This is a genomic window from Allobosea sp. 117 (assembly GCF_000702305.1).
In the GTDB taxonomy this organism is placed as follows: Bacteria; Pseudomonadota; Alphaproteobacteria; order Rhizobiales; family Xanthobacteraceae; genus Ancylobacter.
On record NZ_JNLC01000010.1, the window covers coordinates 510,553 to 565,441 of the forward strand.

At 68.8% G+C, this 54,889-nt stretch carries 56 protein-coding genes (1 of these 56 cut by a window edge); 25 read left to right on the forward strand and 31 right to left on the reverse strand.

The genetic code is table 11. The features are described 5' to 3' along the window. Window positions 1–938, forward strand: the 3' portion of a protein-coding gene (gndA, locus tag U742_RS0104410; RefSeq protein WP_029350430.1) for an NADP-dependent phosphogluconate dehydrogenase. Its footprint begins 496 nt before the window's first position; the window shows 938 of its 1,434 coding nt (coding positions 497–1,434); the start codon falls outside the window, past its left edge; it ends in the stop codon at window positions 936–938. Window positions 939–1,105: 167 nt separating this feature from the next. Here gndA and U742_RS0104415 read toward each other — a convergent pair whose 3' ends face one another. Both U742_RS0104415 and U742_RS0104420 read right to left on the reverse strand, forming a co-directional pair. Beyond that, window positions 1,106–2,440 carry an NAD(P)H-dependent oxidoreductase gene (locus U742_RS0104415; protein WP_029350432.1) on the reverse strand — a complete coding sequence of 445 codons (1,335 nt, stop codon included), beginning with the start codon at window positions 2,438–2,440 and terminating at the stop codon, window positions 1,106–1,108. A 103-nt stretch (window positions 2,441–2,543) separates the two neighbouring features. Beyond that, on the reverse strand, window positions 2,544–3,566 hold the full coding sequence (locus U742_RS0104420; protein WP_029350434.1) for a sugar-binding transcriptional regulator: 1,023 nt from the start codon (window positions 3,564–3,566) through the stop codon (window positions 2,544–2,546). Between the two features lie 351 nt (window positions 3,567–3,917). On the opposite strand from U742_RS0104420, the gene U742_RS0104425 reads away from it, so the two are divergent. Then, window positions 3,918–4,367, forward strand: a complete 450-nt coding sequence (locus U742_RS0104425) for a MarR family winged helix-turn-helix transcriptional regulator (RefSeq protein WP_029350436.1) — start codon at window positions 3,918–3,920, stop codon at window positions 4,365–4,367. 27 nt (window positions 4,368–4,394) lie between these two features. Here U742_RS0104425 and U742_RS0104430 read toward each other — a convergent pair whose 3' ends face one another. Continuing rightward, the gene (locus U742_RS0104430) at window positions 4,395–5,339 is read right to left on the reverse strand and encodes a LysR family transcriptional regulator (RefSeq protein WP_051660858.1); all 945 of its coding nucleotides are present in this window, start codon (window positions 5,337–5,339) and stop codon (window positions 4,395–4,397) included. 165 nt (window positions 5,340–5,504) lie between these two features. On the opposite strand from U742_RS0104430, the gene U742_RS0104435 reads away from it, so the two are divergent. The 5 genes from U742_RS0104435 (at window position 5,505) to U742_RS0104455 (ending at window position 9,638) form a co-directional block, all read left to right on the forward strand. Beyond that, the gene (locus tag U742_RS0104435; RefSeq protein WP_029350440.1) at window positions 5,505–6,452 is read left to right on the forward strand and encodes a ring-cleaving dioxygenase; all 948 of its coding nucleotides are present in this window, start codon (window positions 5,505–5,507) and stop codon (window positions 6,450–6,452) included. An 89-nt stretch (window positions 6,453–6,541) separates the two neighbouring features. Next, window positions 6,542–7,174, forward strand: a complete 633-nt coding sequence (locus tag U742_RS0104440) for an alpha/beta hydrolase (RefSeq protein WP_029350442.1) — start codon at window positions 6,542–6,544, stop codon at window positions 7,172–7,174. Window positions 7,175–7,290: 116 nt separating this feature from the next. After that, window positions 7,291–8,178, forward strand: coding sequence for a KPN_02809 family neutral zinc metallopeptidase (locus U742_RS0104445; protein WP_029350444.1), 888 nt, complete (start codon window positions 7,291–7,293; stop codon window positions 8,176–8,178). Between the two features lie 13 nt (window positions 8,179–8,191). Continuing rightward, window positions 8,192–8,773 (forward strand): molybdenum cofactor biosynthesis protein B, encoded by a 582-nt coding sequence (moaB, locus tag U742_RS0104450; RefSeq protein WP_029350447.1) that lies wholly within the window; start codon window positions 8,192–8,194, stop codon window positions 8,771–8,773. Between the two features lie 58 nt (window positions 8,774–8,831). Next, window positions 8,832–9,638, forward strand: coding sequence for a glycosyltransferase (locus U742_RS0104455; protein ID WP_051660859.1), 807 nt, complete (start codon window positions 8,832–8,834; stop codon window positions 9,636–9,638). Here U742_RS0104455 and U742_RS0104460 read toward each other — a convergent pair. Next, window positions 9,635–10,219 carry a glycosyltransferase family protein gene (locus tag U742_RS0104460; RefSeq protein WP_029350451.1) on the reverse strand — a complete coding sequence of 195 codons (585 nt, stop codon included), beginning with the start codon at window positions 10,217–10,219 and terminating at the stop codon, window positions 9,635–9,637. The genes U742_RS0104455 and U742_RS0104460 overlap by 4 nt on opposite strands. 290 nt (window positions 10,220–10,509) lie before the next feature. Here U742_RS0104460 and U742_RS0104465 point away from each other — a divergent pair, with 290 nt between their 5' ends. From U742_RS0104465 to U742_RS0104485, 5 genes are all read left to right on the forward strand, one after another. Further along, complete coding sequence (locus U742_RS0104465) at window positions 10,510–11,706, forward strand: PA0069 family radical SAM protein (protein WP_029350452.1); 1,197 nt, start codon at window positions 10,510–10,512, stop codon at window positions 11,704–11,706. Window positions 11,707–11,708: 2 nt separating this feature from the next. After that, window positions 11,709–12,185 carry a VOC family protein gene (locus tag U742_RS0104470; protein ID WP_051660860.1) on the forward strand — a complete coding sequence of 159 codons (477 nt, stop codon included), beginning with the start codon at window positions 11,709–11,711 and terminating at the stop codon, window positions 12,183–12,185. 154 nt (window positions 12,186–12,339) lie between these two features. Further along, complete coding sequence (locus U742_RS0104475; RefSeq protein WP_248310257.1) at window positions 12,340–13,668, forward strand: RBBP9/YdeN family alpha/beta hydrolase; 1,329 nt, start codon at window positions 12,340–12,342, stop codon at window positions 13,666–13,668. A 10-nt stretch (window positions 13,669–13,678) separates the two neighbouring features. After that, window positions 13,679–14,266, forward strand: coding sequence for a protein-S-isoprenylcysteine O-methyltransferase (locus U742_RS0104480; RefSeq protein WP_029350458.1), 588 nt, complete (start codon window positions 13,679–13,681; stop codon window positions 14,264–14,266). 15 nt (window positions 14,267–14,281) lie between these two features. Beyond that, on the forward strand, window positions 14,282–14,533 hold the full coding sequence (locus U742_RS0104485) for a DUF1272 domain-containing protein (protein WP_029350460.1): 252 nt from the start codon (window positions 14,282–14,284) through the stop codon (window positions 14,531–14,533). Here the strand turns inward: U742_RS0104485 and U742_RS0104490 are convergent. The 3 genes from U742_RS0104490 to U742_RS0104500 all read right to left on the reverse strand — a co-directional run bounded on the left by U742_RS0104490 (window position 14,499) and on the right by U742_RS0104500 (window position 16,252). Beyond that, window positions 14,499–14,960, reverse strand: coding sequence for a DUF1284 domain-containing protein (locus tag U742_RS0104490; protein ID WP_029350463.1), 462 nt, complete (start codon window positions 14,958–14,960; stop codon window positions 14,499–14,501). The two genes, U742_RS0104485 and U742_RS0104490, sit on opposite strands and share 35 nt — an antisense overlap. Window positions 14,961–14,983: 23 nt before the next feature. Then, window positions 14,984–15,229, reverse strand: a complete 246-nt coding sequence (locus U742_RS0104495; RefSeq protein ID WP_029350465.1) for an exodeoxyribonuclease VII small subunit — start codon at window positions 15,227–15,229, stop codon at window positions 14,984–14,986. 93 nt (window positions 15,230–15,322) lie between these two features. After that, the gene (locus U742_RS0104500) at window positions 15,323–16,252 is read right to left on the reverse strand and encodes a histone deacetylase family protein (RefSeq protein WP_029350467.1); all 930 of its coding nucleotides are present in this window, start codon (window positions 16,250–16,252) and stop codon (window positions 15,323–15,325) included. A 237-nt stretch (window positions 16,253–16,489) separates the two neighbouring features. Here U742_RS0104500 and U742_RS0104505 point away from each other — a divergent pair, with 237 nt between their 5' ends. Further along, on the forward strand, window positions 16,490–17,491 hold the full coding sequence (locus U742_RS0104505; RefSeq protein WP_248310258.1) for an L-threonylcarbamoyladenylate synthase: 1,002 nt from the start codon (window positions 16,490–16,492) through the stop codon (window positions 17,489–17,491). 147 nt (window positions 17,492–17,638) lie between these two features. After that, window positions 17,639–18,841 carry a cell wall hydrolase gene (locus U742_RS0104510; RefSeq protein ID WP_081852822.1) on the forward strand — a complete coding sequence of 401 codons (1,203 nt, stop codon included), beginning with the start codon at window positions 17,639–17,641 and terminating at the stop codon, window positions 18,839–18,841. 649 nt (window positions 18,842–19,490) lie between these two features. Here U742_RS0104510 and U742_RS0104515 read toward each other — a convergent pair. The 6 genes from U742_RS0104515 to U742_RS0104540 all read right to left on the reverse strand — a co-directional run bounded on the left by U742_RS0104515 (window position 19,491) and on the right by U742_RS0104540 (window position 26,008). Next, window positions 19,491–19,973, reverse strand: a complete 483-nt coding sequence (locus U742_RS0104515) for a F0F1 ATP synthase subunit B family protein (protein ID WP_029350474.1) — start codon at window positions 19,971–19,973, stop codon at window positions 19,491–19,493. A 10-nt stretch (window positions 19,974–19,983) separates the two neighbouring features. Further along, entirely contained in the window at window positions 19,984–20,616 is a 633-nt protein-coding gene (locus U742_RS0104520; protein WP_029350476.1) for a F0F1 ATP synthase subunit B, read from the reverse strand. Window positions 20,617–20,690: 74 nt separating this feature from the next. Continuing rightward, window positions 20,691–20,918, reverse strand: coding sequence for a F0F1 ATP synthase subunit C (locus tag U742_RS0104525; protein ID WP_029350478.1), 228 nt, complete (start codon window positions 20,916–20,918; stop codon window positions 20,691–20,693). Window positions 20,919–20,985: 67 nt separating this feature from the next. Continuing rightward, window positions 20,986–21,735, reverse strand: a complete 750-nt coding sequence (locus U742_RS0104530) for a F0F1 ATP synthase subunit A (protein ID WP_197028199.1) — start codon at window positions 21,733–21,735, stop codon at window positions 20,986–20,988. Window positions 21,736–21,900: 165 nt separating this feature from the next. Then, complete coding sequence (locus U742_RS0104535; RefSeq protein WP_029350482.1) at window positions 21,901–22,281, reverse strand: AtpZ/AtpI family protein; 381 nt, start codon at window positions 22,279–22,281, stop codon at window positions 21,901–21,903. A gap of 271 nt (window positions 22,282–22,552) precedes the next feature. Next, window positions 22,553–26,008 carry a chromosome segregation SMC family protein gene (locus U742_RS0104540; protein ID WP_029350484.1) on the reverse strand — a complete coding sequence of 1,152 codons (3,456 nt, stop codon included), beginning with the start codon at window positions 26,006–26,008 and terminating at the stop codon, window positions 22,553–22,555. A 284-nt stretch (window positions 26,009–26,292) separates the two neighbouring features. Here U742_RS0104540 and U742_RS0104545 point away from each other — a divergent pair, with 284 nt between their 5' ends. Then, window positions 26,293–26,940 (forward strand): methyltransferase family protein, encoded by a 648-nt coding sequence (locus U742_RS0104545; protein WP_197028169.1) that lies wholly within the window; start codon window positions 26,293–26,295, stop codon window positions 26,938–26,940. 21 nt (window positions 26,941–26,961) lie between these two features. Here the strand turns inward: U742_RS0104545 and U742_RS0104550 are convergent, their stop codons facing one another. Then, a complete protein-coding gene (locus tag U742_RS0104550; protein ID WP_156034125.1) occupies window positions 26,962–28,047 on the reverse strand; it encodes an FUSC family protein in 1,086 nt (361 codons plus the stop codon). A gap of 112 nt (window positions 28,048–28,159) precedes the next feature. Here U742_RS0104550 and U742_RS0104555 point away from each other — a divergent pair, with 112 nt between their 5' ends. Together U742_RS0104555 and U742_RS0104560 are read left to right on the forward strand one after the other, a co-directional pair. Then, the gene (locus U742_RS0104555; protein WP_029350491.1) at window positions 28,160–29,326 is read left to right on the forward strand and encodes a site-specific DNA-methyltransferase; all 1,167 of its coding nucleotides are present in this window, start codon (window positions 28,160–28,162) and stop codon (window positions 29,324–29,326) included. Between the two features lie 34 nt (window positions 29,327–29,360). After that, a complete protein-coding gene (locus tag U742_RS0104560) occupies window positions 29,361–29,966 on the forward strand; it encodes a glutathione S-transferase family protein (RefSeq protein ID WP_029350493.1) in 606 nt (201 codons plus the stop codon). Window positions 29,967–30,026: 60 nt separating this feature from the next. Here the strand turns inward: U742_RS0104560 and U742_RS0104565 are convergent, their stop codons facing one another. Both U742_RS0104565 and mutY read right to left on the reverse strand, forming a co-directional pair. Beyond that, window positions 30,027–30,215: a CsbD family protein gene (locus U742_RS0104565; protein WP_029350495.1), complete on the reverse strand. Its 189-nt coding sequence runs from the start codon at window positions 30,213–30,215 to the stop codon at window positions 30,027–30,029. 85 nt (window positions 30,216–30,300) lie between these two features. Further along, window positions 30,301–31,332: an A/G-specific adenine glycosylase gene (gene mutY, locus U742_RS0104570; protein ID WP_029350496.1), complete on the reverse strand. Its 1,032-nt coding sequence runs from the start codon at window positions 31,330–31,332 to the stop codon at window positions 30,301–30,303. A 171-nt stretch (window positions 31,333–31,503) separates the two neighbouring features. On the opposite strand from mutY, the gene U742_RS0104575 reads away from it, so the two are divergent. The 3 genes from U742_RS0104575 (at window position 31,504) to dxs (ending at window position 35,097) form a co-directional block, all read left to right on the forward strand. Next, entirely contained in the window at window positions 31,504–32,058 is a 555-nt protein-coding gene (locus tag U742_RS0104575) for a DUF721 domain-containing protein (protein WP_051660862.1), read from the forward strand. A gap of 148 nt (window positions 32,059–32,206) precedes the next feature. Then, the gene (locus U742_RS0104580) at window positions 32,207–32,890 is read left to right on the forward strand and encodes a DsbA family protein (RefSeq protein ID WP_029350500.1); all 684 of its coding nucleotides are present in this window, start codon (window positions 32,207–32,209) and stop codon (window positions 32,888–32,890) included. A gap of 251 nt (window positions 32,891–33,141) precedes the next feature. After that, on the forward strand, window positions 33,142–35,097 hold the full coding sequence (dxs, locus tag U742_RS0104585) for a 1-deoxy-D-xylulose-5-phosphate synthase (protein WP_051660863.1): 1,956 nt from the start codon (window positions 33,142–33,144) through the stop codon (window positions 35,095–35,097). A gap of 31 nt (window positions 35,098–35,128) precedes the next feature. On the opposite strand, the gene U742_RS0104590 is transcribed toward dxs, so the two are convergent. Then, window positions 35,129–35,710 carry a hypothetical protein gene (locus U742_RS0104590; RefSeq protein ID WP_029350503.1) on the reverse strand — a complete coding sequence of 194 codons (582 nt, stop codon included), beginning with the start codon at window positions 35,708–35,710 and terminating at the stop codon, window positions 35,129–35,131. A gap of 447 nt (window positions 35,711–36,157) precedes the next feature. Here U742_RS0104590 and U742_RS0104595 point away from each other — a divergent pair, with 447 nt between their 5' ends. Then, a complete protein-coding gene (locus U742_RS0104595) occupies window positions 36,158–36,889 on the forward strand; it encodes a TlyA family RNA methyltransferase (RefSeq protein WP_081852864.1) in 732 nt (243 codons plus the stop codon). A 64-nt stretch (window positions 36,890–36,953) separates the two neighbouring features. Here the strand turns inward: U742_RS0104595 and U742_RS0104600 are convergent, their stop codons facing one another. Further along, window positions 36,954–37,490, reverse strand: a complete 537-nt coding sequence (locus U742_RS0104600; RefSeq protein WP_029350506.1) for a DUF1097 domain-containing protein — start codon at window positions 37,488–37,490, stop codon at window positions 36,954–36,956. A gap of 198 nt (window positions 37,491–37,688) precedes the next feature. Here U742_RS0104600 and U742_RS0104605 point away from each other — a divergent pair, with 198 nt between their 5' ends. Together U742_RS0104605 and U742_RS0104610 are read left to right on the forward strand one after the other, a co-directional pair. Continuing rightward, window positions 37,689–38,951 (forward strand): class I SAM-dependent RNA methyltransferase, encoded by a 1,263-nt coding sequence (locus tag U742_RS0104605; protein WP_029350508.1) that lies wholly within the window; start codon window positions 37,689–37,691, stop codon window positions 38,949–38,951. Window positions 38,952–39,008: 57 nt separating this feature from the next. Continuing rightward, window positions 39,009–39,641, forward strand: a complete 633-nt coding sequence (locus U742_RS0104610; RefSeq protein ID WP_029350510.1) for a pyridoxamine 5'-phosphate oxidase family protein — start codon at window positions 39,009–39,011, stop codon at window positions 39,639–39,641. A 21-nt stretch (window positions 39,642–39,662) separates the two neighbouring features. On the opposite strand, the gene U742_RS0104615 is transcribed toward U742_RS0104610, so the two are convergent. The 3 genes from U742_RS0104615 to aroC form a co-directional block, all read right to left on the reverse strand. Then, complete coding sequence (locus U742_RS0104615; protein WP_156034127.1) at window positions 39,663–40,415, reverse strand: DUF1194 domain-containing protein; 753 nt, start codon at window positions 40,413–40,415, stop codon at window positions 39,663–39,665. Window positions 40,416–40,696: 281 nt separating this feature from the next. Then, window positions 40,697–42,007: a 3,4-dihydroxy-2-butanone-4-phosphate synthase gene (gene ribB, locus U742_RS0104620; protein ID WP_029350514.1), complete on the reverse strand. Its 1,311-nt coding sequence runs from the start codon at window positions 42,005–42,007 to the stop codon at window positions 40,697–40,699. A 95-nt stretch (window positions 42,008–42,102) separates the two neighbouring features. Then, complete coding sequence (aroC, locus tag U742_RS0104625; RefSeq protein ID WP_029350515.1) at window positions 42,103–43,215, reverse strand: chorismate synthase; 1,113 nt, start codon at window positions 43,213–43,215, stop codon at window positions 42,103–42,105. Between the two features lie 203 nt (window positions 43,216–43,418). Between aroC and U742_RS0104630 the strand changes: the two genes are divergently transcribed. Continuing rightward, complete coding sequence (locus tag U742_RS0104630) at window positions 43,419–44,732, forward strand: hemolysin family protein (RefSeq protein ID WP_029350517.1); 1,314 nt, start codon at window positions 43,419–43,421, stop codon at window positions 44,730–44,732. Here U742_RS0104630 and U742_RS0104635 read toward each other — a convergent pair. The 10 genes from U742_RS0104635 to U742_RS22815 form a co-directional block, all read right to left on the reverse strand. Further along, window positions 44,725–45,702 (reverse strand): type II secretion system F family protein, encoded by a 978-nt coding sequence (locus U742_RS0104635; protein WP_029350519.1) that lies wholly within the window; start codon window positions 45,700–45,702, stop codon window positions 44,725–44,727. The two genes, U742_RS0104630 and U742_RS0104635, sit on opposite strands and share 8 nt — an antisense overlap. A 10-nt stretch (window positions 45,703–45,712) precedes the next feature. Continuing rightward, window positions 45,713–46,693: a type II secretion system F family protein gene (locus U742_RS0104640; RefSeq protein ID WP_029350522.1), complete on the reverse strand. Its 981-nt coding sequence runs from the start codon at window positions 46,691–46,693 to the stop codon at window positions 45,713–45,715. Window positions 46,694–46,700: 7 nt separating this feature from the next. Beyond that, window positions 46,701–48,173, reverse strand: a complete 1,473-nt coding sequence (locus U742_RS0104645; RefSeq protein ID WP_029350523.1) for a CpaF family protein — start codon at window positions 48,171–48,173, stop codon at window positions 46,701–46,703. A 33-nt stretch (window positions 48,174–48,206) separates the two neighbouring features. Beyond that, entirely contained in the window at window positions 48,207–49,460 is a 1,254-nt protein-coding gene (locus tag U742_RS0104650; RefSeq protein WP_029350526.1) for an AAA family ATPase, read from the reverse strand. A 56-nt stretch (window positions 49,461–49,516) separates the two neighbouring features. Beyond that, window positions 49,517–50,245 carry a CpaD family pilus assembly protein gene (locus U742_RS0104655; protein WP_248310259.1) on the reverse strand — a complete coding sequence of 243 codons (729 nt, stop codon included), beginning with the start codon at window positions 50,243–50,245 and terminating at the stop codon, window positions 49,517–49,519. Between the two features lie 14 nt (window positions 50,246–50,259). Then, window positions 50,260–51,753, reverse strand: coding sequence for a type II and III secretion system protein family protein (locus tag U742_RS0104660; protein WP_029350529.1), 1,494 nt, complete (start codon window positions 51,751–51,753; stop codon window positions 50,260–50,262). Window positions 51,754–51,767: 14 nt separating this feature from the next. After that, window positions 51,768–52,553: a Flp pilus assembly protein CpaB gene (gene cpaB, locus U742_RS0104665; RefSeq protein ID WP_029350531.1), complete on the reverse strand. Its 786-nt coding sequence runs from the start codon at window positions 52,551–52,553 to the stop codon at window positions 51,768–51,770. A gap of 135 nt (window positions 52,554–52,688) precedes the next feature. Then, on the reverse strand, window positions 52,689–52,814 hold the full coding sequence (locus U742_RS23690; RefSeq protein WP_282568314.1) for a hypothetical protein: 126 nt from the start codon (window positions 52,812–52,814) through the stop codon (window positions 52,689–52,691). A gap of 243 nt (window positions 52,815–53,057) precedes the next feature. After that, complete coding sequence (locus tag U742_RS0104675; RefSeq protein ID WP_029350533.1) at window positions 53,058–53,564, reverse strand: A24 family peptidase; 507 nt, start codon at window positions 53,562–53,564, stop codon at window positions 53,058–53,060. A 123-nt stretch (window positions 53,565–53,687) separates the two neighbouring features. Continuing rightward, window positions 53,688–53,861 (reverse strand): Flp family type IVb pilin, encoded by a 174-nt coding sequence (locus U742_RS22815; RefSeq protein WP_081852825.1) that lies wholly within the window; start codon window positions 53,859–53,861, stop codon window positions 53,688–53,690. Window positions 53,862–54,300: 439 nt separating this feature from the next. On the opposite strand from U742_RS22815, the gene U742_RS0104685 reads away from it, so the two are divergent. Next, complete coding sequence (locus tag U742_RS0104685) at window positions 54,301–54,741, forward strand: pilus assembly protein N-terminal domain-containing protein (RefSeq protein ID WP_197028172.1); 441 nt, start codon at window positions 54,301–54,303, stop codon at window positions 54,739–54,741. Window positions 54,742–54,889: the final 148 nt, after the last annotated feature.

Below are 54,889 nucleotides of genomic sequence, written 5' to 3' on the forward strand. Positions count from 1 at the left end.
ATGCCGAGCCCTGCTGCACCTATATCGGCCCGGACGGCGCCGGCCATTACGTGAAGATGGTGCACAACGGCATCGAATATGCCGACATGCAGCTCATCGCCGAGGCCTATGACCTGCTGAAGACCCTCTACGGGCTCGAAGCGCCGGCCATCGCCGACATATTCGCCGAATGGAACAAGGGCGAGCTCGACTCCTACCTCATCGAGAGCACGGCCGAGGTGCTGCGCAAGGTCGACGCGGCGACCGGCAGGCCGCTGGTCGACGTCATCACCGACGAGGCCGAACAGAAGGGCACCGGGCTCTGGACCGCCAAGTCGGCGCTCGATCTCGGCGTGCCGCTCACCGCCATCACCGAGGCGGTGTTCGCCCGCGTGCTGTCGAGCCGGCGCGCCCAGCGCATCGAGGCGGAAAAGCTGCTCGCCCATCCGGCGCCCGTGATCAAGGCGCCGACCGCGGAGGATATCGCCGCCATAAGGGACGGGCTCTATGCCTCCAAGATTATCGCCTATGCGCAGGGCTTCCAGGAGATGGCGGTCGCCTCCACCGAATATGGCTGGGATTTGAGGTTCGGCGAGCTCGCCACCATATGGCGCGGCGGCTGCATCATCCGCGCCCGCTTCCTCAACCGCATCCGCGAGGCCTATGCCGGTGGCGGCGAGGTGGTGAACCTGCTGTTCGAGCCCTATTTCCGCGACGCCGTGACCAAGGCCGAGCCGAACTGGCGCCGGGTCGTGGTGCGCGCGGTCGAGGCAGGGGTGCCGGTGCCGGCCTTCTCCTCGGCGCTTGCCTATTATGACGGCCTCAGACGCGCCCGCGGACCGGCCAACCTGCTGCAGGGGCTGCGCGATTATTTCGGAGCGCACACCTATGGCCGGCTCGACCGGCCGGGCAAGTTCCACACCCGCTGGGCGCAGGACGGCACCGAGGTGCCGACGTGAGGGCGACACGCCCAATGCCCCGATAGCCAGCGCATCGTCATCCTGAGGTGCGAGCGTCAGCGAGCCTCGAAGGATGGTGGACGGCCAGTGCGGTGCAAGCATCCTTCGAGGCTCGACCTTTGGTCGAGCACCTCAGGATGACGGCGCGCGAGGGTGTCAGATCGTGACTACGCCGCCAGATATTGCGCGTCGGCCTGATCCAGCCGGCGGCGGATCTGTGTCACGACGAGCTGCTCGTCCGGCGCGCAATTGTCGTAGGTGAGCGCCTCGCCGGCCTTGATCGGCTTCAGCACCCGCGCCTTCTCGGCGAGGCCGAGCGGCAGCGCGAAGCCGTCGCGCGCGTCACGCCAGCTCATCGTGTAGCCGCGATAATCGTATTCGCCGATCTTGCCGAGGGTCTGGCCGGGGCTGAGGTCCCGCTTGGCCAGTGCCGTGCATTCGGCGACGGGATAGTCCAGCACCTCCATGTCCGGCTGGCGGTGCAGCACCGCGCGGGCAGCGGAAAGCGGCACTTCGAGGCTGGTGAGGTGGAACGGACGGATCAGCGCGAAGCACGGCCCCGGCCCGACCTTGAGGTCGGCGATGCGCTCGATCACCCGCGGATGACGCGGCTTCACGATGCAGAACACGCCCGGCGCCACGCCCTTGCCGAGGGTGAAGTCGACCACCCCCGAGCGGTTGAGGATGCCGCCATCCGCCTTGGTGCACAGCACCTGCGCCAGTTCCTCGCGATCCGCCTTCGGCCCATGCATGCCCGGTACGTCCGGTACCAGCCCGGTCGCATTGGCGAGCGCGGTCATCTCGACCATGGTCTTGGAGCCGTCGACGAATTCGACCAGCATGCGCGGGTTCATGTTGCGCGCGCGCGCCTCCTCGGCGAACTCGTCCGGGGTGGCGTCGATCTTGAAGGTGTTGTTCTTCGCCTTGCCGGCGCACACGATCTCGAAGCCGAGCGCCTGCGCGAAGCTGATGAGCTCGATGGTCGAGGCCGGCTCGTCGCCGGCGGCGCCGGTCAGCACCACGCCGGCCTTGTGCGCCTCCTCCTTCAGATAGCGCCCGATGGTGATGTCCGCCTCGACGCTGAGCAGCACCACATGCTTGCCGTTGCGGATCGCCTCCAGCGAGACGATGGTGCCCATATTCGGGCTCCCGGTGGCGTCGATCACGACGTCGATGTGCCCGGCCGCGCACATGGCGCGGTAGTCGTCCGTCACGGCGATCTTGCCGGTCTCGATGGCACGCTGGATATCGGCGGGAGACGAGGCCGCCACCACGTCGTCGCGGGAATGGCCGGCCATAAGCGCCGCGTCGATCACCGCCTGCGGGTTGAGCTCGCATACCGCGCCGATCCGCATGCCCGGCATCAGCGCCGCCTGCACGATCAGGTCCGTGCCCATCTGCCCGGCGCCGGCGAGCCCCAATGTGATCGGCCCGCGCTTCTCGGCATGGGCGGCGAGTTCGGCCGCGAGGCCGGTGCGGACGATTCCGCTATTGGCGAACATCAGGCGTATTCCTTCCCTCGGACGCGGCACGCCGGCGCGCGGCAGGCGTTCCACGCCTCTTGGGTAGACGACATTGCGGCGACGTCAATCGTTCTGTTGCGGCTCAGCCGGCCGCGCCGACGCGCGCGAGCACCGCGTCGGCGGTGATCTCGTCGGTGATGAACACCGTGGGGCGCAGCAGCCGCAGGGCGCCGATTACCGCATCCACCTTGTCCGGTCCTCCGGAGGTGAGGATGCGCTCCGGCGTCGCCGTCAGCGTCTCGACCGGGATCGACATGACGCGGCGGTTGATCGGATGGTCGATCACCCGCCCGTCAATGTCGATGAAGTTGTAGATCACGTCGCCGACCGCGCCCGCGGCGATCAGCGAGTCCCAGTCGGCGGGCGAGAAGAAGCCGAAGCGCTGCGCGGTGCTCGAGGACGCCATCTCGCCGACGCTGAGCACCACGGCGTCCATTTCACGCGCCAGCGCATAGACCGTGCCGAGGCCGCAGCGCTCGATCAGCGCCTGCTTGGTCTCGACGCTGTCGACCAGGGCGGGCGCAGCGATCAGATGGCAGTCGGCCTGGAACATGCGGGCGAACTGCCAGGCGAATTCAGCGGGGTTGTACTGCCGCGCCTTGGTGATGCCGCCGAGCAGCGAGATCACCGACAGGTTGCTGACCTGCCTCTCGTCGACCGAGCCGAGCGCGCGCATCAGCGTACGTCCCCAGCCGAAGCCGATCTTCATGTCCGAGCGGATGAGGTCCGACAGATACTGCCCGGTCGCCGCTCCGATGGCGGCGGTGGGGTCGGCGTCCGGCGCGGAGATCGGGGCCACTACCGCCTCGCGCAGGCCGAACGCCTTCTGCAGGCCGATCTCGAGCCGCGGCAGCTCGGCGATCTCGCGGCTCAGCGTGATCTTCACCTCGTTGAGGCTGCGCGCGTCCGCCAGCATGCGCACCACCGTGACGCGGCCGATGTCGAGCGCCTCGGCGATGGCGCTCTGCGTCATGCCCTCGACGTAGTACATCCAGGCGGCCCTGAGCCGCAGCCGCGACGAGCGCCGCCCGACCGCGCCGAGGTCGGTGACGGGCTCCGGCCCGGCGGTCTCGTCCGGCTTCTTCATGGTTGCGCGTTCGGACATCGGCAGGTGTTCCAACCTCGGGCTTGGAGCATGTTCCGCGAAAGTTGAGGGACTTTCGCGATGAGAACATGCTCCAACGTATTGAAAGAGAGCACTTTCCTGTCGATCAGGTGATTCCATCTGATCGGAAAGGGCTCTGGCGCGATCCTATAAAACAGCGCCCGGCTTCTTCAAACGCACATGCCTCGGTTGCAATTTCTGCGCGGCGAGGCTGAAAGCCTGCAGAAACAGGGCCATGGCACGCTGTAAATGCATAACACAAATGTGATCCCGCCCTTGAAAAAGATCGTGCGCGATGCAATTTAATGGACAGTCAACCGAGAGGCGGCGCGTGAAAGCGTTGATCTTGCCATGTCCGCCAAGGACGAAATTCTCAAGTTGAACAACTTCCTCTGTTTCGCCGTCTATTCGGCGAACCATGCGTTCAACCGAGTCTACAAGCCGATGCTGGATCAGCTCGGCCTCACCTATCCGCAGTATCTCGTCATGCTGGTGCTGTGGCGGGCCGACGGGCAGACGGTCGGCCAGATCGGCGAGCGCATCCTGCTCGAGACCAATACGCTCACCCCGCTGCTGAAGCGCATGGAGACGGCTGGCCTCGTCCGCCGCACCCGCGACGCGCAGGATGAGCGTCAGGTGCGCATCCATCTCACGGAGAAGGGTCGGGCCCTGCATGAGCAGGCGCAGCGCATTCCCAAGGAGATGGGCATCTGCCTCAAGCGCGAGGCGGAGACCGTCGACAAGCTGACCGGCGACCTGATCGCGCTGCGCGACGACCTGCTGGCGAATGTGAAGCGCTGAGCCGCAGCGCCGGCGCGGCGGGCGGAGCTAGGCCTCGACGCGCGCGATGCTGCCGAGCGCGTTCTCCGTTCCCTCGATGAACTTGCGGTGCCGCGCGATCTCGGTGCCGATATAGTCGAGAAAGACGCGCACCCGCGGCGATTGCCGCAGGTCCGGATGGGTCAGCAGCCAGAGGTCGGCGGCGAAATCGTCCTCCGGCGGCGCGAGACGGACGAGGGAAGGGCGCGCATCGCCGATGAGGCACGGCATGTGGCCGATGCCGATGCCGGACTCGATGGCCTCGGCGAGGCCGAGCACCGTATTGATCTTGTAGGCGACGCGCTCCGGCGGGATGTTCTCCTGGACGAAACGCACCGCCTTCAGCGCACCCATGCTGTCGCTGAGCGACACCCAGTTGCGCCCGCGTAAGGACTCCTCGTCGACCGCGCCCGGCTCGGGGAAGTCGATCGCGCGGCCATAGAGCGCCCAGTTGATGCGTGCGACGCGCCGCCCCACGAGATTTTCCGGCGGGTTGTCGGTGGCGCGGATGGCGACGTCGGCGTCGCGCTTGGAGAGGTTCAGCGCCTGGTTCGACAGGACGACGTCCAGCCGCACCTCCGGATAGCTTTCGCGGAAGCCCGCGAGCATCGGCATCAAAAGGTGGATCAGCAGCGAATCCGGGGTGGTGATCCTGAGCTCGCCCGCGGGCGCGGGGGCGCGGCCAGCGAGCTTGCGGCCAACCGCCGTGATCTCGGCATCGAGCCGGTCGGCGAGCGCCACCATCTCCTCGCCGGCGGGGGTGAGCACGTAACCGCTGCGGTGCCGCTCGAACAGCGGCGTGCCGAGCGCCTCCTCGATCTGGTTGAGCCGCCGGAACACGGTGGAATGATTGACCCCGATCTGCGCCGCCGCCGCCGGAAGCCCGCGCGCGTCGGCAACGGCCTTGATCAGCCGGAAATCATCCCAGGCCAGGTTCTTGAAGGGCTCCGCCATCTGTTCCTCTAGGGCTTCCCGGCATCGTTCGGGGTACGTTGGCTCGCGATGCGACAGGATGATATTGCGCCCACGCAATAAAGACTAGATGGAATTCGCGATCCATTGGCTTATTTGAAAGGTCACGAAAGGGCGCCGGTGCGCCCCGGAATGGAGGGCACCATCATGAACCACCACGGCATCCACCACGTGACGGCCATTGCCGGCAATGCTCGCCGCAATGTCGAGTTCTACACCCGCACGCTCGGTCTGCGCCTCGTCAAGAAGACCGTCAATTTCGACGATCCGGGCACCTACCACTTCTATTACGGTGACGAGGTCGGCTCGCCCGGCACGATCCTCACCTTCTTCCCCTGGGACCACGTCGCTCCGGGCCGGCTCGGCGTCGGCGAGACGCAGGAGACCGCGTTCCGCGTGCCGGAAGGCGCGATCGGCTACTGGACGCATCGCTTCATCGAGAAGGGCGTCGCCTATCAGCCGATCGTCCGGCGCTTCGGCGAGACCGTGCTGTCCTTCAAGGATCCGCACGGCATGCGCCTCGCCCTCGTCGGTGTTCCCGGCATCGAGAGCGAGCCGGGCTGGACGAATGGCGAAGTGCCGGCCGAGGTCGCGATCCGCGGCTTCCACGGCGTCAACCTGCTGCTGCAGGAGGCCGCGCCGACCGGCGCGATCCTGACCGACGTGCTCGGTTTCACCGAGATCGGCCGCGAGGGCTCGCTGGTGCGCTTCAAGGCGGAGGGCACGCAGATCGGCGGCATCGTCGACATCCACGAGGCCGGCGGCTTCCTGCCGGCACGCATGGGTGGCGGCTCGGTGCACCACATCGCCTTCCGCGCCGCCGACGATGCGGCCGAGGCGGCGATGGTGAAGAAGCTGGTGGAGAACCACGGCATCCGCACCACCGAGCAGAAGGACCGCAACTACTTCCGTTCGGTCTATTTCCGCGAGCCCGGCCATGTGCTGTTCGAGATCGCGACCGACATCCCCGGCTTCGCCGCCGACGAGCCGGTCGCCCATCTCGGCGAGGCTCTGAAGCTGCCGAGCTTCCTCGAGCCGCGCCGCGCGCAGATCGAGGCGGTGCTGCCGCAGATCGACCTGTCTGACGCGGCCTGACCACCCGGCCTCCGTTCCATCCATCCCGGCGGAACGGAGGCCGGTCCCTTTCCTGTAGCGGGGCCTTGCTGCCCCCGGAGGATCTGGTGATGACCACCAATGAACTCGGCTTCGTGCATCGCTTCGAACCGGCCACTGTTCCGGGTCGCGCGCCGCTCCTGCTTCTGCACGGCACCGGCGGCGACGAGAGCGACCTGATCGGCCTCGGCCGCACCGTCGCGCCGGGCGCGGCGCTGCTCTCGCCACGCGGCAAGGTGCTGGAAGGAGGCATGCCGCGCTTCTTCCGCCGCCTCGCCGAGGGCGTCTTCGACGAGAACGACGTGCGCCGCCGGGCGAATGAGCTCGCCGATTTCGTCGCCGCCGCCCGCGCCGAATACGGCCTCGCCGCGCCGGTCGCGCTCGGCTTCTCGAACGGCGCCAACATCGCGGCGGCCACGCTCCTGCTGCGCCCGGAGGCGCTTGCCGGCGCGGTGCTGCTGCGCGCCATGGTACCGCTCGCCGAACCGCCGGCGGCCGATCTCGCGGGCAAGCCTGTCCTGCTGCTTTCCGGCGCGATGGACCCGATCGTGCCGGACGAAAATGCGGCGCGGCTCGCCGCGCAGCTCCGCAAGGCCGGAGCGGCGATCGAGCACCGCGTGCTTCCGGCCGGGCACGGGCTGTCGCAGGCCGACATCAACCTCGCGCGGCAATGGCTCGACACGGCGTCGGCCGTCGCGGCCTGATGAAACGTCCGCGGCGTCGTGTTCTTGCACGGCACCGCGGTTGCGTTGCCGCCTTGCCGCGACTAGATCAAAATCCACCGTGATCGTGTTACCGACGGTCAGCTCTGGAGGCGGTCATGAAGTGGGAAGATTTCCGGCGCAGCGACAATGTCGAGGACCGTCGCGGCGGCGGGGGCTTCGGCGGTGGCGGCGGCATGCGCCGCGGCGGCCTTGGCATCGGCGGCCTGATCGTCGTCGGCCTGCTCGCCTGGGCGACCGGCATCAATCCGGCGCTGCTCATCGGCGGCGCCGAGATCCTGTTCGGCGGCGGCGGCGGTGAAAGCCAGCAGACCAGCGCGCCTTCCGGCACGCAGGGCGCCCCGAACGACCAGCTCGGCAAGTTCGCCGCGACCGTTCTCGCTCAGACCGAGGATGTCTGGACGCCGATCTTCCAGCAGATGGGCAAGACCTACGACAAGCCCGGCATGGTGCTGTTCTCCGGCTACACGCGCTCGGATTGCGGCGCCGCGCAGTCGGCCATGGGCCCGTTCTATTGCCCGCTCGACCAGAAGGTCTATCTCGACCTCTCCTTCTTCCAGGAGATGAAGACGCGCTTCCGCGCGCCCGGCGACTTCGCTGCCGCCTATGTCATCGCGCATGAGGTCGGCCACCATGTCGAGAACCAGATCGGGCTGCTCGGACAGGTGCAGCAGCGCCAGCGGCAGGCTTCCAAGTCCGAGGCCAACGCGCTCTCCGTGCGCGTCGAGCTGATGGCCGACTGCCTCGCCGGCGTGTGGGCCTATCACGCCAACGCCCAGTGGCGCATCCTCGAGGAAGGCGACGTGGAGGAGGCGCTGAACGCCGCCTCGGCCATCGGCGACGACCGGCTGCAGAAGCAGGCGCAGGGCTTTTCCGTGCCGGACAGCTTCACCCATGGCAGCTCGGCGCAGCGCACGCAGTGGTTCACCCGCGGCCTGAAGACCGGCGACATGAAGCAGTGCAACACCTTCCAGGGTGCGATCTGAGGCCGGAGCGCGGATCGTGGCGGTTGAACAGGCTGAACGTCCCTTCGTGCCGCTCGACATCGCGGTGCTGACGATCTCCGATACCCGCACGCTGGCGGACGACCGGTCCGGCACCACGCTGGCCGACCGGATCGCGGCGGCCGGTCATCACCTCGCCGACCGCGCCATCGTCCCCGACGACGTCGACGCGATCCGCGCCCGCGTGAAGGGCTGGATCGACGATCCCGGCGTCGACGTGGTGATCACCACCGGCGGCACCGGCTTCACCGGTCGCGACGTCACGCCGGAAGCGGTGGAGCCCTTGTTCGAGAAGCGCATGGAAGGCTTCTCGACCGTTTTTCACATGGTCTCCTTCGGCAAGATCGGCACCTCGACACTGCAGAGCCGGGCTACCGCCGGCGTCGCCAACGCGACCTACATCTTCTGCCTACCCGGCTCGCCCGGCGCCTGTCGCGACGGCTGGGACGAGATCCTGGTGCATCAGCTCGACGTCCGGCACCGGCCGTGCAACTTCGTCGAGATCCTGCCCCGCCTCGACGAGCATCTGAAGCGCGCCAAGGCCAAGGCTCCCACGTCCCCGGGCGCTACGATCTAGGCGTCATGATCCGATGCGCATTCCCCTGCTCTCTGATTGGTGGCGCCGGAGCGAGCGCGTGACGCCCGAAGCCTTCAAGCTGTCCGTGGTGCTCGTCACCTACAATCACGCGGCCTTCATCGACGCGGCGCTGGACAGCCTGCTGATGCAGGATTTCGCCGCGCCGCTGGAGGTGATCGTCGCCGATGACGCCTCGAGCGACGACACCCGCGCCATCGTCGCCCGGCGGCTGGAGGCGGCGGGCCGGCTCCCGTTCCGCTTCCTCGATTCCAGCCGCAATCTCGGCATCACCCGCAATTATCAGCGCGCCTTCGCCGCCTGCCGCTCCGACTATGCGGCGATATTGGAGGGCGACGACTGGTGGACCGCGCCGGATCGCCTGACGCGGATGGTCGGCTTTCTCGACGCGCATCCGGAATGCGCGATCTGCGCGGCCAATTACGAGATCGTCAGCTCCAGCGCGGCGCCCGGAGCTGAGCGGGTCTTCCGCGTCCCGCCGGATGACGGCGTGTCCCTCCACACCCCCGCGAACCTCGTCGTCGACAACGTGCCGGGCAATTTCTCCTCCTGCATGTATCGCGTCAGCGCCCTGCGCACATTGCCGCCGGCACTGTTCGATCTCGTCGCCTATGACTGGGCGGTGAACATCTGCGCCGCGCGCTCGGGTCCTCTCGGCTTCCTGCACACGCCGCTCTCGGTCTATCGCGACCATGGCGGCGGCCAATGGAGCCGGATGCCGCCCGAGGAGCGCCTGCGCGCGCAGCTCGGCATCATCGCGCAATATGATGCCCTCACCGAGCACGCCTATCACGCCGAGTTCGAGGCCCTGGCCGCCTATCTGCGCGGCCAATTGGAGGCCGGCTAGCTCTCCGGCAGCAGGATCTGCGAGCGCAGCAGCACCAGCCGGCCGCGGCCGATACGGGCGAGAAGGTTCTTCGCCGCGTGCGCGCCGGGGCCGTAGCCGCCAAGCGATTCGTAGAACCGGCGATGGATCAGCAGGCCCTGCTCGGGACGCGGCCGCCCGGTGATGGCATGGCGCGCCACCGCGGCGGCCTCCTTCAATCGCGGCTTCACGCCGAACCCGTCCAGCGCGAGACGGAAGGTCGCCGCGCGATGGTCGGCGGCCCCGGTCCGCTCCGCCTGATCGGTGAAGGTGCGCGCGTCGCGCGGCCAGCCCTCCTGCAGCAGGCCATTGGGTCCGAGGAACAGCAGCCAGGGACTATGCGCCGCCGCCGCGCCTTGGCGCAGCCTCGCGCCGATGTCCGCCGGACCGTGCAGATATTCGCAGCCCGCCGCGTCGGCGATATCGGCGATGGACTGGCGCATGCCGGCATCGACCAGAATCACCTCGCGCACCACGCCGGCGGCCGCGCCCGGCACCAGCGCGGCAAGCGTCGGGATCAGGAACTGCTCCGTCTCCTGCGTGGGAATGACGACAGAGATCACGCGTCTGGCTTGCTCCCGAACCCTGCCGGCCGCTTGATGGCCGGCCCCCGGCGGATGGGCCGGGCGTGCCCGGCATTCCGCTTCAAACCGTTGACCTGCCTATAGCATGCGGATGTCCCACGCATAGCGCGCATCGTCATTTTTCATGCATGTTCTTGATATGTTCTCATATCTGTTCTAGGTGTGAGGGCATGATGCAGGGTCCTCGAAATGAAGCGCCGATCGGAGGCGGTCCGGCGGATCTGACGCAGGGGCAGATCCGCGCCCCGCGCTCGAAGCGCGAGCGCATCATGGGCCGCCTCGCCGAGGAGCGCGCCAGCGAGGAGCGGCGCGAGAGGGAACAGGCGGCGCGCGACGTCTCGGCGCTTTCCGACGCCGGAGACCCTACCGCCGACGCGCCGCTGCCGCGCGCGGTTGACGGCGAGCGCCGGCGCGGGCGCGGCGCGCTCTCCAACGCCGCCGGCCGCTTCGAGCCGCAGGCCCGCGAGGCCTTTGACGACGGCTGGCAGAGCCTCGACGAGCTGCCGCCCTTCCGCACCAGCGTGACGGTGGAGCGGGCGCGCACCATCATCAACCGCAACGATTCGCCCGATGTCGGCTTCGACCGCTCGATCAATCCCTACCGGGGATGCGAGCATGGCTGCGTCTACTGCTTCGCCCGCCCGACCCACGCCTATCAGGGCTTGTCCGCCGGCCTCGATTTCGAGACGCGGCTTTTCGCCAAGCCGGATGCGCCCGAACTGCTGGTGAAGGAGCTCTCGAAGCCCGGCTACGAGCCGCGCACCATCGCGCTCGGCATCAACACCGACAGCTATCAGCCGATCGAGCGCGAATGGCGCCTGACGCGGCGCATTCTGGAGGTGCTGCGCGACTTCGGCCATCCGGTCGGCATCGTGACGAAGTCGGCGCTGATATTGCGCGACCTCGACATACTCGCCCCCATGGCCGAGCGCGGCCTCGTCAAGGTCGCGCTTTCCATAACCTCGCTGGACCACAAGCTCGCCCGCACCATGGAGCCGCGCGCCGCCACGCCCATGCGCCGCATCGAGACGGTGCGGCGGCTGAGCGAGGCCGGCGTGCCGACGGCGGTGCTGGTGGCGCCGGTGGTGCCCGCGATCAACGACGCCGAGATCGAGCGCATCCTCGACGCGGCCGCTGCGGCGGGCGCCAGCGAGGCTGGCTACGTCATGCTGCGCCTGCCGCTCGAGATCCGCGACCTGTTCAGGGAATGGCTGCTCGCCAACTATCCGGACCGCTATCGTCATGTCCTGTCGCTGGTGAAGGAACTGCACGGCGGCAAGGAATATGATTCCACTTTCGGCCAGCGCATGACCGGCTCCGGCCCCTATGCCTGGACCATCGGCCGGCGCTTCGAGATCGCGGTCGAGCGGCTTGGCCTCAATCGCCGGCAGAACCGGCTGACGACGCGGCATTTCAAGCGACCGGCGCCACGCGGCGAGCAATTGTCGCTGTTTGGGGAGGAATGAACATGGCACATGCGCAGATCGCGGGAGAGGGCGCGCCGCACCCCGCAGCAGCGGGGTTGCATCTGTCGCTGGTGACGCTCGGCGTCGATGATCTTCAGCGCTCCATCGCCTTCTACGAGGCGCTCGGCCTGCCGCGCCGGCTGAAGGCGGCGGAGGGCGTCGCGTTCTTCGAGGCCGGCTGCGTCGTCCTCGCGCTCTATCCGCGCCACCAGCTCGCCGCCGATGCGGGCGTGCTGAACGGCAGGATGGGAGCCTTCGGCGGCATCGTGCTCTCCTGCAACAGGCCGGACCGGGAGGCGGTGGATTCGACCATCGCCGCCGTGATCGCCGCCGGCGGGAAGGCGCTGCGCGCCGCCGACACGGTCTTCTGGGGCGGCTATGTCGGCTATGTCGCCGATCCCGACGGTCATCCCTGGGAGATCGCCTACAACCCCGATTTCGGGCTCGATCCCGATGGGCGCCTGCGCGTGCCGGCCTGAGGCGGAATCGCCGATTTCCGGGGCGCTGCGCACGAGCGCCGACGATGACGACGCCCTTGGCATCTTCCGGCGAGCGGCCGGAGATGTGTGGAGACCGAGGGGGCGGCGCCGATCAGCATTGGCGCGCCGCCCGCGCATCCGATAGAACCGCCGCATGAGCGCGCAGGCGTTGGATTCGGGGGCGGAAACCGGGGGAACGCAGGCGGAAGGCGACGCCGGCGGGCGCCGGCTCGTGCTGCTGCTGCCGGGCCATGATCCGACCGACATGGGCTACCACCACGGCCGCTTCGCCTATCAGGCCGGGCTGTTCGGCAAATTGTGGAACTGCCGCGTCGACGTGTCCGGCCGGCTCGACGACGGCGTGGAGACCTCCGCCCGCTGGCACATCGACGCCGAGGGGCCGAACTGGCGGCAGCAGACCGACTACGAGATCCTGCGCTGGGACGACATCGTCGTCGCCTTCGACGAGCGGCCGGACATCGTGCGCCTGTCCCGCGGCGTCGCCGCGCTCATCGATTTCCTGATCACCGGCACGGCCTGGCGCTATTTCCGCGCCTGCATCCGCTATGGCCTGTTCTTCCTGTTCCCGCTCGCGGTGATCCTGCTGTTCGCTGCGGCTGGTGTGCTTGCGGGAGGGCTGGCCGGGAGTCTCTTCGCATCGCTCCCCGGAATGCTACAGGGTCAACTCTTTTTACCAGCGCTGTCGGAACTGCTGCCGAAGCTGGTTGCGCTCGTCGTCGGTATCGCGGCGTTCCTCATCCTGTTCCGCTGGCCCGGCCGGCGCTGGCGGCTGCACCAGTCGCTCGACGACTGGGACCTCGCCCGCGCCTATATGTATGGCCGCATGCCGGAGCTGGAGGAGCGGCTCGAGCGTTTTGCCGCGCTGGTCGCCGCCCGGCTCGATTCCGGCAGATATGACGAGGTGCTCCTCGTCGGCCACAGCCTCGGTGCGACGCTGGTGCTCGGCGTGCTGGAGCGCCTCGCGGTCCGGATGCCTGAGGCCGGCCGCGCCGGCACGCGCCTCTGCCTTCTGACCTGCGGCGCCACCATCCCGAAGCTCGCATTGCACCCTGCCGGAGCCGGCGTGCGCGAGGCGGCCAGCCGCATCGCCGCTCTGCCCGGGCTTTCCTGGATCGAGTACCAGGCGCGCCACGACGCCATCAACTTCTACAAGTTCGATCCGGTTCGCCTCTGCCGCGCGGGGCTCGACGAGCCGGCGGGCGCGCGCCGGCCGCTGCTGCGCAACGCCAACATCAAGAGCATGCTCTCCTACGAGAAGCTGCGGCGGCTGCGCTGGGAGATGATGCGCCTGCACTACCAGTTCCTGCTCGCGAACGAGAAGCGTGCGGCCTACGACTATTTCATGTTCGCGCTCGGCCCGGTGCCCTTCGCGGTGATCGCCGCCGGCCTTGGCGGCGCCCCCGCGCATTTCGCGGCCGATGGCTCCCTGCTGCCCCAGACCGCGCCTGTCGCGGCGTCCTGAACGAGGCTCCATGAACCTTCTGCTCGCCGCCAAGATCGTCTGGGCCGTCGGCGTCGTCGGCTGGTACGTTATCCGCATTCCCTTCGAGCGGAAGGTGAAGCGCGAGAAGGTGGTCGATGCCCGCCACCGTGTGCGCGAGCTGGTCCTGCTCTCCTGCTCGACCTGCGGGCTCGGCATCGTGCCGCTGCTGTGGGCGACCTCGCGCGTCTTCAACTTCGCCAACTACCCCTATTCGGCGGTTCAGCTCGTCCTCGGCGCGCTCACCTTCGCTTTCGCGCTCTGGCTGTTCCGCCGCACCCACAAGGACCTCGGCAAGAACTGGTCGGTGACGCTGGAGATCAAGGACAGCCACAAGCTGATCACCGGCGGCGTCTACCGCTATGTCCGCCACCCGATGTATTCGGCCTTCTTCCTGTGGGCGCTGGCGCAGTTGATCCTCATCCCCAACTGGATCGCCGGTCCGGCCGGCCTCATAGGCTTCGGCATCCTCTACGCCTTCCGCGTCGGGCGGGAAGAGGCGATGATGCTCGACACCTTCGGCGACGAATACCGGGCCTACATGGCCCGCACCGCCCGCATCGTGCCGGGCATCTATTGAGACGAGGAGCGATGCATGCTGGAGCTGAGGCCGGGCTGCGAGTGCTGCGATCGCGATCTCCCGCCGCAGTCGCATGAAGCGATGATCTGCACCTTCGAATGCACCTTCTGCTTCGATTGCACGCGCGACCTGCTCGGCGGCGTCTGCCCGAACTGCTCGGGCGAGCTGGAGCGCCGGCCGATCCGCCCGGCGGCGGCGCTCGCTCGGCACCCGGCCTCGGCGAAGCGGGTGTTCAATCCGGATTGCGCGGCGCGCAAGGCGGGCTGACCGCCCCTTCGCCCGTCAGCCTCGCCCCGCGGAAGCCGTCGGCGGCGATGGCGTCGCACAGCCCCGTCCACTGGCAGCCTGTGCAGGCGGCGCGGAGCGTCCCGTCAGCGAACGCCGCGCGCATCGCGGCGAGGCGGCCGGCGGAGAAACGAAGTATCGTGCCGACGGCAAGGCCATCGCCAAAGAGATGCGCCAGCGCCCCGCGGGCGGTGGCGTCGCGGATGGCGACGCTGTCGTTCAGGCAGTGATGCCCGCCATCAAGCATCGGCGCGCAGATATCGTCCGGTCCCTCGACCAGCTCGGCGGGCTCGCCGGCATCGAGCCGGGCGACGATGCGGTCGTAATTGGCGACGAAGGCCGGCGAATAGCCCTTGCCGACATAGGTTAGCAGGCAGAGCAGGTGATGCGGGCGCAGCCGGATCGACATGGGCGCCTCCGGCCGGGCGCGGCTCACTCGCCGTCGAGCGGCACGGTGCCCGCCGGCTTGCCGTCGGCGCCAAGCGTGATCTTCTCCACCCGCGCCTCGGCATCCTTGAGCAGCGCGTCGCAGCGGGCTTTGAGCGCCTCGCCGCGCGCGTAGAGCGTGATCGATTCCTCGAGCGGGACGTTGCCGCCCTCGAGCTTGCCGACGATCTCCTCGAGCTCGGCCAGCGCCTTCTCGAAGCTCAGCGTGTTGACGTCCGCCGCATCGGCCATGGCACCCTCCCGAGTCGCTTCACCGCGCCCTTATAAACGGCAAGCGGGCTCGCGCGGCAACCCGATCCCCAGCCTGTTTCGCGTGGAAAGGCCTCAGCCCCGCATCAGCGCCAGCACATGCGCAGCGGCCGAACGCGCCAGCCCTTCGAGGTCGTAGCCGCCCTCCAGCACCGAGACGAGACGCCCGCCGCAATGCTTGTCGGCCACCTCCATCAGCTTCTTGGTGACCCAGGCATAGTCGGCCTCGAGCAGGTTGATGTTGGCGAGCGGGTCGCGGGTGTGAGCGTCGAAGCCGGCGGAGATGATGAGGAGCTCGGGCCCGAAGGCTTCCAGCCGCGGCAGGATGCGCCCCTCGAAGGCCTCCCTGAAGCGCTCGCCGGTGTCGCCGGCGCGCAGCGGCGCGTTGACGATGTTGTCGCTGGTGCCACGCTCGCCGACCGAGCCGGTGCCGGGAAACAGCGGCATCTCGTGGGTGGAGGCGTAGAGCACGCTCGGGTCAGACCAGAAGATCTCCTGCGTACCGTTGCCGTGGTGCACGTCGAAATCGACGATGGCGACGCGCCCGATGCCGTGCACCTTCTGGGCGTGGCGCGCGGCGATGGCGACATTGTTGAACAGGCAGAAGCCCATCGGAGTGCGGGTCTCGGCATGGTGGCCCGGCGGGCGCATCGAGACGAAGGCGTTCGCCGCCTTGCCGGCCAGCACCTCGTCGACCGCCAGCACCGAGCCGCCGACGCCGCGCGAAATGGCCTCCCCGGTGCCGGGCGACATCACGGTGTCGCCGTCGATCCGCACCAAGCCCTCGTTGGGCATCGCCTCGTTGAGCGCGTCGACATAGTCGGCGGGATGCACGCGGATGATGTCGTCGCGTTCCCCGAGCGGCGCCTGTTCGCGCGCCAGCGTCGCGAACTGCTCCTGCTCGAACACCCGGTTGAGCGCGCGTACGCGGTCCGGCCGTTCCGGGTGGCCCATCGGCGTGAGGTGGTCGAGGCAGGCGTCGTGACTGATGAGGAGGGTCGGCATGTCGTTCCTTGGCGGTCCCTGATCTTGTTGCCGCGCCTGGTTTCCGCGCGGTTTCTGATTGGCTCGACGGCCGACCTTATGTCAGCCCCGTGATGCAGGCCAGCGCCTCCCGGCGCTGCGTTAGGCGAATATTGATGCCTGCATATGAGCATCTGCGCCACCCGCCGCCACCCTGCCGCCTTGACCTCGCCACGTGCCCCGCCTATCGACCCCGGCGTCAGATTGGAGAGACGTGACGTGTCGGCCCTCGCCAAGGATGAACGCAACACCCTGTGCCTGCCGGCCGATGCGGCCGGCATCGCCGAGGCCGCGCGCGTGCTGGCGGCCGGCGGCCTCGTCGCTCTGCCGACCGAGACGGTCTATGGCCTCGCCTGTGACGCCTCCAATCCGCGTGCGGTCGCCCGGCTCTATGCCGCCAAGGGCCGGCCGAGCTTCAATCCGCTGATCGCCCATGTTCCGGATTTCGAGGCGGCGAAGCGGGTCGGGCATTTCAACGGGACGGCGGCGCGGCTGGCCGAGCGGTTCTGGCCGGGACCGATGACGCTGGTGGTTCCGGCGGTCGAGGGCGCGGTGTGCGACCTCGCCCGCGCCGGTCTGCCGAGCGTCGCGATACGGGTGCCGGGCCATGACGTGGCGCGCGCCGTGCTCGCCGCCGTCGGCCGGCCGGTGGCAGCGCCGAGCGCCAACCGTTCCGGCCATGTCTCGCCGACGACCCCCGCTCATGTGCTGGCGGACCTCGACGGCATTATCGATCTCGTGCTCGACGCGGGACCGTGCATGGTCGGCGTCGAATCGACCATCCTCGACTGCACCGGCGAGGAGGTGCGTCTGCTGCGCCCGGGTGGGCTGCCGCGTGCGGCGGTCGAAGCGCTGCTCGGACATCCGCTGATGCGCCGCCCCGCCGGCCGGCAGGCGCGGGAAGAGGCGCCGCTGGCGCCGGGCATGCTCGCCTCGCACTACGCGCCGGCCGTTCCCGTGCGGCTGAATGCTGTCTCGGTCGCGCCCGGAGAGGCGGTGCTCGGATTCGGCGGCGTGAGGCCGGCGGGCAGCGAGCATGCGGTCGCGTGGCTCGATCTCAGCCCGTCCGGCGACCTCATCGAGGCGGCGGCCAACCTTTTCGCCCATCTGCGCCGGCTGGACGAGAGCGGCGCCCGGGCGATCGCCGTGGTTCCGATCCCCACGGAGGGGCTCGGCGAGGCGATCGCCGACCGCCTGGCCCGCGCCGCCGCGCCGCGCTGACGCCTCCGGCCGCGCGGCATGAATCTCCCCGTTAACCGCCGCGCAAGGTTAATGCGCGACAACCATGATGCTTCGCATTCGAGGCATTGCCTGTGATCGGCGTGTCACGGATCGGATCCTTTGTTCCTGTTGCGTAGGCGTTGCGTCATGCGTGTCTCACGTCGGCGTCGGCGGCTCGGCGTCTTCACAGCGCTTCTCCTGCCGCTGACCGCCGGCGTGAGTACGACCATCGGCCAGCAGGATCTCGCCGGCCTGCTGGCGCATCAGCCGGGCGTCACCGAGCGTGCCCGCGTCGTGCTGCTGGGCGGCCCGCTGCGGGCACTGAAGACCGCGACCTTCGCCTGGCCCTCGGCTGGTCAGGGACCTCTCGGCTCTCCCATCACCGAACCGCCCAATGTCGAGCTCGGTATCAGCGTGAATCGCTCCGCCAAGGCGGACCGGCTGCCGCTCGCGGTGAAGATTCCCGCCGGGCCGCCCGGGGAAACGCTGGCGGGTCCCGCCTCCGAGGCGGCGGCTGCCGGTGATGCTGGAACCGCAACCGATCCCACCGATACGGATGAGAACCTGGTCGCCAGCTTCGACGGCGGCGATCCGACGGGCGATCCGTCCGAGTTCGAGGATGGCGCCGATGACGCCGACGCGCCGGAGCAGGAACTCGTCGAATCCGACGGCACGCAGAGCGTCGGCACCCTGCCGGCGGGAGAGGCCGCGCTGACGCTTGAGGAGAGCGTCGCGCTCGCCGCGCCGGCGGATGGCGCCGGGCTGAAGCCGATCTACAACGAGGCCGCCTTCATCTTCGGCGCCGATCCGAGCGCACTGCCGCCCCAGCCCTTCTTCCACGCCGAGGCGGGCGGCACGACGGTCGCCGCCAAGGGCGAGGTGACAGGCGAGGGGGCCGAGCCGTCAAGCCCCGCGGAGCGCCTCGGCCTCGACGGCAAACGCCTGGCGCGGGCGCAGAAGTGCCTGGCGGAAGCGGTCTATTTCGAAAGCCGGGGCGAGCCCTATCGGGGCCAGGTCGGGGTGGCGCAGGTGGTGGTGAACCGCGTCTTCTCCGGCTATTACCCGGCCGATGTCTGCCGCGCGGTCTACCAGAACGCCAACCGTAAGCTCGGCTGCCAGTTCACCTTTGCCTGCGACAATGTCCGCGACGTGGTGACCGAGCCGGAACTGTGGAAGCAGGCGCAGCGCATCGCCGGCGACATGCTCGACGGCCGCATCTGGGACGACAAGGTTGGCAAGGCGACGCACTACCACGCGTCCTATGTCCGCCCGCGCTGGGTGCGCGAGATGCGCAAGCTGGACCGCATCGGCGAGCACACCTTCTACCGCCCTCGCCGCTGGTCGAGCTGAGCGGGGGGAGCAGGAGCGGTATTTCCCCAAGGCCTTCGACATCGTCATCCCGGACGGCCGCAGGCCGATCCGGGATCGCCATCCATGTCGGCACGCGATCCCGGCTCTCCGGCTACGCCTGCGGCCGGAATGTCAGCGTGATGCGAGGCGGGGACGAATTCCGGGATCATGGGCGTGAGGCGGGCCCGCGCCGTCGAACGCCGCCGCCAAATCCCCCGTTGTTCTCAGAGCCTGACCGATAAATCGCTTCCCCCCGGCAGGGAGAGGTGGCCCGCGAAGCGGGTCGGTGAGGGGGAACACCATCGGGATACCGGGAAGGTCCCTCACCCCAACCCTCTCCCCGCCGGGGAGGGAGAAAAACCGTCGTTACGCCCCCCAATATGCGATTTCGAGTCAGACTCTGAGGTGCGAGCGGAGCGAGCCGCGAAGGATGGTCGTCCTTGGCGCGCGAGGCGACGATACTTCGAGACCCGGCCGCTGGCCGGGCACCTCAGAATGACGGCGCGCATGGAGGGTACGATCTAATGCACCTCAGAACGGAGGATTAGGTCCACGGCTCGGTACAGGGCACCCGCAGAATTCCGCACACCAAACGAAAATGCCCGGCGCGAGGCCGGGCATTTCAAACTCATGATCGGGCGTCAGCGGCTCAGTTCAGCTTCGCCTTGACATCCTTCACCGCATTGGCGAGCACCCGCTCGGCGGTGTCGCCCACCACCTGCGCGGTCAGCAGGCCCTCGGCCGCCTTGGAGGCGACCTCGGCGGCAGCGGCGCGCACATCGGCGAGCGCTTGCGCCTCGGCCTGGGCGATCTTCTGCTCGGCCATCTTGGTGCGGCGGGTGATCAGGTCTTCGAGCTTCGTCTTGGACTCTGCAGCGAGGCGCTCCGCCTCGGTGCGCGCGGTGGTGATGATCGCCTCGGCCTCGGCCTCCGCCTCGCGCTGCTTGCGCTTGTACTCGGCGACCAGCTTCTGCGCCTCTTCCTTCAGCCGGCGGGCTTCCTCGAGCTCGGTACGGATGCGTTCGCCGCGCGCGTCGAGCTTGGAGGCGATGCCGGAGAAGGCGCCCATCTTGATGACGATCGCCATGAAGATGACGAAGGCGACCAGGACCCAGAATGTATCGGTACCCATGGCTCGGTCCTCAGCTCTTCAGGGCCTTGTCGACTTCCGCCTCGACCGCCTTGGCGTCGGGAGCAGTGCCGATGAGCTCGTTCACGATGGCGCCGGCGGTGTCGGCCGCGATGCCGCGCACATTCGCCATCGCCGCCGTCTTGGTGTCGCCGATCTGGCGTTCCGCCGCCGCCAGCTTCTCGGAAAGCTGCGCCTCCAGAGACTTGCGGCCGGCTTCCGCCTCGGCGGAAAGCTTGTCGCGCGTCTCGGTGGCGATGGTCTGCGCCTTGCCGCGCGCGCTCGCCAGCGCCTGCTCATAGGCCTTGGCGGCGGCTTCGCTCTCCGCCTTGTGCTTGCCCGCCTCCTCGAGATCGTCGGCGATGCGGTCGTGCCGTTCCTCGAGGATGGTGGCGATGCGCGGCAGCGCGATGCGGCTCATCAGCAGGTAGAGCAGCCCGAAGGCGATCGCCAGCCAGATGAGCTGCGAGGGAAAGGTCTGCGCATCGAACGGGGGGAAGTTCGAACCATGCGCCTCGCCGGGCGGGGTTGCGATCTCCACGCCGTGCGCATTCGCGGGCGGGGTGGTGCTGTCGCCAAACGACGATCCCCCGGACGTTTCGGCCTGGGCGATGACGAAGACGGCCGGACCGCTGGTCTCGGACATGGTTCAGGCTTCCTCGATGGGCAGGAAAGACCACGGGAGGCGGGCGGCCGGAGCCGGCCCGCCATACCCGGACATCAGACCACGAAGAGCAGGACCAGCGCGACGACCAGCGAGAAGATGCCGAGACCTTCCGCGAGCGCCGCACCGATGAAGGCGCGGGCGAACTGGCCGTCGGCCGCCGACGGGTTGCGCAGCGCGCCCGAGAGGAAGTTGCCGAAGATGTTACCGACGCCGATGCCGGCGAGGCCCATGCCGAGACAGGCGAGACCGGCGCCGAGGAACTTGGCGGCTTCCGCTTCCATGATCTTCTCCTATTGAATTCGCAAGTTGAGGCGTGTTGGTGGATTTCGTCCCTCGACGTCCGTCCGGTCAGTGGCCCGGGTGCAGCGCGTCGTTGAGATAGATGCAGGTCAGCACGGCGAACACATAGGCCTGCAGTGCGGCGACCAGGAATTCGAGGGCGGTGAGCGCGATCACCATGGCGAGCGGCAGCACGGCGCCGAACCAGCCGGCGAGGCCGGTCGCGGTCATCATCACGATGAAGCCGGCGAACACCTTCATCGCGATGTGGCCCGCCAGCATGTTGGCGAACAGGCGCAGCGAAAGGCTGATGGGGCGTGAGAGGAAGGAGATGAGCTCGATCACGACCATGAAGGGCAGCAGGAAGGCTGGCACGCCCGAAGGCACGAAGAGGTGCAGGAAATGCGTGCCGTGGCGGGCGAAGCCGTAGATGATGACCGTGCCGATGACGATCAGCGCCAGCGCGGCGGTGACGACGATGTGGCTCGTCACCGTGAAGGCGTAGGGGACCATGCCGATGAAGTTCGCGAACAGCACGAACATGAACAGCGAGAACACCAGCGGGAAGAACTTCATGCCCTCATTGCCGGCGGTCGAGCGCACGGTCGAGGCCACGAATTCGTAGGACATCTCCGCCAGCGACTGCAGGCGGCCGGGCACCAGGGTGCGGCCGCGCGTGGCGAAGGTCAGGAAGAAGAAGATCAGGGCGACGATGCCGAACATGAAGGCGGCGGAATTGGTGAAGGCCAGTTGCACGCCGCCCGGCGCGCCCATGTCCACGATCTTGTTGATCTGGAACTGATGGATCGGATCGATCACGCTTCCGCTGGCCATCGCCGGTCGCTGCCCTCGTCACTGGCGCCGTTGCGGCGCCCCTTCGTTCAACCGGCGCCTGATGGCGCCCGCCCCGTTCTGTTGACGCCGTTCGGCGTCCTCGTCACGCTCCGCCTTCGGCGGTGTCGTTGCCGCCTTGCGGCGGATTCGTCACTTGCCGCCCGGCGGCGGCTTGCGGCGGCCGGTCTCACCGGCGGCGCGCATCATGTTCATGATGCTCGCGCCGAAGCCGAGCAGCAGGAACACAATCAATCCCCAGGGCGACGTGCCGAAGACATAGTCGATGCCCCACCCCAGCCCAGCGCCGACCAGCACTCCCGCGACGAACTCGCTTCCGAGCCGGAACGCCAGCGTCAGGCCCGCGGAGGTCGAGCTCGAATCGGGAGGCGGCGATGCCTGTTCCGACTTGCGCTCGGCCCGCACCCGGTTCAGCGCGGAATCCAGCCCCCGGAGCCTGCCGGAGAGTTCGGCGTCGGTCGGCTCCGGTCCTGGCCCGCTCTTCTGGCCGTCCGTCGGTTTACGGTCGTCCATGATGTGCCAGCCCTGACCAGAGAAGGGTTTACCCCACCCCCGAAACCGGGCGCACCATAGTGTTCGCCCCATGGGGTGTCAAGGATGCGATCACATCTTTTAAAACATTGAAAATAAAGGAGAAAATGGGCAGGTGGACGCTCTGTCGCAGGCACTCCGGTAACCCCGCCGCACCAAGGTAAGCTGATCGCGTGGTTTTTGGCATACCAGGAGGACGCCGGGAATACGGCAAATGGCGCAGCCGCCGGCCGCGATGAGGCCTTCCGCAACGTCAGCCGGCCTGGCGCCAGTCCTCGGCGGTGGCGAGGTCCACCGAGACCAGCTTCGAGACGCCGCGCTCGGCCATCGTCACCCCGAACAGCCGGTTCATCCGGCTCATGGTAATCGGGTTGTGGGTGATGGTGACGAAGCGCGTCTCGGTGAGGCGGCGCATCTCGTCGAGCAGGTTGCAGAAGCGCTCGACATTGGCGTCGTCGAGCGGCGCGTCCACCTCGTCGAGCACGCAGATCGGCGCCGGATTGGTGAGGAACACGGCGAAGATCAGCGCCATAGCGGTCAGCGCCTGCTCGCCGCCGGAGAGCAGCGACAGCGATTGCGGCTTCTTGCCCGGCGGCTTGGCGATGATGTCGAGGCCGGCCTCCAGCGGGTCGTCCGAATCGGTGAGCACGAGCTGCGCCTCGCCGCCGCCGAACAGCGTGCCGAAGAGCTGGCGGAAATGCCCGTCCACTACCGCGAAGGAGGCCTGGAGCCGCTCGCGCGCCTCGCGGTTGAGGCTGGCGATGCCGTGGCGCAGCCGCTTGATCGCCTCGGTGAGATCGTCGCGTTCGGAGGTGAGGCCCTGCTGCTGGGTCTCGACCTCGGCGAGTTCCTCCTCGGCGCGCAGGTTCACCGCGCCGAGTCTTTCGCGCTCGCGCTTCAGCCGGTCGAGCTCGGCCTCCAGCGCGCCGGCTTCCGGCAGCGGCGCGTCCGGCTCCAGCGCGGCGATCTGGCGGGCGCTGTCCGGCGGGCCGTCGAGCATGTCGCCGATCTCGCGCACGAGGTCGGTGCGGCGCTGCCGGGCGGCTTCCAGCCGCGCCTCGGCACGGGCCGATTCCTCGCGGGCGCCGGCCAGCGCGTCGAGCGCGGCGCGCCCGGCCCGGTCGGCGTCGGCCTGCGCCGTCTCGGCGCTCGCCAGCCGGTCGGAGGCCTGCCGGCGGGCCTCCTCCGCCTTGGCAGTCTCGCTCAGAAGGGCGCGGCGGCGCTGCTCGAAGGCGGCGGGGGCGTCGTCGAGCTCGGCGCGTTCGATCGCAGCTTCCTCGCGCCGCGCCTCGATGGCGGCGAGCCGCTCGTCGGTGCCGCCGGCCCGCGCCTGCCAGGATGAGCGCTCGGCGGCGATCGCGGCAAGCCGGCGCAGCCGCTGCTCGCGCTCGCGGGAGAGCCCCTCCGCCGCCGCCCGCGCTTCCGCCACCGCGGCCCGGCCCTGGGCGACGCGGGTGCGGATCTCCGCCAGCAGCGCCTCGGAATCGGCGGCGGGTTCGAGGGCCTTGAGCGCCGCTTCCGCCTCGTCGCGGGCGATCGCCGTGGTCTCGAACTCGGCCTCGATGCGGATGCGCGAATCGGCGAGAGCGGCGAGCCTGGCCGCCTGCTCGGCGCTGGCGCGCTCGATGCGGGCGAGCTCGTCGCGGGCAAGGTCATGGGCGCGGGCAGCGGCGCGGCGGGCCTCGCGGGCGGCGTTCTCGCGTGAGCCGGCAGTGCGCAGCGCCACCTCGGCCGCCTCCAGCGTGCGACGCTGCGTTCCGACCTCGGCGCGGGCACCCTCCAATGCCGCCTCCACCTCGGCGAGGCGGTTGCGCTCGGCGAGACGGCGCGCGGCCGGCGTCGGCGCCTCGGCGGCGGCGGATAGTCCGTCCCAGCGCCACAAATCGCCCTCGCGGGAGACGAGGCGCTGCCCCGGCGCCAGCGATGCGGCCAGCCGCGCGCCGTCCTCGCGGGCGACCACGCCGATCTGCGCGAGGCGCCGGGCGAGCGCTGCGGGCGCCTCGACATGGCGGGCCAGCGGTTCGACGCCCACGGGCAATGCGGGGTCGACGCCGCTCGCCGGCAGCACGCCCCAATGCGCCGGAGCGGCGACGTCCGACGGCAGGTCGAGATCGTCGCCGAGCGCCGCGCCGAGCGCCGCCTCATAGCCGCGTGCCACGCGCACCGCGTCGATCACCGGCGGCCATTTCTTGCCCGCCCCGCTGTCGAACAGCTTGGCGAGGGTACGCGCTTCGGCGTCGAGCCGCTGCGCCTGCTTCTCCGCCTCGGCGAGAGGTCGGCGGGCCTGATCCAGCGCGGCGCGGGCAGCGCCATGCGCAGCCTCGGCCTCCAGCGCGTTGGCCTCGGCGGTCTCCAGCGCCTCCTGCGCCGCCTCGGCTGTGGCGCGTCGGGCGTCGAGGCTTCCGGCATCGACGCTGCGGGCGAGACTGCGCTCCTGCTCGGCGAGCCCGCCGAGCTCGCGCTCCAGCCGCGTGGCCCGCTCGGCCGCCTCGCGCAGGGAGCGTTCCAGCGCGCCGCGCCGCGCCGTCCGCTCGGCGCCGGTGGCGGTCGCTTCCGCGAAGGCGCGTTCGGCCTCGGTCAGCGTCTGCTCCGCCTCGGCCCGGCGGATCGCCGCCTCTTCCTCGTCCGCACCGGAATCGAGCTGGAGCGCCTCCAGCTCCTCCGCCTCCGCTGTCAGCCGCTCCAGCACCGAGGAGGCGTCGAGCGCTAGCGCGCGCTCGCGCTCGACGTCGCCGGCGAGCTGGGCGAGGCGCCGGTCGAGCTCGTCGCGCCGGGCGCTGGCGCGGGCCTCGTCGCGGTCGAGCTCGCCGCGCGCCAGCGTCAGGCGCTGCAGTGCCGCCGCTGCCGCCGCGTCGGCCTCGCGCAGGCCGGGAAGCTCATGGGCGGCGATGGCGGCAAGACGCGCCGTCTCGGCCTGCGCCCGCGTGCGCTCGGCGACCATGCGCACCGCGAGGTCGAGCGCCCGCTCGGCCTCGTTCACCGCGCCGGACGCTTCCAGCCAGCGCAGCCAGAGCAGCGTCGCCTCCGCCTTGCGGATGTCGCCGGACAGCGAGCGGTAGCGCGAGGCCTGCCGCGACTGGCGGCGCAGCGCGTCGAGCTGCGTGCCGATCTGGCCGATCACGTCCTCGAGGCGTGCGAGATTGGTCTCGGCACCGCGCAGGCGCATCTCCGCCTCGTTGCGCCGCGCATGCAGGCCGGCGACGCCCGCCGCCTCCTCGAGGATGCGCCGGCGGGCCGAGGGCTTGGCGCCGATCAGCTCGCCGATCTGCCCCTGCCGCACCATGGCCGGCGAGCGCGAGCCGGAGGAGGCGTCGGCAAACAGGATCTGCACGTCGCGGGCGCGCACCTCGCGCCCGTTGATGCGGTAGGCCGAGCCGGCCTCGCGCTCGATGCGGCGCGAGATCTCGAGCTGATCGGCGTCGTTGAACATCGCCGGCGCGGAGCGGTCCACATTGTCGACGAACAGCACCACCTCGGCGGAGTTGCGCGCCGGACGGGTGGTGGTGCCGCCGAAGATGACGTCGTCCATCCCCTCGGCGCGCATCGCCTTGTAGGAGTTCTCGCCCATCACCCAGCGCATCGCCTCGACGAGGTTCGACTTGCCGCAGCCGTTCGGACCCACGACGCCGGTGAGGCCGGGCTCGATCAGCATCTCGGTCGGCTCGACGAAGGTCTTGAAGCCGGTGAGGCGCAGGCGGGTGAATTTCATGGCTGAAGCGTGCCGTCCTCAAGCCACAAGTTCAAGTGGGTGCGTGCGATCGATCCACGACATGTTGGGGCTTTGCCCATGGTTTTCGGTGATTTCATCGACGTATTTCAGCTCCGACTGCTTTCCCCATCGCCACACGAGCCCGCAACCATGACGTTGCGTCATCGAACTATGGCCTAGGTCCGCGACACCGCGCCTGTGTGACAATCTGTTGACGAAGAGGCATATCTGCCCCTAGCCCTGCGTCATCCGGGGGGCGCCCACCGCTCGCCGAGTCCTGCTACATGAACGAAATGCCGCAGATCACCCGAAGGTCCAGCCTCGACATCGCCGCCGTTCAGAGCGTGCGCAAGCTCGTGCTCTACGCGCTCGGGGTTGTCGCATTCGCGGTGCTGCTGTTCAGCCACTCGCTCTGGCCGGAGACCGACCTCGGCCTGCACGAGAGCCTCGAGCATGTCGGGCGCGCCCTGCTGCTGGTGGCGATCGCCGGCCGCACCTGGTGCTCGCTCTATATCGGCGGTCGCAAGAAGGCGACGATCGTGGACCTCGGCCCCTATTCGGTGGTCCGCAACCCGCTCTACGTCTTCTCCTTCATCGGCGCGGCGGGCGCCGGCGCCCAATTCGGCAGCTTCACCGCGGCGCTGGCGGCGTTCTTCATCACATGGATCGTGTTCAGCATCGTGGTGCGCAAGGAAGAGCGCTTCCTGACCGAGACATTCGGCGAGACCTATCTCGCCTACAAGGCGCGTGTGCCGCGTTTCCTGCCGGATTTCCGGCTGTGGCGGAACGTCGACACGCTGGAGGTCCGCCCGCAACTCGTCGTGCGTACCTTCATCGATGCCTGCGTGTTCCTCGCCGCGATCCCGGTCGCCGAGGGCATCGAGATGCTGCAGGCCGACAGCTTCCTGCCGGTCATCTGGACGGTGCCGTAGGTAATCTGAGCGGAGCCGGGGCTAAGCCTTCGGACCGGGTGCCGGCTCGATCCGCGCGAACAGCCAGCGGAACAGCCAGTCGAGCAGCAGGGCCACCACCGCAAACCCGCACCCCACGGCGACGTCGACGGCCCGCGCCTCGATGTCCTGCGTCGCGCCGCCCACCGAGCCGGAGATCAGCTCGATCAGCAGGATGACGAAGGCGGTGAGCGCCGCCATGCCGAGCGCGCCGTGCAGTTGCTGCGCCGGCCAGCGCACCAGCGCCGCCAGCAGCATGCCGGCCAGCAACATCCAGTGCTGGGGGAAGGCGAGGCCGTAGGCCAGCGCTGCGCCGATGCCGAGCAGCGTGCCGCCCAGCATATCGCGCATCAGCCGGCCGCTCGACATCATGTCCGCCCGCAGCACGATGACGGTGACGATCAGCGTCCAGTAGGGCCGATGCAGGCCGAGGGCGGTGCTGGTCAGATAAGCGAGGGGGACGGCGATAGCGACCGCCGCCGCGAAGGAGCGCCGCTCGCGGGCGGTGACGCGCAACAGCGTCGACATCCCGGCGAGGAGGGGCGCCGTCGAGGGACGCGGCCCGCCCACCAGAACGTCCCAGGTGATCGAGACCAGCCAGGCATAGAGAACCGCCGCGGCGACGACGAGCACGTCGACCGGCGCCAGCGGCAGATAGAGCGCGCCGACCGCGACCGTCAGGCAGAGGAAGCGCGCCCCGACCGCATAGGTCTGGTGCAGGCTCTCGACCAGTGCGTAGATCACGCCGACCGCGGCAAAGCTCGCGATCACCAGCCCCTGATGGCCGGCGGCCAGCGTGCCGATGCCCGAGCCGACCAGCACCACCAGTCCGGCGCCGGCGAGCCAGCCGAGACGTGGCAGCGCCGGTCCGCCGGGATCGACGGTGAAGGCGAGGATGCCGGTGACGACGGCGAAGAGCAGCCAGCTCTGCAGCCCGATGGCGAGGCCGAAGGCGATCGGCCCGACGAGGATGGCGGCGAAGCGCACCGAACGCGCCGCCAGCCCGTCGCCATGCCAGGGATCGGGCGCCGTGGGGCTGGGCGCTTCGCGGCCGTGCGGTTCGGGGGCGCCGGTCTCCAAGGCTGGCATTCCTCTCCTGGCGTCTCTCTCTCCCGGACCGGGCCGCGCTTTACCCGCTCTTTACCCTAACCGGGAGACATTGTGGACGTGTTGTGTAGCGTTTGCGTTCCAGGATTGCCCCATGAAGGTCGTGCGTAATGCCGAGGCGGTCGCGCCTGCCCGCCGCTCCGGTTCCCGTCCCGACGAAAGCCTTCCCCTCGACATCGTCCTGCGCGGCGACTGCATCGCCGAGCTGGCGCGCCTGCCGGCGCGCTCGGTCGATCTCGTCTTCGCCGATCCGCCCTACAATCTCCAGCTCCAGGGCGATCTGAAGCGTCCCGACGACAGCCGGGTCGACGCGGTCGACGACGACTGGGACAAGTTCGAGAGCTTCGAGGCCTATGATGCCTTCACCCGCGCCTGGCTGCTCGCCGTGCGCCGGGTGCTTAAGCCGAACGGCACGCTGTGGGTGATCGGCTCCTACCACAACATCTTCCGCGTCGGCGCGCTGCTGCAGGACCTCAATTTCTGGATCCTCAACGACATCGTCTGGCGCAAGACCAACCCGATGCCGAACTTCCGCGGCCGGCGCTTCACCAATGCGCACGAGACGCTGATCTGGGCCGCGCGCGAGCCCGGCGCCCGTGGCTACGCCTTCAATTACGAGGCGCTCAAAGCTGGCAATGAGGACGTGCAGATGCGCTCCGATTGGCTGTTCCCGATCTGCTCGGGCGGCGAGCGGCTGAAGGACGGGGAGGGCCGCAAGGCGCACCCGACCCAGAAGCCGGAGGCGCTCATCGCCCGCATCCTCCTCGCATCGTCCAAGCCCGGCGACGTGGTGCTCGACCCCTTTCTCGGTTCCGGCACCACGGCTGCGGTGGCCAAGAAGCTGCGCCGGCATTTCGTCGGCATCGAGCGCGACGCCACTTATGCCGACGCCGCACTGGCGCGCATCGCCGCCGCCGAGCCGCTGCCGGAGGACGCGCTCGCCCCCGCGCCCTCAGCCCGCGAGGCGCCGCGCGTTGCCTTCGCCTCGCTGGTCGAGCGCGGACTGATCGCGCCGGGTACGCTGCTCACCTGTCCGCGCGCGCAGAACCGTGCACTGGTGCGTGCCGACGGCACGCTGTCGCTGGAGACCGCGCCCGGCCTCGGCCAGGTCGCCTCGATCCACCGCGCCGGCGCCATCGCTCAGGGGCTGGAGGCGTGCAACGGTTGGACCTACTGGCACATCGAGACCCGCGAGGGCCTCAGGCCCATCGACACGCTGCGCGCCGTGGTGCGCACCGAGATGTCGATGGCGGCGGAATAGACGGCGCATCGGCCGGTCCGAAGCGGAGCGACCCATGATCACGCTCTACGACATGCCGGAGTCCGGCAACAGCTACAAGGTCCGCCTGGCCGCGGCGCATCTCGGCCGGCCGCTCCGGCGGGTGAGGATGTCCTCGCGCGACGGCTCGACCCGCACGCCGGAATTCCTCGCCAGGAACCCCATCGGCAAGCTGCCGACCGTCGAGTTGGAAGACGGGCGCTGCCTCGCCGAATCCAATGCCATCATGCTGTACCTCGCTGAGGGCACGCCGCTCCTGCCCACCGACCGCTACGACCGGGCAAAGGCCTATGAATGGCTGTTCTTCGAACAGTACAGCCATGAGCCGGCCATCGCGGTGCGCCGCGCGCTGCTGACCTATGCCGAGCGGGCAGCGTTGGCGACGCCCGAGCGCATGGTGCAATTGCTGGAGGCCGGCAACAAGGCGCTGGGCGTGATGGAGGCGCGGCTCGCCGCCCATGACTGGCTGGCCGGGGACGCCTTCAGCGTCGCCGACATCGCGCTCTATGCCTATACGCACACGGCGGAGGAGGGCGGCTACGATCTCGCGCCCTTCCCGGCGGTGCGGGCTTGGCTGGCGCGCGTCGCCGCGCTGCCCGGCCATATCGGGCTGCTCGACTGAGCGATCACCCCGCCCGGGAACGAGGCGACTTCGCAGCAGCCTCGTTCGTCGGGGCCGGCGTCAGAGATTGGCGGCCTTCTTGATGGCGGTCTTGGCCTTGCCCATCGCCTGCTGGCCCTCGCCCTTGAGCTCCTGCGCCTTGCCCTTGGCCTGAAGCTTCTTCGAGCCGGTCATCTTGCCGAGGCCCTGCTTGGCGTTGCCCATGGCTTCGTTGGTGAGGCCCTTGGCCTTGTCGGCGGTGCTACCCATCGTCGTGTCTCCGTGAAGCCGCACAACCCGTGCGGGACGGCCGGATAACGCGCCGATGGACGGCCGGTTCATGCCGGCAGCAGATTTAGTCGATATGGGCCAGCACCTTGCGCATCACGCTCGGGAACGCCTCGGCGTCGAAGCCGGCGGGGGGCACCCAGCGATGTCCGTCCGGCGCCGGCGTCCCGCGCGGCAGGCGCGCGCGCCACACCGCGAGTTCCAGTGCGAAATGGCTGAAGACGTGGTCGACCGTGGCGTTCAGCGCCCGCCAGTCCGCCTTCAGCGGGGCATGGGCCGCTGGATCGCGCGGAGCCGCCGTCTCCCACGGCGTCGAGGGCACCTCGCTCATGCCGGCAAGCAGTCCTTTCATGGGGCGCGAGCGCACCAGCACGGCGCCGTCCGCCCGCACCGCGAGGAAGGCGACGCCGCGCCGCGTCGGCCGCCCGGCCTTCGCCGTCTTGCGCGGATAGAGCTCCTGCGCTCCCGCGGCGCGCGCCGCGCAGGGCTCCTGCCACGGACAGAGCGCGCAGGCGGGCTTGCGCGGCGTGCAGATGGTGGCGCCGAGATCCATCATTGCCTGCGCGAAATCGCCGAAGCGCGCCTCCGGCAGCAGCGTCGCGGCGAGGGCGCGAAGTTGCGGTTTCGACTTGGGCAGCGGCTCCTCGACCGCGAACAGTCGGGCCACGACACGCTCCCAATTGCCGTCGACCGGGGCAGCGCGCTGGTCGAAGGCGATCGAGGCGATGGCGGCGGCGGTGTAGGGGCCGATGCCGGGCAGCGCCAGCAGCGCCGCTTCGTCCTGCGGGAAGTGGCCGCCATGGCGCTCGGCGACGGCGCGTGCGCAGGCGTGCAGGTTGCGGGCGCGGGCGTAATAGCCGAGCCCCGCCCAGGCCGAGAGCACCTCCTCCAGAGGGGCCGACGCCAGTGCCTCCACGTTCGGCCAGCGGGCGAGGAAGGCGGCGTAATAGGGTGCGACGGCGACGACTGTCGTCTGCTGCAGCATGATCTCTGAGAGAAACACCGCATAGGGATCGGCCCGCTTGCCCGGCGGGGCGCGCCACGGCAGGCGGCGCCGGTGGCGGTCGTACCAGGCGAGCAGCGCTGCCGGGTCGGGCACCGGCTTCCGCGCCTGCGGGGGCGCTGCTAGGCTGGCGGATGTGGTCGCGCGGAGGGTCGAGGCGTGTCGTGCCATGGCGCCGAAAGTGGCGGCATGCGACGTCGCCGGCAAGCCGCCCGCGCCATCCGTCCACGCCCTTGTCCGTCATCCGCAAGAGACGCGCCCGAAATCATGGCCGACAGCGAGCCCTCCGCGAATATCCGCCGCCCGCGTGCCGCGCCGCGCCCGCTGGCCGATCTGGTCGGTACCACCATCGCCGAGAGCTGCGCGCAACGCGGCCTCGCCGCCGTCGACATCGTCACCCATTGGGCGGAGATCGTCGGCGAGGTGCTGGCCGCCCGCGCGGCGCCGATCCGGCTCGCCTGGCCCTCGCGGCAGGACATGGAGGGCACCGGGGTTCTCCATGTGCGCGTGGAGGGAGGCTATGCCATCGAGCTGCAGCATGACGCGCCGGTGGTGATCGAGCGTATCAACCGCTTCTTCGGCTGGCGCTGCGTCGGGCGCATCGCTCTGCGGCAGGGGCCGGTGGCGGCGCTGCGCCCCGCGCGCCGACGACGTCCCGAGCCGGATGCGGCCGCTTGCGCCAGCGTCGCGTCGCGGCTCGGCAGCTTCGAGGACGAGGAACTCGCCCGCGCGCTCGCCCGGCTCGGCGCGCTGGTGCGGCGGGAGGCCGATGCGCGCAGAAGCGGGGCGGCGCAGCCGGCCGGGACGTTTCGGCGGAAATAACCGCGGCATTCCATCACGCAGCGGTGACCGCGTGCCGCGCCGCCGTACCGTTGCCATGATCGCGCGCTGCTTGTAGGCGCTACGTCATTCCCGGGGCGCTGGATGCGCTCTTTTCCTCAGAGCCGATCCGCGTCATTTGGAGACCACCATGATCGACCGCCGTCGCTTCCTCGAAGGGGTCGGCGCCGCCGCCCTCACCGCGGCCGCGCTCTTCGCCTTCGCGAGCCCCGACAGCTTCGGGCCGGGTCGCTTTGCCTTCATCGGTTCGGCGGAAGCGCAGACGGTGAGCGCCGACAAGCTGATGGCCCCGGGTGCGCTGCCCGACATGGTGCTCGGCAAGGCCGACGCGCCGGTGACGATCGTCGAATACGCCTCGATGACCTGCGGGCACTGCGCGCATTTCCACAAGGAGACCTTCCCGGTCCTCAAGGAGAAATACATCGACACCGGCAAGGTGAAGCTGATCCTGCGCGAGTTCCCGCTCGATATCGTCGCCAAGGCGGCCTTCATGGTGGCGCGCTGCGCCGGCCCGGACAAATATTACCCGATGGTCTCGACCCTGTTCGAGACTCAGCAGAACTGGGCCTTCGGCAACAACCCGGCGCAGGCCCTGCTCGCCGTCGCCAAGCAGGGCGGCATGACCGAGGAGCAGTTCAACGCCTGCCTCTCCGACACCAAGCTGTCCGGGCAGCTCGACGAGGTGGCCAAGAAGGGCGCCGAGTTCGGCGTGAACTCGACCCCGACCTTCTTCGTCAACGGCAAGCAGGTGAAGGGCGCCATGAGCCCCGAGGACCTCGCCAAGGAAGTCGACCCGCTGCTCGGTTCGAACTGAGAGGGCTGGTCCGGCATCGCACCAGACGCGGGGGAGACCAGCGTGGCGGCCGGGGCAGCGCGTCCGGCGCCAAGCCGCTGATCCGTAACGCCTTCCGCGTGTGGAGCGCGATACCGTTGCGTGCGTTTGCGTTGCGCGGGGGCGTCGCAGCGTGTATGCCAGAAAGCTTCCCGTGCGGGGCCTGCGCACGGGAGTATTGCCTTTGGCGGCGGCCGCGTCCGCCGGGGCCATGTGCCGTACCGGAGTCCTGCTTGACCCGACCGTCCACCCCGCTTCTCGACACGGTCCACGAGCCTGCCGATCTGAGACGCCTGCCCGAGGACCGGCTGGGGCAGCTCGCGGACGAGCTGCGCGCCGAGACCATCGACGCGGTGTCGGTCACTGGCGGCCATCTTGGCGCCGGGCTCGGCGTGGTCGAGCTCACCGTGGCGCTGCACTACGTCTTCGATACGCCGAACGATCGGCTGATCTGGGACGTCGGCCACCAGTGCTACCCGCACAAGATCATCACCGGCCGCCGCGACCGTATCCGCACCCTGCGGCAGGGCGGCGGGCTCGCCGGCTTCACCAACCGCGCCGAGAGCGAATACGACCCCTTCGGCGCCGGCCATTCTTCGACCTCGATCTCCGCCGGGCTCGGCATGGCGGTGGCGCGCGATCTGGAAGCGGAGAAGAAGCCGGACGCAGGCATGCGCAACGTCGTCTGCGTGATCGGCGACGGCGCCATGTCGGCCGGCATGGCCTATGAGGCGATGAACAATGCCGGGGCGATGGATTCCCGCCTCATCGTCATTCTCAACGACAACGACATGTCGATCGCCCCGCCGGTCGGCGCCATGTCGGCCTATCTGGCGCGGCTGATCTCCGGGCGCACCTACCGGTCGCTGCGTGAGACCGCCAAGCAGCTCGCCCAGGGCCTGCCGAAGTTCTTCGGGCAGAAGGCGGCGCGGGCGGAGGAGTTCGCGCGCGGCTTCTGGACTGGCGGCACGCTGTTCGAGGAGCTCGGCTTCTACTATGTCGGCCCGATCGACGGTCACAACCTCGACCACCTGCTGCCCGTGCTGCGCAATGTGCGCGACGCGCAGACCGGCCCGGTGCTGGTCCACGTCGTGACCCGCAAGGGCAAGGGCTATCCGCCGGCCGAGGCGTCCGCCGACAAGTATCACGGCGTGCAGCGCTTCGACGTCGCCACCGGGACGCAGAGCAAGGCGGCCTCAAACGCGCCGAGCTATACCCGCGTCTTCGCCGAGGCGCTGATCGACGAGGCAGGCCGCGACGACCGCATCGTCGCCATCAACGCCGCCATGCCGGCCGGAACCGGGCTCGACCTGTTCGGGCAGGCGTTCCCCGAGCGCACCTTCGACGTCGGCATCGCCGAGCAGCACGCTGTGACCTTTGCCGCCGGCCTCGCCGCCGAGGGCTATAAGCCGTTCTGCGCGATCTACTCGACCTTCCTACAGCGCGCCTACGACCAGGTGGTGCACGACGTCGCCATCCAGCGCCTGCCGGTGCGCTTCGCCATCGATCGTGCGGGCCTCGTCGGCGCTGACGGGGCGACCCATGCGGGAGCCTACGACATCCCGATGCTCGGCTGCCTGCCGGGCATGGTGATCATGGCGCCGTCCGACGAGGCGGAGCTGGTCCACATGATCGCCACCGCTGTCGCCCATGACGAGGGGCCGATCGCCTTCCGCTATCCGCGCGGCGAGGGCGTCGGCGTCGAGCGTCCGGCGCGGGGCATGCCGCTCGACATCGGCCGTGGGCGGGTGGTGCGCGAGGGCACCACGGTAGCGCTGCTGTCTCTCGGTACGCGGCTCGCTGCCTGCCTCGATGCCGCCGAGCAACTCGCCGGCTTCGGCCTGTCGACCACGGTGGCCGATGCGCGCTTCGCCAAGCCGCTCGACCGCGATCTCCTGCTGCGCCTTGCGCGCGAGCACGAGGTGCTGGTTATCGTGGAGGAGGGGGCTGCCGGCGGTTTCGGCGCGGCCGTGCTGCACCTTCTCGCCGAGGCCGGCGCGCTGGAGCGGGGCCTGAAGGTGCGCGCGCTCACCTTGCCCGACCGCTTCATCGAGCAGAATTCGCCGGCCGCTCAGCTCGCCGAGGCGGGGCTCGACGCCGGCGGCATCGTGCGGAGCGTGCTGGCCTCGCTCGGGCGCGGCGAGGAGCCGGGCTTCGGCGCGGACGGCAAGACCCGGCTGCGCGGCTAACCCGCCTGCGCGGCTGAAGGCCTTCGCGCCTTCAGTTGGCGCTGGCTTCCGACGGCTTGTCGGAAATGATCCGCGCCCTCAGGCAGCCCTTCTCGAAATCCGGCACCCGCGCCTGCGCACCGGCGAGCGGCAGCAGCGTGTTGGTGCCGGGCACGGCGATGCGAAGCTGGTCGGCGGCCTTGAACAAGGCGACCATCTTCGGGTCGAGCCGCACCTGCGCCTCCACCGCCTGCTTGCCCTCGCTCACCGAGGGGAACACGCTGGCGGCGAACTCCACCGCCACCTTGCCGTTGCTCAGCACGAGGCGCACCGGATCGCCGGTCTGCGCCTTGGCCGGGGAGATCTCGGCGACCACCTGGAACAGCCCCGCGCCCGGCCGGCAGGTCGCCACCAGCACCGGCGCCGGGTCGCCCGGAACCCGGTATTGCAGCATGAAGGCCTCGGCGTCGCGGCTGTAGCTCCACACGCCGGCGCTCTTGGCCGGCGCGCCCTTGGCTGGAGCGCCTTTGCCCTGTTTGCCGGCGTCCTTTCCGGCCTTCTTGCCGGGCGGCTTCTTCGCGGTTCCGGCATCGGAGGCCGCATGCGCCAGAGGGCTGGCGAGCAGACCCAGCATGGGAGTGCCTCCGACAGGGGCCGCCGCGAGGCCGGAAGCAATGATGAGGCTACGCACGGCGACAGAGAGGCGACGCATTGGCTTTCCTGCAGGCTCCGGCGGCAGTTTATCCGGCGATCCCGTGAAGACGCCGATCGTATGGAAATCGATCCCGCACGAATGTTAGATCACGAACGGCGTCCGCAGCCGATCAACTTTCGTCAGACGTGTCTGGTTCTGTCGCGTGATGGCGTATTCCTGCTATGGCGTGCTTCCGTCCGGCCCTGACGGGCATCAGGGACGCTGCCGGATGGGCGGAAACGCTGGCGCGAACCTGATCGGGACGGGTTCTGCAATCATGGGTGGGCGGCGATTGTGACGGAAGCGGGACGGTGGCGCCGCAATCTCGAAAAAGCCGGCGATTCCGCTGCATCCGGTGCGGCGGCGAAGACGCAGCGCGCCGACCGGCTGCTCGTCGAGCGCGGCCTGTTCGAGAGCCGCGCCCGCGCGCAGGCCGCGATCGCCGCCGGACTGGTCACAGCCGACAGACGGACCGTCGCCAGGCCGTCCGACCTGCTCGCGACCGATGCCCGCATTGAGGCCAGCGAGCCCTTCCCATGGGTCTCGCGCGGCGGCGTCAAGCTCGCCGCGGCGCTCGATGCGGCGCATGTCGATGTTAAAGGCCGCGTGACGCTCGATGTCGGCGCCTCGACCGGCGGCTTCACCGACGTGCTGTTGGCGCGAGGTGCGAAGCGGGTCTATGCGGTCGATGTCGGCCGCGACCAGCTCCACCCGAGGCTTCGCGCCCGTCCCGAGGTGATCTCGCTGGAGGGCAGCGACATCCGCGCCCTGCCGGAGGGCGCGATACCGGAGCCGGTCGGCATCGTCACCATCGACGTCAGCTTCATCGGGCTCGCCCTCGTCCTGCCGGCGGCGCTTGCCTATGCCGCGCCGGACGCGGTGCTAGTCGCGCTGGTGAAGCCGCAATTCGAGGTCGGCCGCGACAGGCTCTCCAAGGGCGGCATCGTGCGCGATCCGCTCGCGCGGGCAGGGGCGGTAGAGGCGATCCGGCAGGAGCTCTCTCGGCTCGGCTGGCAGGCGCTCGAAGTGCTCGCCTCGCCGATCGCCGGCGGGGACGGAAACGAGGAAAGCCTCGTTATAGCGGCGCCGGCCGGGCGCGATGTCCCGTCCGGCGCCTGACGCAGCCTTAACCCCTATTGGCTGCGATGTCGGCGCCCGCGAGGGGCGGCTCGCGGGTGCCGGATCAGGCGTGGCGCGCCGCCGTGCCGCTGCCGACCAGGGCGCCGGCCAGCTTTTCGGAGACGTAGCCGAACACGGCGCCGACGATCATCGAGAGGATGACCGTCACCACCGGATTGGCGAGCGAGCCGGAGGTGAGGTTGGCGAGCCCGTCGGTGGTGAGAAGCGACAGCGCGGCGGTGGCCGCGAAGCCATAGACGAGTGCCGGCACCGCGGAGAGCGCGGGCAGGTTGGCGAGCAGGATCATCACCATGACGCCGATGCCGACGCAGATGCCCGCCCAGAGCGGCAGGCCCAGCGTGTCCGCCATGCCGCCGCGGCTGACCGCGATCAGCGAGAGACTCGCCATCACCGCGCCCGCGGCATTGGCGAGAATGGTCGCCTTCAGGCCGTGCTCCTTGCCGCCGCAATGGAAGAAGCACGCCCAGGCGATGAAGGCGGCCCAGATCTGCAGGCCGCCCGCGAGAGGTCCGAGGAACAGCCAGGTGGCTACGCCTCCTAGAACGCCGATACTGATGGCCAAGGCCGAAATAAGCGACATCCCTTCCCCCTTTGCATGTGCACGTTATTATTATGTGCATCTGCTAAGTAAACATCGCTGTCCTTATGGATGCAGCGAATCGACGAACGAATACTACATGACGTTGAGGAATTTTGCATATTGACGGGAGCGGAACGGATAACTTGCCGCACGTCGCCGCAAGGTGAATACGTAAGCCGCATGATGCATCTCTCCGGAATGTCTTCCGCCGCACCCGAAATTGTTGCCATCGACCGGATCGGCCATCGTGGCGACGGCATCGCCGAGACCGCCGACGGGCCGGTCTATGTGCCCCTCGCCCTGCCGGGCGAGACGGTCGAGATCGAGCGCGACCGGGATCGCGGCCGGCTGCTCCGGGTGGTGGCGCCGAGCCAGGACCGTATCGAGCCGTTCTGCCGCCATGTCGGCCATTGCGGCGGCTGCGCCTTCCAGCACTGGCGCGAGGAGCCCTATCGCGCCTTCAAGCGCGGCCTCCTCGTCGAGGCGCTGGAGCGCGTCGGCATCGCGGCCGAGGTCGAGCCGCTGCGCGACGCCCATGGCGAGGGCCGGCGCCGCGCCACCTTCCACGCGCGCACCGGCGGCGGCAGCCCGAGCGCCGGGCGCGATATCCTCAGCGTCGGCTTCGCCGGGCTGCGCAGCCACGCCGTGGTGCCGATCGACGCCTGTCCCATCCTGGCACCCGGGCTCGCCGGCGCGCTCAAGGCCTGCTGGGCGGTGGCCGAGGTGCTGGCGCCGCTGAAGAAGCCGCTGGACCTGCAGGTCACGGCGACCGAGACCGGCCTCGACATGGATGTGCGCGGCTCGGGGCCGTTGAGGCCGGATTGCGTCGCCGCGCTGGCGGAGATCGCCGGCCGGCACAGGCTGGCGCGGCTGACCCGTCATGGCGAGCTCGTCCTGCAGCGCGAGCCGCCGGTGGTGACGATGGGCCGCGCGAAGGTCGCGCTCCCGGCCGGTTCGTTCCTTCAGGCGACCGCCGCGGGCGAGGCGGCGCTCGCCGCCGAGGTGGTCGCGGCAGTCGGCAAGGCCGGCCGCGTCGCCGATCTTTTCAGCGGCGTCGGCACCTTTGCGCTGCGCCTCGCCGAGACCGCGCGGATCCTGGCGGTGGAATCGAGCGCATCGGCGGTCGAGGCGCTGGCTCGTGCCGCCCGCAACACGTCGGGCCTGAAGCCGATCGTAGCCGAGACGCGCGACCTGTTCCGCCGGCCGCTGCTGCCGATCGAACTCAAGACGTTCGACGCCGTGGTGTTCGATCCGCCCCGACAGGGCGCCGAGGCGCAGGCGCGGGAGCTGGCGGCGAGCCGCGTGCCGCTCGTCGTCGGCGTGTCCTGCGACCTTGCGAGCTTCTCCCGCGACGCGCGCATCCTCGTCGAAGGCGGCTACCGGCTGGAGCGGGTCGTGCCGGTCGACCAGTTCCGCTACACGCCGCATATTGAGCTGGTCGGCGTGTTTCGGAGGGAGTGACCCGATACGGATCGTCGCCGCCAGACCATCGCCACCCCGCGCGAAGGAGCGCGTGCCATGTCATACGGATTTCTCGATGTCGCGATCACCCCGAGCGTGCGCGCCGCGCAGGAGGCGATGGGGGCCGATCATCTCTGGCAGGACTACCGGGACCATCGCGAGTTCGACGCCTTCACCGCCGGCGAGGCGGCGTTCATCGCCGAGCGCAACAGTTTCTATATGGCGAGCGTGTCAGAGACCGACTGGCCCTATGTGCAGCATCGCGGCGGCCCGCGCGGCTTCCTGAAGGTGGTGGACGAGAAGACGCTCGCCTTTGCCGACTATCGCGGCAACCGCCAGTACATCAGCACCGGCAACCTCGCCGCCAACGACCGCGCCTGTCTTTTCCTGATGGATTATCGTCGGCGTGCGCGGCTGAAGATTTACGCGCATGTCGAGACGTTGGCGCTCGACACCGACCCTGCGCTGGCCGCCTTCGTCTCGGTGCCAGGCTACAGGGCGTTGCCCGAGCGCATCTTCCGGTTGCGGTTGCAGGCCTTCGACTGGAACTGCTCGCAGCACATCACGCCGCGCTTCACCGAACCCGAAGTGGCGGAGGCGGTGCGGCCGCTGCGCGAACGGCTGATGGCGCTGGAGGCCGAGAACGCCGAGCTGCGCGCGAAGCTGGCTGCCGGCGAGGCGGCCGGCTGACGCCGCTCGGGGTCGTCGCGCTCAGTTCCCCCAGCGCTCCATCCACATGCGTTCGCCGACCGTGCAGGAGATCCGCTTCTCGCCCGCGGCGAAGCGCACCAGCATTTCGGGCGGCGGCTTCACGCCGGCGACCTCCAGCACCAGCTTGGTGCGGATGGCGTCGGCGAATTCGTGCTTGGAGCGGATCGGGATGACGAAGGCGCCGGGCCCGCCGATCACGCAATCCTCGTAATAGACGTCGAGCTGCTCGATATCGAGCATCGAGCCGGCCGGCTCCTTCAGGATCAGCGGCAGGCCGTTGATGGTGATGCCGCGCGACACCAGCGAGGCCCGCGTCACCTCGACCAGCGGCCCCTGGTTGTTGGTGCCGTCGCCGGAGATATCGATGACCCGACGCAGGCCGCGATAGCCGTTATTGTCGAACAGTGCGGCGCTGAACTCCATCGCGCCGGATATCGATGTGCGGTAGACGCGTCGCAGCGGCGCCTCGGCGATGGCAGTGGCGAAGGTGCGGGCGCTTGCCGGGCCGTCGACCAGCGTCCAGTCGACCACCAGCTTCTGCTCGTCGACGCCGGCCCATTCGACATAGGCGAGCGCCACCCGGCCGTTCGGCCCGAGCTTCAGCGCGTTGAGGAATTCGGCGGAGGTGACGGCCTGGATGTAGCCCTCGCGCTGCAGGGCGAGCTCGTCGAGGTCCATCGAGTAGGAGACGTCGACCGCGAGCACCAGCTCGACATCGACGGGCTGATCCGCCGCAAGTGCGGGCTCGGTCATGATCTCGCCCGCGAACAGGATGCTTCCGAGAAGAGCGAGCCCCCGGAGAGTGGCCCTCGGCAAGACACTGCGCATGCACGCCATCGCGCCCTCCGTCCGTGACGGGAGTTCGACGTGTCCGGAAGCTGTCCGATATCGGACTGAACGAGACCGGACGTGCCACCAGGCGCGTCATGTCAGAATGGTGACACGCGCCGCGAGTCGCCAGAAGCCGAAATTGCGGGCGGTCCGGGCCGGGCGATGCCATTCGCGTGAGCATCGCTACCGGAATACGGCGCAGCTCAGCCGTCGAGCGGCTCGGTCTCGGTGATCTCGATACCGAAGCCGGCGAGGCCGACATAGGTGCGCGTGCGCGAAGCCAGCAGCCGGATCGAGGAGATTCCGAGGTCTTTCAGGATCTGCGCGCCGAGCCCAACTTCGCGCCACTGCTCGTCGCGCATCCGCTCCGAATCGCCCTTGCCCTCGTGCCCGACCGAGGTGACGGGGACGCCGGCGGTGCCGTCGCGCAGATAGACGAGGACGCCGCGTCCCTCCGCCTTGATGCGCTCGAGCGAGGCGCGGATCGCCTTGCCGCCGGTGAACACGTCGCCGATCGGGTCGGCGCGGTGCAGGCGCACCAGCACGTTGCGGCCGTCGCCGATGCGACCGTGCACTAGCGCGAGGTGGTTCACCGGCTCGAAGGGCGTGACATAGGAGATGCCCTGCATTTCGCCGACGATGGTTGGGGCGGTGAACTCGGCGGAGCGGCTGACCAGCTTCTCGCGCGCCTGCCGATAGGCGATGAGATCGGCGACCGAGATGCGGGTGAGACCGTGCGCGGCCGCGAAATCGGCGACCTTCGGCCCGCGCATCACCGTTCCGTCGTCATTGACAAGCTCGCAGATCACCCCGACCGGCTCCACGCCGGCGAGCTTGCACAGGTCGACCGCCGCCTCGGTGTGGCCGGAGCGCATGAGCACGCCGCCCTCGCGGGCGATCAGCGGGAAGATGTGGCCGGGCCGCACGAAGTCCGCCGGCCCGGAATTCGGGTTGGCGAGGCCGCGCACCGTGGCGGTGCGGTCCTCGGCCGAGATACCGGTGGTGGTGCCGTGGCGATAGTCGACCGAGATGGTGAAGGCGGTCGAATGCGGCGCGTCGTTGTCGCTCACCATCGGGCTGAGCCGAAGCTTGCGCGCGTGCTCGGGGGTGATCGGCGTGCAGACGATGCCGGAGGTGTGGCGCACGATGAAGGCCAGCTTCTCCGGCGTCGCGTGCACGGCGGCGACGATAAGGTCGCCCTCGTTCTCGCGGTCGTCGTCATCGGTCACGACCAGCATCTCGCCACGCGCGAATGCCTGGATCGCCGCGTCCACGCGGGACTGCATGCTGTCGATCATGCTGAGCACCTTCTGCAGCTCGGGCGCGAGCCCGAGGAAATCATTGGGCGTGACGGCGCCGTCGGTGACGGAGGCGATGCGTCCTGCCGCCTCGCGCGAGACCCAGGCCGTCTCGTCCTTGCACAGGGCGGTGATGGTGGCGGGCGACAGGCCGGCCGCGCGCGCGAAGGCGCTGCGTGTCATTCCTGTCGTTCCGAGCCAGTCCGCCAGCTTCATGAAGAGTCATATAAACCCGGCGGGTTTCGGCAGCAATGAAGAAGAGACTGCTTTTCAGCAATACTGAAATCGCCGCGATGCGATCGCGCGACCACTCACCGCGGGAAGGGCCAAACCGGCGGCATGCCGACCTGCCCGCGATGGCGGATGAGGTGGTCGGCGAGCACGCAGGCGACCATGGCCTCGCCGACCGGCACGGCGCGGATGCCGACGCAGGGGTCGTGCCGGCCCTTGGTGACGATCTCGGCATCCTCGCCGAAGCGCGTCACGGTGCGGCGCGGATTGAGGATGGAGGAGGTCGGCTTCACCGCAAAGCGCGCCACCACCGGCTGCCCGGTCGAGATGCCGCCGAGGATGCCGCCGGCATGGTTGGCGAGGAAGATCGGCCGCCCGTCATTGCCCATGCGCATCTCGTCGGCATTGTCCTCGCCGGTGAGCTGCGCCGCATGGAAGCCCTCGCCGATCTCGACGCCCTTCACCGCGTTGATGCTCATCAGCGCGCTCGCGAGGTCGGCGTCGAGCTTGCCGTAGATCGGTGCGCCGAGACCCGGCGGCACGCCCTCGGCCACCACCTCGATCACCGCGCCGACCGAGGAGCCGGATTTACGGATGCCGTCGAGATAGTTCGCCATCCTTTCTGCAGCCTGTGCGTCCGGGCAGAAGAAGGGGTTGCGGCCGATCTCCTCCCAGTCCCAGCGCGCGCGGTCGATCTCGATCTCGCCCATCCCGACCAGCGCCCCGCGCACGGTGACGCCGGGCAGCACCTTAAGGGCGAGCGCGCCCGCCGCGACCCGTACCGCCGTCTCGCGCGCCGAGGAGCGCCCGCCGCCGCGATAATCGCGGATGCCGTATTTCACGTCATAGGCATAGTCGGCATGGCCGGGCCGGTAGCTCGCGGCAATTTCCGAGTAGTCCTTGGACCGCTGGTCGACATTCTCGATCAGCAGCGCGATCGGTGTGCCGGTGGTGACGAGGCTGTCGCCGTCCCCCGGCAGGGTGCCGGAGAGTACCTTGACCTCGTCCGGCTCGCGCCGCTGCGTGGTGAAGCGCGACTGGCCGGGCCGGCGCCGGTCGAGCGCGTCCTGAATGTCGGCCAGCGTGAAGACGATGCCGGGCGGGCACCCGTCGATCACCCCGCCGATCGCAGGCCCATGGCTCTCGCCGAAGGTCGTGACCCGGAACATATGGCCGAAGGTATTGAACGACATGGCTAATCCGGGCAGCGCGCGAGGCGGGGCAGGTTGAGTTCAACCGCTTCTAGAAGCCTTGGATGCAGGCGTCAAACGCGGGCAAAGGCGCGCCGCCTGACGCTTTCTTTATCCCCTGCATTCCATGGTATCGCACAGACCGCATCGCCATTCGGCGCCGGCATGCTACACGTGACGGACTTGAGGCTGCTTTGCGACCCTAGATGCCACTGTTTGAAATCGCTGTCGTCATCCTGCTCGTTCTTGTGAACGGCGTTCTTGCCATGGCCGAGCTTTCGGTCGTCTCGTCCCGCCCCGCCCGCCTGCGCTCGCGCGCCGAACACGGGTCGCGGGGCGCCCGCGCCGCCCTTAGCCTCGCGGCCGATCCGGGCCGCTTCCTCTCGACCGTGCAGATCGGCATCACGCTCATCGGCATTCTAGCCGGTGCTTTCTCTGGCGCCACGCTCGGCGAGATGCTTGGCCAATGGCTGCAGACGCAAGGCCTGTCGCCGGGCGTCGCCAGCGGCGTCGGCTATTTCGTCGTCGTCGCCATCATCACCTACATCTCGCTCATCATCGGCGAGCTGATCCCCAAGCGGCTCGCCTTGCAGAGCCCGGAGAAGCTCGCCTCGATGGTCGCCCCCGCCATGGTGGTGCTCTCGCGGGTGGCCGCTCCGGCGGTGTGGTTGCTCGACGCCTCGACGCGCCTCGTGCTGCGCCTGCTCGGCGACCAAAGCGCATCGGAGCAGAACAACGTCACCGACGAGGAGATCCGCGCCATCGTCGCCGAGGCCGAGACGGCCGGCGTCATCGATCCAGACGAGCGTCGGATGATCGCCGGCGTCATGCGCCTCGCCGACCGTCCGGTGCGGGCGGTGATGACGCCGCGCACCGATGTCGACTGGATCGACCTCACCGACGACCCGGACGTGGTGCGCCAGACCATCCGCGAGACCAAGCACACCCGCATGCCGGCCTGCGAGGGCACGCCCGAGGAGGCCACCGGCGTGATCGACATCCGCGACCTGCTGGAGGCCTATCTCGACGGCAAGACGCCGGATCCGCGCCAGTTCGTGAAGCCGGCGGCGGTGCTGGTCGAGACCGCCGGCGCGCTCGACGCCATGAAGGTGCTGCGCCATGCCGAGAGCCCGCTGGCGCTGGTGGTGGATGAATACGGCTCGATGGTGGGCGTGCTCACCCCCGCCGACCTGCTCGACGCCATCGCCGGCACGGTGATGTTGGACGAGGCCGGCCGCGCCGGCCCGCATGTCGTCGAGCGCTCGGACGGTACCTATCTGGTGGCGGGCGCGACGCCGGTCGACGAGCTCGCCGAGCTGCTCGCCTTCCGCGTGCCGGACGATGCCGGCTTCCACACCGCCGCCGGCTTCGCGCTGAACGAGTTCAAGGCGCTGCCGCAGGAAGGCGCGGCCTTTGAGACGCACGGCTGGCGCTTCGAGGTGGTCGACATGGATGGCCGGCGCATCGACAAGCTGCTGGTCACCCGCGCGGTCGGCCCGCGTCGGCGCGCCGTCACCTGATCGCCATCACCTTGATGGCGGCCGGGCCGAGGATGACGACGAACAGCACCGGCAGGAAGAACAGGATCATCGGCACGGTGAGCTGCGGCGGCAGCGCCGCGGCCTTCTTCTCGGCCGCCGTCATGCGCAGATCGCGATTCTCCTGCGCCAGCACGCGCAGCGTCTGGCCGAGCGGCGTGCCGTAGCGCTCCGCCTGGATCAGTGCCGTGCTCACCGCCTTGACGCCGTCGAGGTCGACGCGGGTGGCGAGGTTCTCATAGGCCTGCCGGCGGTCCTGCAGGAAGGACAGCTCGGCGGTGGCCAGCGTCAGCTCCTCGGCGAGGTCGATCGACTGGGCGCCGATCTCCTGGCTGACGCGCTTGAAGGCGGTCTCGATCGACATGCCCGATTCCACGCAGATCAGCATGAGGTCGAGCGCGTCGGGAAAGGCGCGGCGGATCGAGTTCTGACGCTTCTGGATCTTGTTCGAGAGAAACAGGTCCGGCAGCTTCAGGCCGATATAGGTCGCCACCAGCACCATGCCGACGCGCGCGATGGCCGGATAGTGCGGCGGCGCGATCACGAACAGGTAGAGCGCCGAGAGTACGAACAGGGTGATCGGCAGCACCATGCGGAAGAACAGATAGACCACATAGGGGCTCTGGCCGCGATAGCCGGCGCGGATCAGCTTGAGCCGCACCGTGTCCTCGCCGAGCCATTTGCGCAGGTTGAGCTGCTCGACCGCCCGCTGCATATAGGCCTTCGGCGCGCGGCGGAGCTCGATCTTGTCGGAGCCGCGGGCCATGCGCTCGCGCTCGCGCTGGCGGATCCGGTCGCGCTCCAGAGCCACGTGGCGCATCCGCCGGCCCAGCGTGTCGCTGGCCAGATAGGGCATGGCGAGCGTGATGACGGTGGCCACCGTCGCGATCACCGTGAACAGCGTCGCCAGGAACTGCACGTCCTGCACTTTGCGGATGATGAAGTCGAGCATGGCGGCGCCTTCAGAAGTCGAAATTGATCATCTTGCGCATCACCATGATGCCGCAGAACATCCACACGGCGGAGCCGGCGAGCATCACGCGGCCGAGCGGCTCGGTCCACAGCAGGGCGATGTAGCTCGGGGTCGAGAGATAGACGAGCAGCATCACGATGATCGGCAGCGAGCCGATGATCGCGGCCGAGGCCTTCGCCTCCATGCTGACCGCGCGGATCTTCTCGCGCATCTTGCGCCGGTCGCGCAGCACCCGGGAGAGGTTGCCGAGCGCCTCGGCGAGGTTGCCGCCCGCCTTCGACTGGATCGACACCACGATGCCGAAGAAGCTGGTCTCGGCGAGCGGCACGCGCTCGAACAGCTTCACGCAGGCGTCGGCGAGCGGGATGCCGAGCGCCTGCGTCTCCACGATGCGGCGGAACTCGGAACGGACTGGCTCCTGTGACTCGCTGGCGATGATGCGGATGCAGTCGCCAAGCGGCAGGCCGGACTTCACGCCGCGCACCACCACGTCGATGGCGTTCGGGAATTCCTGCAGGAACTGGTATTCGCGCTTCTTCTTCAGATGGCCGAGCATCCAGCGCGGCAGTCCGAAGCCGGCGGAGAAGGCAAGCGGCCCAGCGATGTAGATCGGCCAGCCGAGGACCACGCCGACGAGCAACACGCCGAGCCCGAGCAGAACGCTGACGACGATGAAGCGCGTCTTGCTCCATTCCAGACCAGCCTGGCCGATCCGCACCTGCAGCGGCGGACGGTTGGCGTTGGCGCGTCGCGCCTCGAGTTCCTTGAGCGATTCCTCGACCTGTTGGCGGCGCGTGACCGAGGGGTCGACCGCGCCGCGCTTGGTCCGGCGCACCGCGCCGTCGGCGAAGGCGACCTCCTGCTTGCGCTGCTCGGCGGCGCGCTCGCCGGAGAGCAGGGGGAAGATGAACACATAGGCGACGCCGCCGGCGGCGAGCATCGTCAGCAGGGGAATCCACAGCGCGTCCATCGCGGCCTCATGCTCGTCCGCTGTCGGCAACCTCGGCGGCGTCGAGGGCACGGGCAAGCCGGGCATCCTCGCCGTAATATTTCGCGCGGTCCCAGAAGCGCGGCCGTCCGATGCCGGTCGACTTGTGGCGGCCGACAACGCGTCCGTTCGCGTCCTCGCCGAGGATTTCGTAGACGAACAGGTCCTGGGTGATGATCACGTCGCCTTCCATGCCCAGCACCTCGGTGATGTGGGTGATGCGGCGCGAGCCGTCGCGCAGGCGCGCGGCCTGCACGATGACGTCGATGGAGGACACGATCATCTCGCGCAGCGTGCGCGAGGGCAGCGAGAAGCCGCCCATGGTGATCATCGATTCGAGACGCGAGAGCGCCTCGCGCGGCGAGTTGGCGTGCAGCGTGCCCATCGAGCCGTCATGGCCGGTGTTCATCGCCTGCATCAGGTCGAAAGCCTCGGGTCCGCGCACCTCGCCGACGATGATCCGCTCGGGACGCATGCGCAGGCAGTTGCGCACGAGGTCGCGCATGGTCACCTGGCCCTCGCCCTCGAGGTTCGGCGGGCGGGTTTCCAGGCGCACCACATGCGGCTGCTGAAGTTGCAGCTCCGCCGCGTCCTCGCAGGTGATGATGCGCTCGTCGTCGTCGATGTAGCGGGTGAGGCAGTTCAGCAGCGTCGTCTTGCCGGAGCCGGTGCCTCCCGAGATCAGCGTGTTGACCCGGCAGCGGCCGATGATCTTCAACACCTCGGCGCCTTCCGGCGTGATCGAGCCGAAGCGCTCGAGCTGGTCGAGGGTCAGCTTGTCGCGCTTGAACTTGCGGATGGTGAGCGCGGGGCCGTCGATGGAGAGCGGCGGCGCGATGACGTTGACGCGGGAGCCGTCCGGCAGGCGCGCGTCGCAGATCGGGCTCGATTCGTCGACCCGGCGACCGATCTGGCTGACGATGCGCTGGCAGATGTTGAGCAACTGCTGGTTGTCGCGGAAGCGGATGCCGCTGCGCTCGATCTTGCCCGCCACTTCGATGTAGATCGTCTCGGCGCCGTTCACCATGATGTCGGCGATGTCGTCGCGCGCCAGCAGCGGCTCCAGCGGGCCGTAGCCGAGCACGTCGTTGCAGATGTCCTCGAGCAGTTCCTCCTGCTCGGAGATCGACATCACGATGTTCTTGATCGCGATGATCTCGTTGATGATGTCGCGGATTTCCTCGCGCGCCGAGGCGGCGTCGAGCCGCGCGAGCTGCGACAGGTCGATTGCCTCGATGAGGGCGCCGAAGATCTGGCTCTTGGTCTCGTAGAAGCTGTCGGAGCGCATGCGCGGCGGCGGCGCCACCGGCGCGCTCGGCATGGACGCCGGCATCACCCCCGCGGGCGGCGGGGGCAGGGTGACGACGGGCGGAGAGTCAGGAGCGCGCTCGCGCATCCCGCCCATAGCGAGCGAGCCCGATCCACCGCCTTCCGTTCCGGTCCTGCCGCGCTTGCCGAACATGCGTCCCATCCGTTCCTGTTGCGTGGGCGCCGCTTATTTGCCGCGCAGCCTGGCGATCAGCGGGGCGATCATCGAGTTCGAGGCGCGCCTCGCCTCCGAGCGGCCGGTCGTGGCCTGCCCGATCGCGCGGAAGGCTTCCACCGCCTTGTGGGAGGCCGACACCTCGGCGATCATCTGGCCATTGTTCGACGCCGTGCCGAACAGCGCGGCGTCGAAGGGGATCACCGCCAGGGGCTCGCTGCCCAGCGCCTTGGCGAAATCCGCGCTGCGGATCTCGGGGCGCTTGGGCATGCCGACCTGGTTGAGCACGTAGCGCGGCAGCCGGTCGTTGGGCCGGGCGGCGCGCAGCGTGTCGAACAGGTTCTTGGCATTGCGCAGATTGGCGAGATCGGGCGCCGCCACGATCAGCACGTCATCCGCCGCCATCACCGACTGGCGCGCCCAACTGGTCCACAGATGCGGAACGTCGATGACGATCATCGGCGTCGAGGCGCGCAGCACGTCCATCAGCGGCTCGAAAGCTTCCGGCGTCAGGTCGTAGCTGCGCTCCAGGGTGGCCGGCGCGGCGAGCAGGCTAAGGCGGTCGGCGCATTTCGAGAGCAGGCGGTCGACGAAGGCGACGTCGACGCGCTCCGGCGAGAGCAGGGCGTCGGCCGCGCCCTGCGGCGGGTCCTGGTTGAAGTCGAGGCCGGCGGTGCCGAAGGGCAGGTCGAAATCGGCGATCACCGTCTCGAGATCGAAGTGCCGCGCGATCGCGAAGGCGACGTTGTGCGCCACCGTCGAGGCGCCGACGCCGCCCTTCGCCGCATAGACCGCGAGGGTGCGGCCGAGCGGCGCCGCGTCCGGGGCGCTGAACAGGCCCGACAGCGAGGCGACAACATCGAGCGGCTCGACCGGCTCGATCAGATAGTCGGAGACGCCGCGCCGGATCAGCTCGCGATAGAGCATGATGTCGTTGAGCCGGCCGATCACCACCACCTTGGTGCCGGCGTCGCAGTGCTCGGCGAGCGCTTCGAGACCGGCGAACAGCGCCTCGCGTGTCGGCGGGCTCTCGACGATGATCACGTTCGGCGTCGAGGCGTTGCGATAGGCCTCCTCGGCGGCGGCGAGGCCGCCCATCTGCAGCTTCATGTTGGCGCGCGCGAGCCGCCGGTCGGCGGCCGCCGCCTGCATGGCGCCGGCGAGGCCCGAGCTGTCGCAGAAGGCCTGGATCGACACGCGGGGCAGCGGCGGGACGTGAATCTCGCTGTTGACCTCGGACGCCCGCGCAGTGGCGCGTTCGGCCATTGCCTGTGCCGTGTCGACGCGTGGAGCTGTAAGAGTTGCCATCGCCACCATCCCCGCTACTTGCCGATCGCTTCCTGGATATTGGCCGCTTCTTTTTCGCTGTACTTGGTCGCCGGGTTCTCACCCTGGCGATACTTGTCGAGGACGACCTGCCGGCGGGCCGCCATGGGCGGCGTCTCCGGCCGGGGCTGCACTAGGTCCTCGGGATTGGCGACCAGCGCCGCGAGGTTGCTCTGCGTGGCGCAGCCGAAATTGTAGTAGGGCCTGTTTTCCCAGGTGCTCTTTGCTGCGGTCGGTCCGAGATCGTCTGGCCACAGGCCGCACTGGCCCACCTGCGCCTCGACCTTGCCGAAGGAAAGCACGATCGGCGGCAGCTCCTCAGGGATTCCGGGCGGACGCGCGGCGCGCGTGACGACCGCGCTGGCCGGCACGCCATAGGCGGAGAGGACGCTGCGGATTTCCCTCGCGGTGGTGCGCGCGGCGATTTCGTTCGGCGTGCCCGAGGGCACTTCGACATAGAGCACGCCCGAACTGTCGCGGCGCCACATGCCGGCGAAGGAGGCGACCTGCGCGCGCTGCTCCGGGGAGAGCCCGCCGCGCCCGGCGCCGACATAGAGGTCGATGCTCTGCCGGCCTTCGACGATGCGGATCGGATGGTTGACCTGATAGTCCGACGATATGGAGGAGGTGATGTCGCGGTCGGCGAGCTGCTGCGTGCAGGCACCGGCGGCGAGCGCCATGGCGCCCGTCAGCAGCAGGGTCCGGAAGGCGGGACGTTGTCTCATCATGGTTCCTGCCCTCAATCGATGATGAAGCCGTAGCGGCCTTCGAAGCGCCGCGGGTCGGCTGCGGTGCCGGGCACGCCGTAGATGCGGTTCAGCCGGCTCAGCAGGACGGTGGACGGATCGGACGGGTCGGCGAAGCCGTCGTCGGGCTTCACCAGCTTCTGGCGGGCGACCGCCTTGGCGAGGTAGGGCGTCACCAGGATGACCAGCTCGGTCTCGCCGCGCTGATAGTCCCGGCTCTTGAACAGCGTGCCGAGCACCGGAAGGCTCAGCAGGCCGGGCAGGCCGGCGACGGCCTGGCGGGTCTTCTGCTGGATCATGCCGGCCATCGCCATGGAGCCGCCGGAGGGGAGCTCGATGGTGGAGGTCGCGCGCCGCACCGAGAAGCCGGGCGTCGTATAGGTGTTGGCGCCGGCGGGGATGGTCGCCGAAATGGTGGGATCGATCTCGCTCGCCTCGGTGCTGACCCGCAGGCTGATGCGGCCGGAAGACATCACCACCGGGGTGAATTTCAGTTGCACGCCGAAGGGCTTGTATTCGATGCTCCAGGCGCAGCCGCCATTCGTCGGCGTACAGACCGGCACCGGGAACTCGCCGCCGGCCAGGAAGTCGGCCGCTTCGCCGGAGATGGCGGTGAGCGTCGGTTCGGCGAGCGTGCGGAAGACGCGGGCTTCTTCGAGCGCCTTGACCGTCGCGCCGATGCTGTCGCGCGCATAGACGGTCTTGTCGGTACCGTAGTCCGGCACGATGATGTTCTTGATGCGGTCGCCGGCGATCGCGGCATTGGGATTGCCGTTCACCGAGAAGGGCAGCCCGGTCGCCGCCGAGAACACCATGCCGCCGATATGCAGGTTCTCGGCGTTCCAGTCGACGCCGAGCTGCTTGATCACCGTGCGCTGGACCTCCGCGACCGTGACCTTCAGCAGCACCTGCTCGCGATCCTTGATCGTCAGGCCGTTGACCACCTTGGCCGGGTCGCCGACCAGCTTGGCGGCGGCGTCGACGATGGTCTGCGCCTCGCCGGCATTGGCGACCTGGCCGGAGAGCACCACGCTGTCGTTCACCACATCGACGTTGATCGCCGCGTTCGGCAGCATGCGCGCCAGCGCCGCCTTCATGCCGGTGCCATCGCGACCGACCTCGACGTCATAGGCGACGATCTGCCGGCCCTCCGCGTCGAAGAACACGATGCTGGTCTGCCCCGGCGCGACGCCGATGAGATAGGCCCGTTGCGAGGAGCGCACCACCGCATTGGCGATGCCGGGGTTGCCGACCAGCACATCCTTGGTCTCTCGCGGCAGGTCGATCACGATCGACTTGCCGATGCCGAGCGCCAGCACCTGTGCACGCACCGGTGTGGAGGCGTAGCCGGCGGACAACGTCTTGTCTGCAGCCTGTGCGGGCGCCGGCGTCAGGAGCGCCGCGCCGGCGAGGAGCGCGGCGCCTGCCAGCAGCAGGGCCATCCGCGACTTCGGCGTCGGGGCGGGAAGGGTGGAGCGGGGCTGCATGGATGATCCCTTCCTCAGCGCGACGTTGCCACGCTCGGCACGCCGTAGCGCACGATGCTGATGGAGTTGGCTTCACGCTTGGCGGTGCCGCCGGTGCCGGGGGCTGAATCGGCGATGGAGCGCAGCGAGAGGGACAGCGTCCCGTTCTCGCTGGCTGAGGCGAGGATCTCCGCCTGCCCGGGATCGAGCTCCAGCGTCACCGGCGTCTTGCCGGCGACCGAGCGATCACCGTCCTTTTCCTCGATGGTCTGGCCGACCGTGAGCACCCGGATATTGGTCAGCACGGTCTCGGTGACGAGCTGGTCGGTGCCGCGCTTCTGGGCCTCGGTGTCCTTGTGGGTGAGCAGCACGTCGACCCGGTCGTTCGGCAGGATGAAGCCCGCCGCCCGCTTATCCTCGTTCACCTCGATCGAGACCGCGCGCATGCCGCTGGCGAGGATCGCCGAGAGGAAGCCGGAGCCGTCGGCCTTGATGATCTTCTGCGTGCGGATCGGTTCGCCGGAGAAGAACGGACCGCGCGCGACCGCGCCGGTATATTCGCCGATGGCGTCAGGCGAGTTCGTCTGGCGGATGGTGCCGTCGCCCGCCGAGCTCGTGGGCCAGCTCTGCCAGGTGAGATCGTCGGCGGTGAGCCGGCGGCCGACATCGATGTCGCGCCGGGCGACCAGCACGCCGACGGTGTCGACCGATTTCGTGACCTGCGGAGCGGGCGCGGTCACCGTGCCGCGCCGGGAAAGTACATAGGCCGTGCCGCCCGCCACGACGGCGACCATCAGCACCACGATGCGCGCGATTTTCATGAAACGACGGCTCCAGGACGACGCAAGGCGGGATCAACCGACCCCGAGCGTCATTCGAACAGAGAAACGTCAATTCATGGTTAATGAGCGGTATCTTTTTGCAGGACGGGTCAGGCGGGCGTTAACCCTTGATGCTCACCGCGACAGGCTCTGCGCGGAGATGCTCGGGGCCTGTGTCGCGCCCATGCCGGCCGCGCCGTAGCGGCTGCTCAGCCCGGCGACCACCGTCACGATGGCGATCGCCAGCGCGGCTGCAATCAATCCGTATTCGAGGCCGGTACCTTCGTGCCTGCGGGCGACGGCTCCCCGCCGCCGATGAGAAGGGTGTCCCATCACGCTCTCTCTGCTTGCCATTGTCATTAGGATTATCTGTCCCTAGACAGTTTTTTATTGTGGTTTGACATTAGGCGGCAGTTCTTGACTGCACGTTAAAACCGGCGGGTGGAGCGAAGTGCCTGTCTGTGTAGTTAATGATTTGCAGCTACATCTAGCCGGAGGCTGATCTCAGCCGGCCAGGGCCCGCATGATCGAGCCGTGCGGGTAGATCAGCAGAGCGGCGCCGGCCAGCGCGATTCCATAGGGAATCCCGGTGGTGGGGGCGTGTAGGCGCGCCACCCAGTCCTGTTTCATGAGAACGAGCGGAAGCGCATAGCGCCGCACCGCGAGAAGGGCGAGGGTCAGCACGCCGCCGAGCACGCTCGCGATCAATATGTAGTCGAGCAACTGCTCGAAGCCGAGCCACAGCGCCACCGCCGCGGCGAACTTGGCATCGCCGCCGCCGATCCAGCCCGCCGCGAACATCGCGAAGGTGACGGAGAGCACGGCGAGGCAGGCGATGCTGTGCATGACGATGGCCGAGGCCGGCATGCCGAGCGCCAGCGCCACGACATAGAAGCCGGCGATGAGGATCGCGGCCAGCTTGTTGGAGATCGTCATGGTGAGAAGGTCGCTCGCCGCCGCATAGGCCATGGCGGCCGGGAAGACACCGAGGACGAGGATTTGAGCGATCATGGCGGTCCCCGATACCGGCGGGAGCGATCAGAAAGACAAATTCCGCGCAAACGCGCGTCACCTTGCAAAAGAGGGCTCCGCCAGGCGGAGCCCTCTCTGAACCACGAGCGCTAACCCGTCGGATCAGGACTTCGGCGCGATTTCCTGAGCGATCCTGTCGAAGGTCAGGGTGAGGTTGCTACCAACGAGCTGCACCGCAAGGATGATCACGACGGCGATGCCGGCGGCGATCAGGCCATACTCGATGGCGGTGGCGCCGGACTCGTCCTTCACGAAGCGAGCGAAAACGTTCTTCATAGGTAATCTCCTGGATCCACTGTTTGACTGCACTCGACCGTCGGAGCGTTCTTTGTCGTCGCCCGCTCGGTTGATGTCGCAAATCTACGCAGGAGCTCTTGCTGCAAGGTTAAATCGTGCCGAGACTATTCGTAAATTTGTACTGTCTGAAGCTGATGGTTAAGCAGGCGTCAATACGAATACTTGAAGTTCTGAAAAGCGCAGATGCTTCCGCTGGCTGGACGAAGCCGGCCGTGCCGGGTGACGCGCCCCTTTCCGACGAGGTGCGGCATGCCTGGCGCTCAGCGGCCCGGCATGGTTAACAACGGCCGCCGCGTTAGCGCTATTTTCATCAATTTGGTTGCAAATTGCATGGGGATCGCGTGCGTCTGTGCGATCCGCTTCCCTTCAGAGGCTGGGATCCGCCATGTTCGAACGTCATTTTCGTCCGAAATCCTGCGTGTCCCGCATCGCGGCGGCTTTGCTCGCGGTATTCGCCACTTCAGCCGCCTTCGCGCAGTCCGATGATCTGATCCTGCAGATGAACGAGGCGCGGATGGTGCGGCTGCCCCAGAACGTCGCCACGCTGGTGGTCGGCAATCCGATGATCGCCGACGGCACGCCGCAGAACGGCGGCATCCTCGTCATCACCGGCAAGAGCTATGGGCGCACCAATCTCGTGGCTCTCGACGCCGCCGGCGCCGTGCTGCTCGACCGCGACATCTCCGTCACCCGCGGTGGCGTCCAGACCGTCACCGTCTATCGTGCCAATGCGCGCGAGACGCTCAACTGCTCGCCGGCTTGCGATCCTGTCCTGTCCATCGGCGACGAGAAGCCGATCTTCGAGTTGCTCGCCAAGCAGATCGAGGATCGCAACGCGCTCTCGACCGGGCAGAAATGATTCGCGCTTGAGCGCGTGTGCTCGCTCGTGCGCGAGTGATGCGCCGCGCGAGGAGAAAGTCTTAAGAAGGCTTTACGAAATCCGTCGATTTTTCGACAGCGCGGGAAACCGGCCGGCAAGCCGGATGCTCTAGGGTCGTGACGATCAT

Excerpts from the sequence above, each read along its gene's own strand:
- U742_RS0104515 (WP_029350474.1), bottom strand. The coding sequence starts at position 19,973 with ATGGGTACCGATACATTCTGGGTCCTGGTCGCCTTCGTCATCTTCATG.
- U742_RS0104645 (WP_029350523.1), bottom strand. The coding sequence starts at position 48,173 with ATGTTCGGCAAGCGCGGCAGGACCGGAACGGAAGGCGGTGGATCGGGC.
- U742_RS0104490 (WP_029350463.1), bottom strand. The coding sequence starts at position 14,960 with ATGTCGATCCGGCTGCGCCCGCATCACCTGCTCTGCCTGCTAACCTAT.
- U742_RS0104420 (WP_029350434.1), bottom strand. The coding sequence starts at position 3,566 with ATGTCCGAACGCGCAACCATGAAGAAGCCGGACGAGACCGCCGGGCCG.
- U742_RS0104480 (WP_029350458.1), top strand. The coding sequence starts at position 13,679 with ATGAACCTTCTGCTCGCCGCCAAGATCGTCTGGGCCGTCGGCGTCGTC.
- ribB (WP_029350514.1), bottom strand. The coding sequence starts at position 42,007 with ATGAAGCTGGCGGACTGGCTCGGAACGACAGGAATGACACGCAGCGCC.
- U742_RS0104525 (WP_029350478.1), bottom strand. The coding sequence starts at position 20,918 with ATGGAAGCGGAAGCCGCCAAGTTCCTCGGCGCCGGTCTCGCCTGTCTC.
- U742_RS0104425 (WP_029350436.1), top strand. The coding sequence starts at position 3,918 with ATGTCCGCCAAGGACGAAATTCTCAAGTTGAACAACTTCCTCTGTTTC.
- U742_RS0104600 (WP_029350506.1), bottom strand. The coding sequence starts at position 37,490 with ATGTCGCTTATTTCGGCCTTGGCCATCAGTATCGGCGTTCTAGGAGGC.
- U742_RS22815 (WP_081852825.1), bottom strand. The coding sequence starts at position 53,861 with ATGAAGAACGTTTTCGCTCGCTTCGTGAAGGACGAGTCCGGCGCCACC.
- U742_RS0104500 (WP_029350467.1), bottom strand. The coding sequence starts at position 16,252 with ATGCCGACCCTCCTCATCAGTCACGACGCCTGCCTCGACCACCTCACG.
- U742_RS0104510 (WP_081852822.1), top strand. The coding sequence starts at position 17,639 with ATGCGTGTCTCACGTCGGCGTCGGCGGCTCGGCGTCTTCACAGCGCTT.
- U742_RS0104575 (WP_051660862.1), top strand. The coding sequence starts at position 31,504 with ATGGCCGACAGCGAGCCCTCCGCGAATATCCGCCGCCCGCGTGCCGCG.
- U742_RS0104435 (WP_029350440.1), top strand. The coding sequence starts at position 5,505 with ATGAACCACCACGGCATCCACCACGTGACGGCCATTGCCGGCAATGCT.
- U742_RS0104430 (WP_051660858.1), bottom strand. The coding sequence starts at position 5,339 with ATGGCGGAGCCCTTCAAGAACCTGGCCTGGGATGATTTCCGGCTGATC.
- U742_RS0104635 (WP_029350519.1), bottom strand. The coding sequence starts at position 45,702 with ATGCTCGACTTCATCATCCGCAAAGTGCAGGACGTGCAGTTCCTGGCG.
- cpaB (WP_029350531.1), bottom strand. The coding sequence starts at position 52,553 with ATGAAAATCGCGCGCATCGTGGTGCTGATGGTCGCCGTCGTGGCGGGC.
- aroC (WP_029350515.1), bottom strand. The coding sequence starts at position 43,215 with ATGTCGTTCAATACCTTCGGCCATATGTTCCGGGTCACGACCTTCGGC.
- U742_RS0104640 (WP_029350522.1), bottom strand. The coding sequence starts at position 46,693 with ATGGACGCGCTGTGGATTCCCCTGCTGACGATGCTCGCCGCCGGCGGC.
- U742_RS0104445 (WP_029350444.1), top strand. The coding sequence starts at position 7,291 with ATGAAGTGGGAAGATTTCCGGCGCAGCGACAATGTCGAGGACCGTCGC.
- U742_RS0104415 (WP_029350432.1), bottom strand. The coding sequence starts at position 2,440 with ATGTTCGCCAATAGCGGAATCGTCCGCACCGGCCTCGCGGCCGAACTC.
- U742_RS0104470 (WP_051660860.1), top strand. The coding sequence starts at position 11,709 with ATGGCACATGCGCAGATCGCGGGAGAGGGCGCGCCGCACCCCGCAGCA.
- U742_RS0104615 (WP_156034127.1), bottom strand. The coding sequence starts at position 40,415 with ATGACCGAGCCCGCACTTGCGGCGGATCAGCCCGTCGATGTCGAGCTG.
- U742_RS0104440 (WP_029350442.1), top strand. The coding sequence starts at position 6,542 with ATGACCACCAATGAACTCGGCTTCGTGCATCGCTTCGAACCGGCCACT.
- U742_RS0104590 (WP_029350503.1), bottom strand. The coding sequence starts at position 35,710 with ATGCTGGGTCTGCTCGCCAGCCCTCTGGCGCATGCGGCCTCCGATGCC.
- U742_RS0104560 (WP_029350493.1), top strand. The coding sequence starts at position 29,361 with ATGATCACGCTCTACGACATGCCGGAGTCCGGCAACAGCTACAAGGTC.
- U742_RS0104465 (WP_029350452.1), top strand. The coding sequence starts at position 10,510 with ATGGGCCGCCTCGCCGAGGAGCGCGCCAGCGAGGAGCGGCGCGAGAGG.
- U742_RS0104485 (WP_029350460.1), top strand. The coding sequence starts at position 14,282 with ATGCTGGAGCTGAGGCCGGGCTGCGAGTGCTGCGATCGCGATCTCCCG.
- U742_RS0104650 (WP_029350526.1), bottom strand. The coding sequence starts at position 49,460 with ATGGCCGAACGCGCCACTGCGCGGGCGTCCGAGGTCAACAGCGAGATT.
- U742_RS0104540 (WP_029350484.1), bottom strand. The coding sequence starts at position 26,008 with ATGAAATTCACCCGCCTGCGCCTCACCGGCTTCAAGACCTTCGTCGAG.
- U742_RS0104520 (WP_029350476.1), bottom strand. The coding sequence starts at position 20,616 with ATGTCCGAGACCAGCGGTCCGGCCGTCTTCGTCATCGCCCAGGCCGAA.
- U742_RS0104660 (WP_029350529.1), bottom strand. The coding sequence starts at position 51,753 with ATGCAGCCCCGCTCCACCCTTCCCGCCCCGACGCCGAAGTCGCGGATG.
- U742_RS0104475 (WP_248310257.1), top strand. The coding sequence starts at position 12,340 with ATGAGCGCGCAGGCGTTGGATTCGGGGGCGGAAACCGGGGGAACGCAG.
- U742_RS0104535 (WP_029350482.1), bottom strand. The coding sequence starts at position 22,281 with ATGGACGACCGTAAACCGACGGACGGCCAGAAGAGCGGGCCAGGACCG.
- U742_RS0104550 (WP_156034125.1), bottom strand. The coding sequence starts at position 28,047 with ATGCCAGCCTTGGAGACCGGCGCCCCCGAACCGCACGGCCGCGAAGCG.
- U742_RS0104545 (WP_197028169.1), top strand. The coding sequence starts at position 26,293 with ATGAACGAAATGCCGCAGATCACCCGAAGGTCCAGCCTCGACATCGCC.
- U742_RS0104605 (WP_029350508.1), top strand. The coding sequence starts at position 37,689 with ATGTCTTCCGCCGCACCCGAAATTGTTGCCATCGACCGGATCGGCCAT.
- U742_RS0104675 (WP_029350533.1), bottom strand. The coding sequence starts at position 53,564 with ATGATCGCTCAAATCCTCGTCCTCGGTGTCTTCCCGGCCGCCATGGCC.
- U742_RS0104655 (WP_248310259.1), bottom strand. The coding sequence starts at position 50,245 with ATGAGACAACGTCCCGCCTTCCGGACCCTGCTGCTGACGGGCGCCATG.
- U742_RS0104495 (WP_029350465.1), bottom strand. The coding sequence starts at position 15,229 with ATGGCCGATGCGGCGGACGTCAACACGCTGAGCTTCGAGAAGGCGCTG.
- U742_RS0104555 (WP_029350491.1), top strand. The coding sequence starts at position 28,160 with ATGAAGGTCGTGCGTAATGCCGAGGCGGTCGCGCCTGCCCGCCGCTCC.
- U742_RS0104610 (WP_029350510.1), top strand. The coding sequence starts at position 39,009 with ATGTCATACGGATTTCTCGATGTCGCGATCACCCCGAGCGTGCGCGCC.
- U742_RS0104565 (WP_029350495.1), bottom strand. The coding sequence starts at position 30,215 with ATGGGTAGCACCGCCGACAAGGCCAAGGGCCTCACCAACGAAGCCATG.
- U742_RS0104630 (WP_029350517.1), top strand. The coding sequence starts at position 43,419 with ATGCCACTGTTTGAAATCGCTGTCGTCATCCTGCTCGTTCTTGTGAAC.
- U742_RS0104580 (WP_029350500.1), top strand. The coding sequence starts at position 32,207 with ATGATCGACCGCCGTCGCTTCCTCGAAGGGGTCGGCGCCGCCGCCCTC.